60 protein-coding genes and 1 other annotated feature (1 of these 61 cut by a window edge) are annotated in these 57385 nt (G+C 37.9%); of the genes, 23 read left to right on the top strand and 37 right to left on the bottom strand.

Going from position 1 to position 57385, the window contains the following annotated elements; genetic code table 11:
* Positions 1-175 precede the first annotated feature (175 nt).
* The 4 genes from ACEN4N_RS02630 to ACEN4N_RS02645 form a co-directional block, all read right to left on the bottom strand.
* The gene (locus tag ACEN4N_RS02630) at positions 176-1066 is read right to left on the bottom strand and encodes an SIR2 family NAD-dependent protein deacylase (protein ID WP_407089093.1); all 891 of its coding nucleotides are present in this window, start codon (positions 1064-1066) and stop codon (positions 176-178) included.
* On the bottom strand, positions 1066-1842 hold the full coding sequence (locus tag ACEN4N_RS02635; RefSeq protein ID WP_407089092.1) for a protein-ADP-ribose hydrolase: 777 nt from the start codon (positions 1840-1842) through the stop codon (positions 1066-1068). The genes ACEN4N_RS02630 and ACEN4N_RS02635 overlap by 1 nt, the downstream gene beginning before the upstream one ends.
* Positions 1843-1941: 99 nt before the next feature.
* On the bottom strand, positions 1942-2274 hold the full coding sequence (locus ACEN4N_RS02640; protein ID WP_407089091.1) for a glycine cleavage system protein H: 333 nt from the start codon (positions 2272-2274) through the stop codon (positions 1942-1944).
* 248 nt (positions 2275-2522) lie between these two features.
* Complete coding sequence (locus ACEN4N_RS02645) at positions 2523-3686, bottom strand: tetratricopeptide repeat protein (RefSeq protein ID WP_407089090.1); 1164 nt, start codon at positions 3684-3686, stop codon at positions 2523-2525.
* Between the two features lie 89 nt (positions 3687-3775).
* Between ACEN4N_RS02645 and ACEN4N_RS02650 the strand changes: the two genes are divergently transcribed.
* The gene (locus ACEN4N_RS02650) at positions 3776-4399 is read left to right on the top strand and encodes an NUDIX hydrolase (protein ID WP_407089089.1); all 624 of its coding nucleotides are present in this window, start codon (positions 3776-3778) and stop codon (positions 4397-4399) included.
* A 51-nt stretch (positions 4400-4450) separates the two neighbouring features.
* On the opposite strand, the gene epsC is transcribed toward ACEN4N_RS02650, so the two are convergent.
* From epsC to ACEN4N_RS02680, 6 genes are all read right to left on the bottom strand, one after another.
* Positions 4451-5020: a serine O-acetyltransferase EpsC gene (gene epsC / locus ACEN4N_RS02655; protein ID WP_407089088.1), complete on the bottom strand. Its 570-nt coding sequence runs from the start codon at positions 5018-5020 to the stop codon at positions 4451-4453.
* Entirely contained in the window at positions 5004-5924 is a 921-nt protein-coding gene (gene cysK, locus ACEN4N_RS02660; RefSeq protein WP_138404512.1) for a cysteine synthase A, read from the bottom strand. The genes epsC and cysK overlap by 17 nt, the downstream gene beginning before the upstream one ends.
* A 315-nt stretch (positions 5925-6239) precedes the next feature.
* A complete protein-coding gene (locus tag ACEN4N_RS02665; protein WP_138404543.1) occupies positions 6240-6335 on the bottom strand; it encodes a hexameric tyrosine-coordinated heme protein in 96 nt (31 codons plus the stop codon).
* A 54-nt stretch (positions 6336-6389) separates the two neighbouring features.
* Positions 6390-6974 (bottom strand): helix-turn-helix domain-containing protein, encoded by a 585-nt coding sequence (locus ACEN4N_RS02670; protein ID WP_138404513.1) that lies wholly within the window; start codon positions 6972-6974, stop codon positions 6390-6392.
* 23 nt (positions 6975-6997) lie between these two features.
* Positions 6998-7345 (bottom strand): GIY-YIG nuclease family protein, encoded by a 348-nt coding sequence (locus ACEN4N_RS02675; protein ID WP_338487132.1) that lies wholly within the window; start codon positions 7343-7345, stop codon positions 6998-7000.
* 299 nt (positions 7346-7644) lie between these two features.
* Entirely contained in the window at positions 7645-7914 is a 270-nt protein-coding gene (locus ACEN4N_RS02680; RefSeq protein ID WP_138404515.1) for a type B 50S ribosomal protein L31, read from the bottom strand.
* A gap of 298 nt (positions 7915-8212) precedes the next feature.
* Here ACEN4N_RS02680 and ACEN4N_RS02685 point away from each other — a divergent pair, with 298 nt between their 5' ends.
* The 4 genes from ACEN4N_RS02685 (at position 8213) to ACEN4N_RS02700 (ending at position 13383) form a co-directional block, all read left to right on the top strand.
* Positions 8213-8944, top strand: coding sequence for a LytTR family DNA-binding domain-containing protein (locus ACEN4N_RS02685; protein WP_138404516.1), 732 nt, complete (start codon positions 8213-8215; stop codon positions 8942-8944).
* On the top strand, positions 8937-9659 hold the full coding sequence (locus ACEN4N_RS02690) for a sensor histidine kinase (protein ID WP_407089082.1): 723 nt from the start codon (positions 8937-8939) through the stop codon (positions 9657-9659). The genes ACEN4N_RS02685 and ACEN4N_RS02690 overlap by 8 nt, the downstream gene beginning before the upstream one ends.
* Positions 9660-9727: 68 nt before the next feature.
* Positions 9728-11557: an ABC transporter ATP-binding protein gene (locus ACEN4N_RS02695; RefSeq protein WP_138404518.1), complete on the top strand. Its 1830-nt coding sequence runs from the start codon at positions 9728-9730 to the stop codon at positions 11555-11557.
* Complete coding sequence (locus ACEN4N_RS02700; protein WP_407093610.1) at positions 11557-13383, top strand: ABC transporter ATP-binding protein; 1827 nt, start codon at positions 11557-11559, stop codon at positions 13381-13383. Before ACEN4N_RS02695 ends, ACEN4N_RS02700 begins: the two co-directional genes overlap by 1 nt.
* Positions 13384-13685: 302 nt before the next feature.
* On the opposite strand, the gene ACEN4N_RS02705 is transcribed toward ACEN4N_RS02700, so the two are convergent.
* The 4 genes from ACEN4N_RS02705 to ACEN4N_RS02720 are packed head-to-tail and all read right to left on the bottom strand — an operon-like array spanning position 13686 to position 15000.
* A complete protein-coding gene (locus ACEN4N_RS02705; RefSeq protein ID WP_138404520.1) occupies positions 13686-13874 on the bottom strand; it encodes a hypothetical protein in 189 nt (62 codons plus the stop codon).
* A 36-nt stretch (positions 13875-13910) separates the two neighbouring features.
* The gene (locus ACEN4N_RS02710; RefSeq protein ID WP_407093612.1) at positions 13911-14312 is read right to left on the bottom strand and encodes a GNAT family N-acetyltransferase; all 402 of its coding nucleotides are present in this window, start codon (positions 14310-14312) and stop codon (positions 13911-13913) included.
* 1 nt (position 14313) lies between these two features.
* Positions 14314-14535, bottom strand: coding sequence for a YdbC family protein (locus ACEN4N_RS02715; RefSeq protein ID WP_138404522.1), 222 nt, complete (start codon positions 14533-14535; stop codon positions 14314-14316).
* A gap of 15 nt (positions 14536-14550) precedes the next feature.
* Positions 14551-15000: an aminoacyl-tRNA deacylase gene (locus tag ACEN4N_RS02720; protein WP_407089077.1), complete on the bottom strand. Its 450-nt coding sequence runs from the start codon at positions 14998-15000 to the stop codon at positions 14551-14553.
* A gap of 197 nt (positions 15001-15197) precedes the next feature.
* On the opposite strand from ACEN4N_RS02720, the gene ade reads away from it, so the two are divergent.
* Positions 15198-16937 carry an adenine deaminase gene (ade, locus tag ACEN4N_RS02725; RefSeq protein WP_407093613.1) on the top strand — a complete coding sequence of 580 codons (1740 nt, stop codon included), beginning with the start codon at positions 15198-15200 and terminating at the stop codon, positions 16935-16937.
* Between the two features lie 184 nt (positions 16938-17121).
* On the opposite strand, the gene rho is transcribed toward ade, so the two are convergent.
* The 3 genes from rho to ACEN4N_RS02740 form a co-directional block, all read right to left on the bottom strand.
* Positions 17122-18387 carry a transcription termination factor Rho gene (rho, locus tag ACEN4N_RS02730; protein WP_138404525.1) on the bottom strand — a complete coding sequence of 422 codons (1266 nt, stop codon included), beginning with the start codon at positions 18385-18387 and terminating at the stop codon, positions 17122-17124.
* Between the two features lie 128 nt (positions 18388-18515).
* Positions 18516-19787, bottom strand: coding sequence for a UDP-N-acetylglucosamine 1-carboxyvinyltransferase (locus ACEN4N_RS02735; RefSeq protein ID WP_407089073.1), 1272 nt, complete (start codon positions 19785-19787; stop codon positions 18516-18518).
* A gap of 10 nt (positions 19788-19797) precedes the next feature.
* Positions 19798-20628 (bottom strand): hypothetical protein, encoded by an 831-nt coding sequence (locus ACEN4N_RS02740; protein ID WP_407093614.1) that lies wholly within the window; start codon positions 20626-20628, stop codon positions 19798-19800.
* 273 nt (positions 20629-20901) lie between these two features.
* Here ACEN4N_RS02740 and ACEN4N_RS02745 point away from each other — a divergent pair, with 273 nt between their 5' ends.
* The 3 genes from ACEN4N_RS02745 to ACEN4N_RS02755 are packed head-to-tail and all read left to right on the top strand — an operon-like array spanning position 20902 to position 22495.
* Positions 20902-21609: a TraX family protein gene (locus ACEN4N_RS02745; protein ID WP_407093616.1), complete on the top strand. Its 708-nt coding sequence runs from the start codon at positions 20902-20904 to the stop codon at positions 21607-21609.
* Positions 21610-21619: 10 nt separating this feature from the next.
* A complete protein-coding gene (locus tag ACEN4N_RS02750) occupies positions 21620-22207 on the top strand; it encodes a hypothetical protein (RefSeq protein WP_407089070.1) in 588 nt (195 codons plus the stop codon).
* Positions 22208-22234: 27 nt separating this feature from the next.
* Positions 22235-22495: a hypothetical protein gene (locus ACEN4N_RS02755; RefSeq protein WP_407093617.1), complete on the top strand. Its 261-nt coding sequence runs from the start codon at positions 22235-22237 to the stop codon at positions 22493-22495.
* Positions 22496-22574: 79 nt separating this feature from the next.
* On the opposite strand, the gene fba is transcribed toward ACEN4N_RS02755, so the two are convergent.
* The 7 genes from fba to ACEN4N_RS02790 form a co-directional block, all read right to left on the bottom strand.
* A complete protein-coding gene (gene fba, locus ACEN4N_RS02760; protein WP_407089066.1) occupies positions 22575-23432 on the bottom strand; it encodes a class II fructose-1,6-bisphosphate aldolase in 858 nt (285 codons plus the stop codon).
* Positions 23433-23948: 516 nt separating this feature from the next.
* Positions 23949-25226, bottom strand: coding sequence for an MFS transporter (locus ACEN4N_RS02765; RefSeq protein WP_407089065.1), 1278 nt, complete (start codon positions 25224-25226; stop codon positions 23949-23951).
* A 78-nt stretch (positions 25227-25304) separates the two neighbouring features.
* Positions 25305-25943 carry an orotate phosphoribosyltransferase gene (gene pyrE, locus ACEN4N_RS02770; RefSeq protein ID WP_407093641.1) on the bottom strand — a complete coding sequence of 213 codons (639 nt, stop codon included), beginning with the start codon at positions 25941-25943 and terminating at the stop codon, positions 25305-25307.
* 25 nt (positions 25944-25968) lie between these two features.
* Positions 25969-26685 carry an orotidine-5'-phosphate decarboxylase gene (pyrF, locus tag ACEN4N_RS02775; RefSeq protein ID WP_407093618.1) on the bottom strand — a complete coding sequence of 239 codons (717 nt, stop codon included), beginning with the start codon at positions 26683-26685 and terminating at the stop codon, positions 25969-25971.
* Between the two features lie 259 nt (positions 26686-26944).
* Positions 26945-28558 (bottom strand): CTP synthase, encoded by a 1614-nt coding sequence (locus ACEN4N_RS02780; protein ID WP_197104213.1) that lies wholly within the window; start codon positions 28556-28558, stop codon positions 26945-26947.
* Between the two features lie 155 nt (positions 28559-28713).
* Positions 28714-29358, bottom strand: a complete 645-nt coding sequence (gene rpoE / locus ACEN4N_RS02785) for a DNA-directed RNA polymerase subunit delta (RefSeq protein WP_407093643.1) — start codon at positions 29356-29358, stop codon at positions 28714-28716.
* Between the two features lie 40 nt (positions 29359-29398).
* Entirely contained in the window at positions 29399-29818 is a 420-nt protein-coding gene (locus ACEN4N_RS02790; protein ID WP_171031304.1) for a DUF1934 domain-containing protein, read from the bottom strand.
* Positions 29819-29917: 99 nt separating this feature from the next.
* Between ACEN4N_RS02790 and ACEN4N_RS02795 the strand changes: the two genes are divergently transcribed.
* Together ACEN4N_RS02795 and ACEN4N_RS02800 are read left to right on the top strand one after the other, a co-directional pair.
* Positions 29918-30772 carry a biotin/lipoate A/B protein ligase family protein gene (locus ACEN4N_RS02795; protein ID WP_407089057.1) on the top strand — a complete coding sequence of 285 codons (855 nt, stop codon included), beginning with the start codon at positions 29918-29920 and terminating at the stop codon, positions 30770-30772.
* A gap of 10 nt (positions 30773-30782) precedes the next feature.
* Positions 30783-32180 carry an HD domain-containing protein gene (locus ACEN4N_RS02800; protein WP_407089056.1) on the top strand — a complete coding sequence of 466 codons (1398 nt, stop codon included), beginning with the start codon at positions 30783-30785 and terminating at the stop codon, positions 32178-32180.
* A 545-nt stretch (positions 32181-32725) separates the two neighbouring features.
* Here ACEN4N_RS02800 and ACEN4N_RS02805 read toward each other — a convergent pair.
* The 5 genes from ACEN4N_RS02805 to ACEN4N_RS02825 form a co-directional block, all read right to left on the bottom strand.
* Positions 32726-33916, bottom strand: coding sequence for a M20 family metallopeptidase (locus tag ACEN4N_RS02805; RefSeq protein ID WP_407089054.1), 1191 nt, complete (start codon positions 33914-33916; stop codon positions 32726-32728).
* 38 nt (positions 33917-33954) lie between these two features.
* Positions 33955-34827 (bottom strand): MetQ/NlpA family ABC transporter substrate-binding protein, encoded by an 873-nt coding sequence (locus tag ACEN4N_RS02810; protein ID WP_407089052.1) that lies wholly within the window; start codon positions 34825-34827, stop codon positions 33955-33957.
* Between the two features lie 104 nt (positions 34828-34931).
* A complete protein-coding gene (locus tag ACEN4N_RS02815; RefSeq protein WP_407089050.1) occupies positions 34932-35846 on the bottom strand; it encodes a MetQ/NlpA family ABC transporter substrate-binding protein in 915 nt (304 codons plus the stop codon).
* 23 nt (positions 35847-35869) lie between these two features.
* On the bottom strand, positions 35870-36802 hold the full coding sequence (locus tag ACEN4N_RS02820) for a MetQ/NlpA family ABC transporter substrate-binding protein (protein ID WP_407093619.1): 933 nt from the start codon (positions 36800-36802) through the stop codon (positions 35870-35872).
* Between the two features lie 25 nt (positions 36803-36827).
* Positions 36828-37754: a MetQ/NlpA family ABC transporter substrate-binding protein gene (locus ACEN4N_RS02825; RefSeq protein ID WP_407093620.1), complete on the bottom strand. Its 927-nt coding sequence runs from the start codon at positions 37752-37754 to the stop codon at positions 36828-36830.
* A 100-nt stretch (positions 37755-37854) separates the two neighbouring features.
* Positions 37855-38119, bottom strand: a binding site (T-box leader).
* Between the two features lie 101 nt (positions 38120-38220).
* On the opposite strand from ACEN4N_RS02825, the gene ACEN4N_RS02830 reads away from it, so the two are divergent.
* Positions 38221-39390 carry an aminotransferase class I/II-fold pyridoxal phosphate-dependent enzyme gene (locus ACEN4N_RS02830; protein ID WP_407093621.1) on the top strand — a complete coding sequence of 390 codons (1170 nt, stop codon included), beginning with the start codon at positions 38221-38223 and terminating at the stop codon, positions 39388-39390.
* A 162-nt stretch (positions 39391-39552) separates the two neighbouring features.
* On the opposite strand, the gene ACEN4N_RS02835 is transcribed toward ACEN4N_RS02830, so the two are convergent.
* Both ACEN4N_RS02835 and ACEN4N_RS02840 read right to left on the bottom strand, forming a co-directional pair.
* Positions 39553-40704 carry an NADH-dependent flavin oxidoreductase gene (locus ACEN4N_RS02835; protein WP_407093622.1) on the bottom strand — a complete coding sequence of 384 codons (1152 nt, stop codon included), beginning with the start codon at positions 40702-40704 and terminating at the stop codon, positions 39553-39555.
* A 30-nt stretch (positions 40705-40734) separates the two neighbouring features.
* Positions 40735-41739: an MsnO8 family LLM class oxidoreductase gene (locus tag ACEN4N_RS02840; RefSeq protein WP_407093623.1), complete on the bottom strand. Its 1005-nt coding sequence runs from the start codon at positions 41737-41739 to the stop codon at positions 40735-40737.
* Positions 41740-41917: 178 nt separating this feature from the next.
* On the opposite strand from ACEN4N_RS02840, the gene ACEN4N_RS02845 reads away from it, so the two are divergent.
* From ACEN4N_RS02845 to ACEN4N_RS02855, 3 genes are all read left to right on the top strand, one after another.
* Positions 41918-42637 carry a YebC/PmpR family DNA-binding transcriptional regulator gene (locus ACEN4N_RS02845; RefSeq protein ID WP_407089039.1) on the top strand — a complete coding sequence of 240 codons (720 nt, stop codon included), beginning with the start codon at positions 41918-41920 and terminating at the stop codon, positions 42635-42637.
* Positions 42638-42795: 158 nt separating this feature from the next.
* On the top strand, positions 42796-43275 hold the full coding sequence (locus tag ACEN4N_RS02850; RefSeq protein ID WP_407093624.1) for a hypothetical protein: 480 nt from the start codon (positions 42796-42798) through the stop codon (positions 43273-43275).
* 131 nt (positions 43276-43406) lie between these two features.
* Positions 43407-44003 carry a nitroreductase family protein gene (locus ACEN4N_RS02855; RefSeq protein WP_407093625.1) on the top strand — a complete coding sequence of 199 codons (597 nt, stop codon included), beginning with the start codon at positions 43407-43409 and terminating at the stop codon, positions 44001-44003.
* 44 nt (positions 44004-44047) lie between these two features.
* On the opposite strand, the gene ACEN4N_RS02860 is transcribed toward ACEN4N_RS02855, so the two are convergent.
* Both ACEN4N_RS02860 and ACEN4N_RS02865 read right to left on the bottom strand, forming a co-directional pair.
* Positions 44048-45376 (bottom strand): MATE family efflux transporter, encoded by a 1329-nt coding sequence (locus ACEN4N_RS02860; protein ID WP_407093626.1) that lies wholly within the window; start codon positions 45374-45376, stop codon positions 44048-44050.
* A gap of 164 nt (positions 45377-45540) precedes the next feature.
* Positions 45541-46566 (bottom strand): alpha/beta hydrolase, encoded by a 1026-nt coding sequence (locus ACEN4N_RS02865; protein ID WP_407093627.1) that lies wholly within the window; start codon positions 46564-46566, stop codon positions 45541-45543.
* Between the two features lie 201 nt (positions 46567-46767).
* Between ACEN4N_RS02865 and rpmG the strand changes: the two genes are divergently transcribed.
* From rpmG to ACEN4N_RS02880, 3 genes are read left to right on the top strand one after another with little or no spacing between them, the layout of a single operon-like run.
* Entirely contained in the window at positions 46768-46920 is a 153-nt protein-coding gene (rpmG, locus tag ACEN4N_RS02870) for a 50S ribosomal protein L33 (RefSeq protein WP_338487054.1), read from the top strand.
* A 15-nt stretch (positions 46921-46935) separates the two neighbouring features.
* Positions 46936-47205 (top strand): 30S ribosomal protein S14, encoded by a 270-nt coding sequence (gene rpsN / locus ACEN4N_RS02875; protein WP_138404918.1) that lies wholly within the window; start codon positions 46936-46938, stop codon positions 47203-47205.
* A 23-nt stretch (positions 47206-47228) separates the two neighbouring features.
* Entirely contained in the window at positions 47229-47339 is a 111-nt protein-coding gene (locus ACEN4N_RS02880; protein WP_171031333.1) for a putative metal homeostasis protein, read from the top strand.
* Between the two features lie 573 nt (positions 47340-47912).
* Here ACEN4N_RS02880 and ACEN4N_RS02885 read toward each other — a convergent pair.
* The 3 genes from ACEN4N_RS02885 to ACEN4N_RS02895 form a co-directional block, all read right to left on the bottom strand.
* Positions 47913-48491 carry a metal ABC transporter solute-binding protein, Zn/Mn family gene (locus ACEN4N_RS02885; RefSeq protein WP_407093628.1) on the bottom strand — a complete coding sequence of 193 codons (579 nt, stop codon included), beginning with the start codon at positions 48489-48491 and terminating at the stop codon, positions 47913-47915.
* Between the two features lie 105 nt (positions 48492-48596).
* Positions 48597-49058 (bottom strand): metal ABC transporter solute-binding protein, Zn/Mn family, encoded by a 462-nt coding sequence (locus ACEN4N_RS02890; protein WP_407093629.1) that lies wholly within the window; start codon positions 49056-49058, stop codon positions 48597-48599.
* Positions 49059-49176: 118 nt separating this feature from the next.
* Positions 49177-50067 (bottom strand): ZinT family metal-binding protein, encoded by an 891-nt coding sequence (locus ACEN4N_RS02895; protein ID WP_407093630.1) that lies wholly within the window; start codon positions 50065-50067, stop codon positions 49177-49179.
* A 387-nt stretch (positions 50068-50454) separates the two neighbouring features.
* On the opposite strand from ACEN4N_RS02895, the gene ACEN4N_RS02900 reads away from it, so the two are divergent.
* Genes ACEN4N_RS02900 through ACEN4N_RS02910 form a run of 3 tightly spaced genes read left to right on the top strand, consistent with a single transcriptional unit; the run spans position 50455 to position 53635 of the window.
* Entirely contained in the window at positions 50455-51126 is a 672-nt protein-coding gene (locus ACEN4N_RS02900) for a TetR/AcrR family transcriptional regulator (RefSeq protein ID WP_407093631.1), read from the top strand.
* A 10-nt stretch (positions 51127-51136) separates the two neighbouring features.
* Positions 51137-52039, top strand: coding sequence for an ATP-binding cassette domain-containing protein (locus tag ACEN4N_RS02905; protein WP_407093632.1), 903 nt, complete (start codon positions 51137-51139; stop codon positions 52037-52039).
* Between the two features lie 3 nt (positions 52040-52042).
* Entirely contained in the window at positions 52043-53635 is a 1593-nt protein-coding gene (locus tag ACEN4N_RS02910; RefSeq protein WP_407093633.1) for an ABC transporter permease, read from the top strand.
* Positions 53636-53678: 43 nt separating this feature from the next.
* On the opposite strand, the gene ACEN4N_RS02915 is transcribed toward ACEN4N_RS02910, so the two are convergent.
* Positions 53679-54524, bottom strand: a complete 846-nt coding sequence (locus ACEN4N_RS02915) for a glycerophosphodiester phosphodiesterase family protein (RefSeq protein WP_407093634.1) — start codon at positions 54522-54524, stop codon at positions 53679-53681.
* Positions 54525-55030: 506 nt separating this feature from the next.
* Between ACEN4N_RS02915 and ACEN4N_RS02920 the strand changes: the two genes are divergently transcribed.
* Both ACEN4N_RS02920 and ACEN4N_RS02925 read left to right on the top strand, forming a co-directional pair.
* Positions 55031-56200: an ABC transporter substrate-binding protein gene (locus ACEN4N_RS02920; protein ID WP_407093635.1), complete on the top strand. Its 1170-nt coding sequence runs from the start codon at positions 55031-55033 to the stop codon at positions 56198-56200.
* A gap of 378 nt (positions 56201-56578) precedes the next feature.
* A protein-coding gene (locus tag ACEN4N_RS02925) for an ABC transporter substrate-binding protein (RefSeq protein WP_138404926.1) crosses the window boundary here: on the top strand, positions 56579-57385 show its 5' portion. It continues 363 nt past the right edge of the window; only the first 807 of its 1170 coding nucleotides appear in the window; its start codon is at positions 56579-56581; its stop codon lies beyond the right edge, outside the window.

The raw sequence follows: 57385 nt of genomic DNA on the forward strand, positions 1-57385 counted from the left end.
AGTGTTTGCCTCCGGCTTCCTTCAGATTCCACCTCACGGTGGACACCCTTGCCTTTAGCTAACAGTTCCTACTGCCAAGTCTGTAGTGGACTTTCACCACCAAGTTATCGCCCATGCCGGGCGCACATGCTAAAAAGCACTCGCATCACTGGGATACGAGTGCTTTATTATATGTTTATTTGACCGCATCGAAGTTTTTAGCTTTGTGAATCGTATTAGCGATGTCTTGGGCTAAATGAACTGTTTGCGGGCGGATCGCTTTTGGAATTCGGTAATTTTTCTTATTCATTGTAACAAATAATGCTTTGTCGTTTGCTTCCGTCATTTTTTGGAAGGGATGTTTAATGAATTGAGGCGTTGTGTGTCCCACACCGATTTCTAAAAAGACTATTTTTTTGCCTTCATTTTCTTTTAGAAAGGCTTCATAGCGATCTTTTTGTGCATGGAAATCGCCGTCTTCCACCATACCTTTTTCTTCATTTCGCTTGTTAATTTCAAAAGGTGCACCACATTTTGGACAGTGTGGTACTAATTCAGACGGAACTTTCATGTTCTCCTGTTGCTCCACCATCTCACGAATTACTGAATCGTCGCGGTAAGTTTGTTGATGACAGTGTTTTGAACATTGCCATAAACCATACTCACCTTGAATGTGAAAGACATGGTCACTATCATAATCGGCTATATCAAAGGCATTATCGGCATTAGTTGTAATAATATGGTAATTGCGTCCTTCTAACATGTCTTTTAAATCTAAGTACGACTGCCCTACTGGTTGATCTAAATAGTTTAAGACAACGAAGCGACTTTGAAATGCCCAATACTCTTCCACACTTTCAAAGTCAAACAGACTTGCTTGTAACATATCTAGTAGGCCGTACTTTTCAATGAAGTCAGGAAAGGCATCTGTAAAGCGCGATCCAATATATTTAAAGCCGTCTGCTGCTGACATTCCAGCTCCAATACCTACAACAATGGCATCCGCTTCATCAAGCAATCCTTGTAACACTTGTCCATCTTCTAAAGTTCCTTGCTCTGCTTCAAGGGTCTTCCAATAATTTGCCATCATGCGTCTCCTTTAATTAATTTCTTTTGATATATCGCTTCATCTTCGTCTTCATACACATTGAAAATCACTTTTAAATCTGTCTCATGATCAATTAAATAATCACGAACTGTCTTAATCGCAATCTCCGCTGCTGGCTCAGTCGGAAAGCCGAAGACCCCGGTTGAAATACAGCAGAAAGCAATACTTTCAAGTTGGTTATGATCAGCCATCTCTAAACATGCCTGATATGTTTGGGCAAGTAACTTTTGATTGATTCTTGTCACTCTGCCACTGGCAGTTGGCCCAACAGTATGAATGATATAGTTGGCTGGTAAGTGATAGGCTGGGGTCAATTTTGCTTTACCTACCGGTTCCTTCTTCCCTTGTTCAGTCATAATTTCGTGACATGCAAGTCGTAAACGAATACCCGCCTTTGTATGAATAATATTATCTATACAATTGTGATTTGGGATAAAACATCCTAACAGCTCTGAATTGGCTGCATTCACTATACTATCAACCGCTAAAGTTGTAATGTCACCTTTCCAAAGATAAATATTATCTCCTGCAACTGGCGTTAAATCTTCTAAAGCTACTGCTTCTTCTTGATTATTATTTGCTTTTAGAAAGCGGTCCTCATGTTCTAAGTACTCTTCCGAGATTGCTTTTGGTGGACGGACATTGACCAAATGACGCCATTTCTTAAAAGCATCTTCCGATTCTTCAAGTGTAGGGGCATCATCTTCTTTTGATAAATATTGGATCATCCATTCAAGATCTGCGGTTGCTTCCATATAACTCGTCCTTTCAATTTCACATTTTCATAGATAAAGTAGACGCACTTAAGTAAAGGGCTTGGCCCCTACTTAAATGCGTCCATGTATTGCTTATGCTTAAGCTTCTTCTAAAGCATTGAATGCTTCTTCGTCAACGTTAGTTAATTTTACTAACCAGTTCTCCTCTGTTTTCGCTGAGTTTAATAATTGAGGATTATCTTCCGCTGCTGTATTGCGTTCTACAATTGTTCCAGCAATGGGAGATGCAATCTCTAATACTGTCTTTGATGCTTCTAAGTTTAAAATCGCATCATCCACTTCTAAGTTATCTTCTTGGTTAAATTCCACAAAACCAACGGTTCCAACATCATCTTGTAATTCTGCAGACATACTCACTGTATAGTTATCGCCATCTTTAGTAATTAATAAAAAGTTCCCAATTCTTTCCATAATAATCTCCTTTATTTCAACTGATTTATACGTATTTTTTTATTTAATCTGTATTACTTTTATATATAACACTGTATCATATCCAAGTTAAAACTGAAAGGGTTTTACACTCTAAAAGTAATTATCTCAAGGTTTGGATTCCCTTCAATACAGGAGTGATACAGCCTCTATATTCTATTATATTTTATAAGAACAATAAAAGCACTTCCTGCACAAGTTGCGCTCGGAAATGCTTAAATCAGGGGTGCTTATTTCTTTTTGAATTTTACACCGTTTGCTTTTAATTGCTTAATGGTTTGTGGACCGATATGCTTCACGGCTAAGAGCTCTTTTTCAGTATATGCTGAGAAATCTTCAACTTTTACCAGTCCCATTTCTTGAAGTGTTACCGCCGCATTATGTACGACATCTGCCAGAACGGGTATTTCTAGATAGGACTTATAAGTAAATGGATTCGTTTGTGCTCGGTATTGCTTGGACGCGCCTGTAAACGAAATAACTTTCTCATTTAAATTCACCCGCTCATGCGGTTCTGCTGCTTCATACTCCTCCAACATCCAGTCAAACAAATACTCTGAGCTAACTACGACAGGTAAAATATCATTTAATGCAACCGCAATAGATTCAAAGGAATTCATTTGGAAATGATCAACTTCACCAAAACCTAAAATTAAATCCATTGGCCAAGAATCGTCCATAAATAATTGAAAGAGATTGTCATTTGCTTCTTCTAAATCTAAGAATAAATCTTTAGCATACGTCAAATTATTAGTCAAAGCTGCCACAACAAGCAATGGAATAATCATTCGATCATCTTCACTCGCTGGGTAAGGGACATCTGAGAACAGTTCATAGGCACTTTCAAAGTCATATGTCCGGCAATAAATCGACATAATATAATAACGTGCCCCTAAACTATCCATCTCGTCAATCTCATATAAGTTTTCAAAATGTTCTAACGTTTCTTCTAACAAGCCTTGTTTAAATAAAATCACGGCTAACATAAACTTTAATCTTAAGTAAGGACGTTCTTCATAATTTATCCAGCCGACTTGATCTGTTTCTTCCCATTTATGAAACGCTGTGATTTCCAGTTTACGAATTTGTTCAATTTGTTCAACTAAAGAGCCTTCAATGAGTTCTAAATGGGCGTTCCAATTTTCTGGCCACAACTCAATCGCTTCACGTAATAAAGCCTTGCGCTGCTTCTCATCATCGATACTCATTGATAGTTCGAGTAATTCTGCTGATTCCATTTCAGGTGTTGATTCTATCTCATTTTCTAGATTACCTTTATTATAAAACGACATAAAAGCTTCAATTGCTTTTTCAATATTTTCAAATTCATCTCCATACTGGTCAATAAATTGCTGTAATGCACGAAAAATGTTATCATCGTTACCAAAAGACATAACTCACACCTCATTTCAAATATTAGTTATAGTATACCGTTAATGGCATCATTTTAACAATATTTTCGAGAGAGTAAAAGGAAGAGAATATGAAGAAAATTCGACAGATTATCCAACATTATGATGCTAAAGCACTCGGAGTTCAAAGAGGTTACGCTGTTCTACTCCCGCTCATAAAAATAAAGGATGAATGGCATGTGCTGTATGAAGTTCGTAGTAAACATATCTCACAACCAGGTGAAACTTCTTTCCCTGGGGGACGCATTGAAACGGATGAATCACCTGAAGAAGCTGCTGTTCGTGAAACGATGGAGGAGTTAAATATCCAACGTGAGAACATTAACCTCTATGGGGAAATCGATTATATTATTGCTGCCAATCGAATTATTTATTGTTACGTTGGAGAAATTACCAGTGTGGCCTTTGAAGATATTTATCCAAATATTGAAGTAGAAAGATTGTTCACAATTCCTTTAGACCAGTTAATGGAAAACAAACCCACTTTTTATCAATTGAGTTTTGAGTATACACAAAATCAGGGTAAGGAAGAAAATCAGGAATTTCCATTTCATCTGATTAAGCAAGGTGAAAAATATCCCTTTAATGAAGTCAAACAAAAAATTCCTTTTTACCATTTTCCTGATGAAGTTTTATGGGGTTTTACCGCAAATTTCACTGACCGATTTATTCAAATTATTAAAGACGGTCAATAATGTACACAAAAGACGTTCAATCTCCAATAGAGAGACTGAACGTCTTTGTTTTTAAATTTGATATTCCCCGATACGGTTCCAATTTTTATCATGAAGAATAATACGAGCTGGCACGCCTACGGCCGTTGCATACGGTGGGACGTCTTTAAATACGACGGCACCGGCACCAATTTTGGCGTGATGACCAACAGTAATGTTACCTAGTAAAGTCGCGTTAGCTCCAATTTCAACATCATGTTGAATTGTTGGATGGCGCTTCTTACCTTTCTCATTCCCTGTTCCACCTAAAGTCACTCCGTGGTAAAGCTTAGCCCGGTCTCCCAGAATCGCTGTCTCACCAATAACCACACCCATACCATGATCGATAAAGATATTCTTACCGAGCTTTGCGCCGGGATGAATTTCTATCCCTGTTTCAGTTCGAGACACTTCTGATAATTTGCGTGCTTCATAAATTTCACCTTCTAAGTAAAGTTTATGCGCTTCTAAATGATTTTTAACTGCTTTAAAGCCTGGGTATAAGTCAGTGACTTCCTCTACGCTTGTTGCGGCAGGGTCATTTTCATAAATGTATTGCGCGAGTTCAAGGGCTTCGTCGCTATAATTATTCTGCTTGTCCATCGCCGAAAAACCCAGAAGATAAGTAGCGTTCTCCACTATCTGGTAATACAACGACTACTTTCTTACCTTTCCCTAATTCTTTTGCTAAACGTAATGCTACTGCATAGTTTGCTCCAGAAGAAAATCCAGCTAAGATCCCTTGTGACTTCGCTAACTCAACAGCTGTATTAATCGCTTCATCGTTCGATACTGTCTCAATCTTATCAATGACAGATTGGTCAAGGATTTCTGGAATAAAGTTCGCTCCTAAACCTTGAATCTTATGCGATCCTGCTTCTCCTTTTGTTAAGATTGGTGAAGCTTCTGGCTCCACTGACCAGATAACTGTTTCTGGATTATTTTCTTTTAACACGCGTCCTACACCTGTAATTGTTCCTCCAGTACCGATACCTGCAACGAAACCATCAACATCCGGAACATCTTCTAATACTTCACGGGCAGTTGTTTCTTCATGTGAAGTTACGTTTGCTTCGTTTTTAAATTGGCCGAAGATAGGTGCGTTTTTCTCTTTAGCAATTTCTTCCGCTTTTTCTCCTGCTAAACTCATTCCACCTGAAGCTGGTGTTAATACTAATTCTGCTCCATAAGCTTGCATTAGTTTACGACGCTCAACGCTCATTGAGTCTGGCATTACAATAATTACTTTAATACCTAACGCTGCTCCAACCATTGCTAAACCAACACCTGTGTTACCACTTGTTGATTCAACGATTGTTCCACCTGGTTTTAGTTCACCTTTATCTAATAAATCTTGAATGATGTATTTTACAGGGCGATCCTTCACTGATCCACTTGGATTATTCTTCTCAAGTTTTACATAAACATCTGCATAAGAATCATCTAGACCGTTGATTTTAACTACGGGTGTATACCCAATTGCGTCGACAACATTTTCAAATAACATATATAAATCCTCCTAATAATTTAGTTTAAATGTCAATCAAATATCTATTAGAATGGTAACGTTTTAAACCCTTAAAGTCAACGAAACCGCTCATTAAACTTTCATTATTGACCTTCAAAAAAGCGAAGGCAGGCATTGAGTTAAATGCAATGACGGGATAATGGGTCGCAAGTGTGAATTGTGTCCTTAAGATTTTTTCAAGGGGATAAAATCGTATATCGTGTCCCTGACTTTTTCTCAAGGACATTATCTGACCAAAAAAATCCTCAACAATGTAGTTAAAATAACTACAATTATTGAGGATTATACTGTCTCTTATTTCCAATAGTTGTTAGCTGCTGCAACTGTTTGGAAGTTAATCGCAACTACTTGCGAAGCGAATGTTAAGCTACCTGGGTTAGACGCATAAATCTGTCGTCAGGTGTTTCTGCTATTAAACTAGGTAGCCAAGTTTGCTTAGATATTTTATATAGAATACTTAGTTAATCCATGTTGGATACAATATAAATATAACTGACCATTTGCCATATATGGCATACGCACTGTCGGATCTTGTTCGGGATAAAGACGGTTCAAGAAATACTTATCCCCTTTAACATAAGCTGCAAAAAGAATGTGATGATTTCTTGTCATTTCATGATCAATGGTTATAAAATAATCAATATCAACCACTTCAGTCTTTATATTTGGAGCATGTTCATCTTCTACCACTTCAAGTTGAGTCAACTTTCTTCCACAGCAAAAGATTGATGCACTCCCTGTACTGACTAAAACATTGTGACATGTCGGACAGACGTAAAAGCGGATTTTATTTATATTCCCACCATCAGGTTCGTTTAGAGTCATTTCACCCTCCATTAAATCAACGACATCTGCTCCTAAAATGGTGGATAAATCTGCCCAGAGTGAAATATTGGGCGCTCCTAAACCACACTCCCACTTTGATATTGTCTTATTACTAATACTTAACGCATTCGCAATGTCTTGTTGAGTCAATCCTCTTTCCTGTCGTAATTGAGCAATCAAATTACCTATCTTAATATTATCCATGGTTCGCTTCCTTACCCCTTCTTCTATTCTTTATTTAATCTGCTTGCATAATGATCAGCTTCCAAGCATTCCATTAAAATGGCTTCCAATTTTTCTGTATAATCTACCGTCGAATCTTCATATTCTAATTCTTTAATGACTGAGAACTCAAAGTCTGCTTCACTATGTTCATTCCATAACACTTGTATTCTATGATTAGGGTGCCAGTTTGCCTTTAGCTTAAAGCGGTGACTATTTAAATCTGCTTGTATACTTTTAGATATGTCTAAAAAACGTTCTTTAGTTGAATTATTTTTAATGGAGATGATACCCATCTCTGGTTTTCTATTTTTATACTCATTTATTAATTGTTTTCTACTCTTTTTATCCATATACCCACCTCTAGACTATTTTAATCCTTACTGACTCTATTAACAATCCACGTACCGTAGACTAATTGTGACTCACTTTTTAGATAAACACGGTTGATAGGTTATCAACTCACCTTTACGCACCAAATGAAAAGTAGTTTGTCCAGCGTGCTTAATGTTTTACAAATAGACACGATAGTGAATTTAATACAATACCATTCTTAAATTTTTTAAGTTATTTATCTAACAAACAAAAAAAGAGGTCTACTGCTATGAACAGTAAACCTCTTGAATGTTGTTTTAACAACATTTCTATGCTATTAGTCTTCTTGTTTTGCGTTCTTGTCTGCGAAACCGAATTTTTTGTTGAAACGGTCCACACGTCCATCGGCTTGCGTGAATTTTTGACGTCCTGTATAGAATGGATGAGAATCTGAAGAAATCTCAACACGGATTAATGGATATGTGTTTCCATCTTCCCACTCTACTGTTTCATTTGATGTTTTTGTAGAACCTGATAAAAATTCAAAACCTGTTGATGTATCACGGAAAACTACTTGTGAATATTCTGGATGAATTCCTGCTTTCATATGTCTACTTCCTTTCTGCCGTGATTTATATGCTAAACCACAGTTAATTATTATGCATTTGCGTGCAACATCAGTATAATACCACGTTTGATATTTGAATGCAAAGACTTTTTTTAGTGTTGCGTTTCATCTTACAACACACCATAATAATAAACACCATAATGCTTAAAAAAACGACCAACCACTAATTGTTTGTTATTGCCATCAATCATTTATGTTATATTATGTCTAACGACGATGATTAGGAAAAATCAAGTGGAACGGATAGTATGAGTATTGGAGAAGAGGAGGTCTTTGAATGTCAAAAGAATTACACATAGCGATAGTAGATGATGAAAACATTCAACTCGATGCGATGAAGTCACTAATCAATCAAACAATCAAAGAAATGGGTCTACACGCAAAAGTATCCTCCTATTCAAGTGGAGAAGCCTTTCTTTTTGAGTTAGAAGACAACAAGGGCTTAGATATTGTATTCTTGGACATCGAGATGAAGCAGATTAATGGGTTGGAAGTGGCTAAGAAAATAAGAGAAATAGACCATGAAGTGACGCTCGTCTTTGCGACCGCATTCGCCGAACATGCCGTTCAAGGTTATGAAGTCCAGGCACTGGATTACCTACTCAAACCCATTGAAAGAGACAAAATTAAGCAAGTCATTCAAAGACATCTCGATAAAAAACCCTTAGTGAAAGAAACCTTAACACTGGAAGCAGAAGGTGAGATGCATAAACTTCTACTGGATGATATTCTGTACATTGAAGTCATTAAACGTGAATGTGAGATTCATTTAAACAATCAAGTGATAACCGTCACTCGTCCTTTAAAAGAATTGGAGGACAAGCTTAACGCTGACTTTATCCAGACTCACCGAAGTTACTTAGTCAATGTCGCTCACATCCATCGCCTATTAAAAACAGATGTTGAATTATCCAACGGACAAACCGTCCCTGTTTCTAGGCGTCTCGCTAAAACAGTTCAAGAAAAATTTATTGCCTTTAATAAAGGAGCGGTGTTTTACAATGACTGATTGGATAGGACTAACCGTCGTACTTATTATCCTTCTCAGTGCAGGGATAGTTATAGTTAGGCAAAAAAAGAGCATTGATTTTTATAAAATACAAGAAAAGGAACTCGACCAATACAGTGTAGAAGTCGAAACGATTTATAGACAGATGAGAGGCATTCGTCATGACTATCGCAATCATTTACAGGTGATGCACACCTTAATGAATGACCACCGTCTGGATGAACTGGATGCATATATTAAACAGCTGACCAATGAATTGAATCAAGTCGATACGATCATTCAAACAGGAAATACGATGATAGATGCCATCGTTAATACAAAGTTGACAGCTGCTAAACAAAAAGGGATTTCCCTCTATGCGACAGCCATTGCTCCAAATGAACTGGGTGTAGAGCATGTCGATTTAGCAATTATATTGGGTAACTTGCTGACTAATGCTATAGAAGCGACTGAGAAAGAATCCAGTTCTTCTGATGAACGTTTTATTCGTTTATACATAGCACCAATGAAAAACACGTTATATATTAATGTGACGAACACGATGACAGAGAATCCAAAACCTTCTCTGTTTACATTAAAAAGCATCAACAGAAGAGGCTATGGCTTGTACCGAATTGACCAGGCAGTGGAGAGGTATCAAGGCATGGTCAACCGTAAATGGGAAGATGGCGTGTTTGCGACAGAAGTGACATTGCCGCTTAAAAACCGTTCGTAACCAAATACTAACCATTCATACACTTCTGAATAGGGAGTGTATTTTTTTGGTAAGATACGATTGAGGTGATGAAGATGAAAGAAAAAGTGAAGTATACAAAAATTCTATTGAAGGAATTATATGCATTCAAACCGACAGTATTTATAGCCATTCTATTAGCTCCCCTTATTAGCGCGGCCTTACCCTTACTCCAATTGCTTTTATCTGCTTTTGTGATTCAGTGGTCAATGGAAGGGGTAGCGATTAGAGAATACCTACTAAGATTACTCGTATTTATTGCTCTTATTGGCATCGCTCAAATGGGTAACTACTATTTTATGCTCTACCAAGAAGAGAATATGAACCATTTGAGAGATTTCATGAGAAATAAAATTGAAACGAAGTATTTGAAGCTGGATTATCCGCTCATTATAGGAAAAGAAGCGCAGGAGAGATACAACAATGCCAGTGAATTGACCGATAACAACACGACCCTTTTTGGCCGATTAGTAACAGAAATTATTGAATTATGCAGTTCATTTCTAGGGGTTGTTTTGTATATCAATATATTAAGTCAATTAGAATCTCTGTTTCTTGTTTTAGTGGGTGTGTTTCTGCTCATCGTTGTCTTCTTTAACGTATGGCAAGTGAAGATGGACCGGAAATTATTTCAAGCGAAAGCAGCCAATTCTCAAAAATTACGTTACTTGAAAAAAGTGTATGGGGAATCCCGTATCACTAAAGATGTACGTATTTTCCAGATGAAAGACTGGTTCAAGCAGATTGAAGATAAAACAATTGCGGAATACCACCGGCTTATCAAACCGAAAGTAAAGTTGACATGGACAGAAAGTACTCTGGTAAATATAGGGATTATCGGTCTATCTGCCTTATCTTATATTAGAAGTGTTCAATTGATTGCGGCAGGAGCGATTCCGGTTTCTAGCTTTGTCATCTTTGCCGGGTCTGTCACGATCTTAGCTCAAACCATCATGACTTTAGTCAACGCTATAGGCAAAATGAATACGAGTTTAAACGAGACAAAAAAATATGATGACTTTATGTCTCAAGGTCAAATATTTAACCATGGAGAAGGCAGACCTTTGCCAAAAGAACCTCTGTCGATTGAATTAAAAAATGTGACCTATACTTATCCAAATAATGATACATCAACGATAAACAATGTATCTTTAACCATTAAACCATACGAAAATTTAGCTATAGTAGGAGAAAACGGGGCTGGGAAATCGACACTGACTAATTTAATTGCCGGTTTACTTAAACCAGATACTGGAGAAATTTATATTAACGGAGTAGCTCAGAGTGAGTTTAACATTTCAGACTATTATGCTTTATTTGCGCCTGTATTTCAGGAGAAATTTTTATTGACCTATTCCATTAAAGAGACGGTCATTCAAGGCTTGCCCTTTGATGAATTAAAGTATAATCGTGTCTTGAAACAAAGTGGCTTGACTGACATCATTTCAAAGTTCAAGTCAAGAGACGAGACAAAAATTGTGCGCGCTGTTTATCCAGATGGAGTGAATTTGTCGGGAGGGCAGTTACAAAAATTGAAACTAGCTCAAGCCTTATATAAAGACGCACCCGTTCTCTTACTGGATGAACCGACTGCGGCTTTGGATCCGATCGCCGAACATCAGATTTATCAGGATTACTTCCAGTTTTCTAAAGATAAATTATCTATTTTTATATCTCACCGACTTTCGTCTACCCGTTTTTGTGATCGCATTATTTACATCAAAAATGGAGATATAACAGAAGTCGGAACGCACGAAGAATTAATGGCTGAGCAAAAAGATTACTTTAAGCTTTACGAAGCACAAGCCTATTACTATAAACATGATAAGGAAGAAAAAGAGGAAGAAGACGAGCCAGTCGTAACAGGAGGGGTGATTTAATGGAAAAGCTGACCGTGTATAAACGTGCCTTTAAAGATTTGTTTAGAGTTGGCAAAACTTACTATGTTCTGTTCTTTGTCCAATCATTGGCGAGATACAGTTTGCCTTTTATCGGCTACATCTATATGACCCAAATTGTGGATGCCTTAACAAGAGATGACATGACACGCATCCCTTCTTTAATCATGCAGTATTTGGTCATCTTGTTGGTGTTGCAACTGATTTCTGGATGGATAGACCCGCTAATCACTCATGAGGATTCTCTGTTTATTAGAAAACTCTTTGCTGAACCAAATAAAAAGATGTTAACTATGCATTACCATTATGCGGAAAGTTCAGAAGTAAGAGAAGAATTAGAAATCATCAACCGAAATATGATGAGCAGCCAATCTTCTCTTCCGATGATCAATGTCCGTATAAAAGAAATGATGCCTGGATTGGTCAGTATTATATGGGGGGTTATTTTACTCACTCCGTTATTTAGAGTAGACACCGGCTTACTACCAGACGACTTTTGGTGGATGCACCCAAGTCTTGTTATCAGTGTCTTTCTTCTACTGATTGGAATCAGTGTATGGATTCAAATCGCGTCATCCAAAAAATCAGGTGAACGGCTAAAAGCGCTTCTTGCGGAATTGAAAGAATCTAATGCCCGATTTTTCTATGAAGATGGGATCCTTCAGGACTTTAAGTCCGGAAAAGAAATGCGCCTCTACAATTTAACTGAAAAAATGATCGAAAATAAAAGAGCTGAGTCTGAACAGACAGGGAGATTACTGTCTGAAAACTATAAACGCTTTCGATCCATGATGATCCCTACTACCGGCTTATTTCAGGTGATGACCTATTTGACCTATGCCTATGTCGGCTTGCTTGTTTTAATCGGAGCTTTACCTGTTGCTTTGATTATTCAACTTTCCAGCGCACTCAGTCAAATGGTCTCTGCTTTACCAGATGTTATCCAGCACGGCATGATGATGATTTCTTCACCAGGTGAATTAGAGCAGTATTATGCATTCATGGACTTGCCTGATGAAGAGGTCGTCGGCAGTTTACCTGTAGAAAAAAGGTTAGATAATGACTATCATTTCGCAATAGAGAATATGAGTTTTTCTTATCCCGGCTCAGATGAAACAGTCCTAAAGAACATCACTGAAAAGTTTGAAGTCGGTAAAAAGTATGCCATAGTTGGAGAAAATGGCTCAGGTAAAACAACGTTTATTAAGCTACTGATTCGTTTATATGAACCGAGTGAAGGGACAATAAAAATGAATAAAATCGATGCCCATAAGTATGATTTAAGAGAATACTTCAATCTGTTTGGCGTTGTCTTCCAGGACTACCATCTAGTCGGATTTTCATTGGGACAAAACGTTTCTGTAAAACCCTCTTTTGATAGAAAGAAAGTGTTGTCTACCTTAGATAAAGTCGGGTTAGGCGACTTCGTTAGAAATCTACCCAATCAGGAAGAAACCTACCTGGGAACAGAATTTGAAGAATCAGGCGTCAGTGTCTCTGGGGGCCAAGAACAGAAAATAGCCATCGCTCGGTCTTTATATAAGGATGCGCCAGTTATGATTTTAGATGAGCCGACCGCTGCACTGGACCCAATGACTGAATTTAAAATATATCAAAACTTTGATAACTTAGTAAAAGATAAAACAGCTTTTTATATTTCCCATAGACTCTCAAGCTCCAAATTCTGCGATGAAATACTCGTCTTTGATCAAGGGGAGATCGTACAAAGAGGCACACACAAAGAACTGGTGAATGAAAAAGGAAAGTACCAGGAATTATGGAGTGCACAGGCACAGTATTATCAGTAAGTAAGAGTGAAAGTGAGAGAATTGAAGTTTAGCGTTTTTTGTTGACATGAACTCCATTTTTTTCGTTAAAAATGCAGTTCATTGGTAAATGCCAAAGCTGAACTCAACATTTCTGTTTGAAAGTGAAGTTCAGCAAATAATAATCTACTAAACTCAACTTAAAGCAGAAATATTTAATAAGAATTTGGTGTGTTGCATTTCATCTTACAACACACCTTTTTTATTTTTATTATTTTTAGTCAATTTTTATTCACCTATAGTGTTGATCAACGACATATAGTACCTGATGACTGTTCAATAGTTTACTTCTCTTTATCTTTTTCTTTTGGGTCCCTATTGATTGAGCTAAGGGCAGCTCCAAAGGCTACGCCTAATGCAATCCCTATTCCAATATTGTCCATCATTATCCCAAAAGCAACTCCTAAGGCTATACAAATTCCCATCCACATCCCAGTATTACCTTTGTTATCGCTCTTCTTCTGTTTACTCATGATAAAGTCCTCCTCGACTTTTTCATCTCAAGCACGCTACATTGAGAAACCTAACGCACCAGTTTCATTGAATTCCTTCATTCCTAGTGACTGATAGAATGCTTTCGTTGCAGGTGAATTCTCAGTAGTTAATATAATCTGCTTTGCGTATCGGATCTCTTTTAACATCTTTTGCATTAAATACTTTCCGATTCCTTGCCTTTGATAATCAGGATGGACCAAAACATCTTGAATATAAGCAATGTATACACCGTCGCCTACGACTCTAATCAAGCCAATTAGACGTTCTCCGTCCCAAGCTGTTAAGTAATGCTTGGCTCCTTCGAGTAAACTCGTTAAGTCCGGATTATCTTGTGTGTAAGCGCTCCATCCGACACTTTCATATAAATAAATCAGTGCCTCGTCGGTAATATCGACTTTCTTTTGGTATTCAATCATTTTATAAATCCATCTTATTTAATACATCGCGAAGTACTCTTAATTCTTCTTCTGTAAAAGTTAGTCCTTTCCCCATTTTGTCGTATTCTGGACTCCAGTCTCGTATATCAAATTTGGGCTCACGTTCATTCCAACTCACTTTTGTTAATTCTTTTGACCAGCCTTTCGCATTCTCACTTAATTGGCCGTAATGTTCTATAATTTCAAATTTAAAGTCTGCCATACTATCTCTCCTCTATTATGCTGTCGCAATATCTGCGAGTTCAAAGTTAATAACTGCTACTAAATCCCTTGGGTTTACTTCCACTGAAAAGCCAACTTTTCCTCCGCTGAATAAAATAAGTTCGTACTCTTTCGCCGATTCATCTAGCACAGTCTTAAATTGCTTCTTCATCCCAATGGGTGAACAACCTCCATGCATGTAGCCTGTGAGTGGAAGTAATTCTTTTTCTTTGATCATATGAATATTTTTTTCGCAAACAGCTTTAGCGGCTTTTTTTAAATTCAATTCTTGCGTTACTGGAACAACGAAGACGTAATGTTCACCCGATTTCCCTTGTGTAACAAGGGTTTTATAAATGGGCGACTCAACCTTTAATTTGTCTACATCTTCCCATTGATAGCCAGTATACTCGATTTTATTTTGCTCAAGCACACGCATCACATTTGTTTTATCTTTTTTCGCCATTTTATCACCTGTCTTTGCCTTCTTTACACTATCATTATAACTGAAATGCAAGCTAGTATAAAATAAGAACAACTTATTCACTTCAGTGAATAACACGAACAATGGTATTTATTATACGTTTATTATCCGCTAATCATTGAAAGGTAGTCCATCTATTGCCTATTATAGATAAAAGTTATTTTTTAAAGGAGGACATCATGAATAAAGCATCACTAAAACATTTAATCGACGTGGCAGCAGGGCGAACATCGGCAGATCTCGTCATTAAAAATGCACGAATTGTCGATGTCTATCAAGGGCAATTAATTGAAGGGGATATTGCGATCACAGAAGGCGTCATTGCCGGCATTGGGGGCGATTATGAAGGTAAAGAGGTTCACGACTTAGCAGGTAAGATTGTAGCACCCGGGTTAATCGAACCACATATTCATGTTGAATCTTCCTATGTGACTCCAGAAGAATTTGCACGGTTATTAGCGATTCATGGGACAACAACGGCGCTTGCAGATCCTCATGAGATTGCTAATGTGGTTGGCATGGACGGATTAAGCTACATGATTGATGCATCTCAGAATGTAGGGATTGATATCCGTTATATGATGCCTTCTTGTGTGCCTGCAACGAATATGGAAAACTCTGGCGCAGTTATCACTGCCCAAGATATGGTTCAACCAATTATTGACGGGCAAGTTGATGGTTTAGCTGAATTTATGAACTTTCCAGGTATTATTAATAATGAGGATAGCGTCATTGACAAAGTGATGGTGGCTCGTGAGCACGGCAAGCGTATTGACGGACACAGTCCGATGGTTACAGGTAAAGATTTGAACGCTTATATTGCTGCTGGGGTGGAAAATGATCATGAATGTACTACGATTGAAGAAATGCATGAGCGATTAAGTCGCGGTATGTACGTCTTCTTGCGTGAAGGGTCTGTGACACAAAACTTACGCATGTTACTTAAAGGAGTCACTTCTTCCAATAGCCGTCGCTGTCTTTTATCTGGTGACGATGTCCAAGCAAAGACACTTTTAGAGTTAGGCCATCTAGATAATAGTTTACGAATTTGTGTTGAAGAAGGTCTGGATCCAATAACTGCCATTCAAATGGCAACAATTAATACTGCTGAAGCGACACGTCTGCGTGACCGCGGAGCAATTGCACCTGGTTTACGCGCTGACTTCATTGTTTTTGATAATTTCGATAAATTAACTATTCAACGCACTTATGTTGAAGGCCAATTGATTGCTAAAGACGGCGAATATTTAGTTCCGATTCAGCGTGCCAATTACGAAGTCGTTGAATCGAGCGTGAAGTATAAGGATTTTAGCGAAGAGCGTTTAGTTTTACCTTTAGAGTCTGATACTGTCCGTGCCATCGAAGTCGTAGAACAGGAAGTCATTACGAATGAAGCAATTATTCAAGTGGACCGCGATGCTGATGGGATTTTTGAATATAATCCTGACATTCCAGTAGTTAAAATTGCTGTGATTGAGCGCCATCACTTAACTGGTAATGTGAGTGTGGCTCTATTGAAAAATTATGGAATGAAATACGGAGCAATTGCTCAATCGATTGCACATGACAATCATAATGTGGTTGTTGCGGGAACAAATGATTCTGATATGGCTTTTGCTGTGAAAGAATTGGAGCGACTTCAAGGCGGTGTCGTGTTAGTTAAAGACGGTCAAGTCATTGCTAATTTTCCTCTCCCAGTGGGCGGCTTGATGAGTGATTTAACAGCCGAAGAAGTGATGGCACAACAAGATACCATTAATAAAGTTGCACACGAGAAGTTAGAAATTTCTCACCATGTTGATCCAATTATGACTTTAAGTTTCATGCCACTTTCTGTAATTCCTGCACTTAAAATTACCGACATGGGCTTGATTGATGTAACAAAATTTGAATTTGTTCCAGTATCAATTTCTGAATAAACTCTTATAGAGGCAAGCAACTGCTAACTGGCAGATTGCTTGTCTTTTTTCGTATGGATATTGTCTGGGACAATAAGGTTGGTATGAAGCGTCACTTTGAGTTCCCATAGTATCGCTTTTCTCCATTTACCAGCCCAAAATAAAAAAGCGACATCATTTTCATGACATCGCCCTTGAATTTCGATTATTTTTGGACTAATTTTTCAATTTGCCCTAAGAATTCTTCGTTAGTATCTGTGTGACGGAGAATTCCGATGAGTTGATCAGTGTATTCAAGAGAATTTCCGACCATCATTTTGCGGAACTTCCAAATCTTGTCTAACTCTTCTTCTGGAATCAGCAATTCTTCTTTACGTGTTCCTGAACGTTGAATATCAATCGCTGGGAAGATACGGCGTTCTGCTAGTTGGCGAGATAGGTGAATTTCCATATTCCCTGTCCCTTTGAATTCTTCATAGATTAAATCATCCATACGGCTGCCTGTATCCACTAAAGCTGTCGCCAAAATAGTTAATGAACCGCCATCTTCAATATTACGCGCTGCTCCAAAAAAGCGTTTTGGGAAGTAGAATGACGCGGGATCTAACCCACCACTTAATGTACGGCCACTTGGTTTAACTACTAAGTTGTAGGCACGAGCAAGGCGTGTGATACTATCCATTAATATAACAACATCTCGGCCATCTTCAACTAAACGCATGGCGCGGTCCAAGACTAATTCTGCAATACGAATATGGTTCTCAGGTTTTTGGTCAAACGTTGATGAAACCACTTCACCATTCACGCTACGTTCGATATCTGTTACTTCTTCTGGACGCTCATCGATTAACATCACAATGAGTTCTGCATCAGGATAATTATGCGAAATCCCATTAGCAATGCTTTTTAATGTTGAAGTTTTACCGGCTTTAGGTGGTGAAACAATAAGGCCCCTTTGTCCAAATCCAATCGGTGAGAACACATCTATTAAACGGTTACTGATTGCATTTTGCTTGTACTCTAATTTAATTTGTTCTTCTGGATATAATGGCGTTAAACTTGGGAAGTGATCGCGTTCTTTCGCTTCTTCTGGGTCTTTACCATTCACGGTTGAAATTTGCATCAAACCGTAATAGCGCTCATTTGATTTTGGTGGACGCGCTGGGCCGGCTACTTTATCCCCGTTTCTTAAATCAAAACGGCGAATTTGTGAATTTGAAATATAGATATCTTCTTGACTCGGCGAGTAGTTAATTGGACGAATAAAACCAAAACCATCCCCAGGTAAAATATCTAAAACTCCTTCAACTTGGAAGAAGCCTTGTTTCTCTTCTTGTGTACGCATAATCGCTAAAGCTAATTCTTTTTTACTTAATTCACTATAGTTAGGGATTTTAAGTTCGCGGGCGTAACCATAGAGCTCTTTTACGTCTTTATTTAATAATGTTGGCAATGAAAATGCATCTGTCATTTTATCAGTTCCTTTTCTTTACTTGAATGTTTGTGGGGAGTTTGTTTTGTGGGCGAGTGGGGGTGATTTGAATACAAAAATATATTTGGACAGAATTTAATTGATCTGCCCAAATATAGTCATGTTTATTATTCTTCGACAGTGTCGTCTTCAATCATTTCAATATCGGCACCAATAGCTTTTAATTTACCTACGATGTCAGTATATCCACGTAAGATATTGCTTACACCTGTGATGACTGTCTCGCCATCAGCGATTAAAGCAGCAATTACAAGACATGCACCTGCACGTAAATCACTTGCACGGACTGGGGCACCTTGGAGTTTCGATGGGCCACTAATGCGGATAATATCACCATCTACTTTGATATTTGCTCCCATGCGGTTTAATTCTGGAATGTGTTTCACACGTTGTGGATAAATTGTATCCATAATGGTTCCTTCACCGTGAGCTTTTAAAAGTAATGGTGTGAAAGGTTGTTGTAAGTCAGTCGCAAAACCAGGGTATGGCAGTGTTTTAATATTAACCATATTTAAGTTGTCAGATTTCTTGATGTCAATCGAATCTTCACCAATCGTCATCATCGCACCCATTTCGTCTAGTTTAGCAATGTAACTTTCGATATGTTCATAAATAACGTTTGTGACACGAACATTTTCACCCATTGCGACTGCCGCTGTAATGTAAGTACCCGCTTCTATACGGTCTGGAATGATTGTATGGTTGGTACCATGCATTTCGTCGACACCTTCAATACGGATCAAGCTTGTTCCAGCACCACGGATATTTGCTCCCATTTTGTTCAGAAGTGTCACAACATCGATAATTTCTGGCTCACGTGCCGCATTTTCGATGATTGTTTTTCCTTTAGCGCGGACAGAAGCTAGAATCGCGTTGATTGTTGCTCCCACTGATACAACGTCCATGTAAATTCTTGAACCTTCTAGGCCATTTGGCGTTGATAAAGTAATCACACCAAATTCGTCTTCAACCGTTGCTCCAAGTGAACGGAAAGCTTTAATATGTTGGTCAATTGGACGAGGTCCTAAGAAACATCCTCCAGGTAGTCCGATAACACCTTCACCAAATTTCGATAAAGTTGCTCCCATAAAGTAATAAGATGCACGTAAACTTTGGATTTTTCCTGTTGGCATTGGAATTGACACCATATCTGTTGGGTCAATCATTAGTGTATTATTTTTAAATTCGGTTTTTACATTAAATTCAGCAAGGATTTCAAGTAATGAGTGAACATCTTGAATATCTGGCACGCCTTCAAGTACAACTGGTGAATCAGCGATAATTGCGGCTGGTATTAGTGCCACCGTACTGTTTTTTGCTCCGTTAATTGTAATTTCGCCGTTTAGAGGTTTTCCTCCACGAATAACTAATTTTTTCATGTTTCGCTCCTTAATTCGTTCTGTCTTGTATATTATTTTTAATTGCTTTATTTATTTCGTTCAAAATCGCCCATTGGCGCTTGTCATCTAGTCCAGCAAGTATTAGTGCTTCCTGAAGGAGACGATGAATTTGTTTCACGTTCATCCCCGTACGACGTTCAACTAGTTCATCACTGACATAAATTACTTCGTGAGCCACGATATTTCGGACATATTTTTCAATATGTCTTAAAGAAATGGCTTTCGCTCTCACTTCGTCATTTCTACTATGATCGTCAATGAGTTTTAATAAATGACTCGAACTTACATAATGCTTATAATTGAAGCGGTCGCCGTAATATTTTGTAAAGGTCTCAGCCACTTTATTCGCTTCTTCCTCCACTTTTGCTTGCTTCCACTGTAAACCACGATAAACCGGCGTTCCTTCAACGGTTTCCTTGACAATTGGTTGGATATATTGACTTAATTCCGGCATAAAATCTTCTTCGATAATTAAGCGCAGTAAATCAACCAACAACGGACTGAGTGCACGAAAATAGTCCATATATTCAGATCGTTCAAATTGAACATTCATATAATGTGCATAGCTATACACTCGGCGTTCTAGGTATGTGGGCTTGAGTAAATATTGGCGGTCTACTTTGGGAGCTAGTTGCTCAATTTCTCGAATATTTACATCTAGAAAAGCTTGAGCAAGCTGAATTGAGTGAGTAAGGTAGGAATCGTTCAGTGTAGTATTCTCTTTTATATAAGATAATAACGGTCGATATTGATTATATTCCAACATATGATCAATCAACGTCATTTGAGTTTTACTTATGATCGGTGAAGGTTGTGTCACGCATTCATTCTCCTTAAATTTTATATAGTAGAAGTATATCATAACGCTCCTAATAAATTAACATTCTTGTTTTATGATTCTAACATAAGCCCGGAATCCTTCAAAGAAAGGACTACTATATCCATGTTTTTCTTGTTAAAATATGTATAATTCCTCTAATTGAACATTAGAGTGTTAAAAAATATTTTCTATACAGTACCATAACTTAATTACTGTTATGTAAACATTGTATTTCAAAATGAAGGATTTGACTCAGAAAGGATACCTTGTCATATGGAAGCTTTAAATAAGCCTCAAAATACGTTTATAAATAGTGCGACCATCAAAATCATTGCGATGGCTTCGATGTTAATTGATCACTTAGGTGCTTTCGTGCTCCTGCCCTGGTTGCAAGCGGGGAATGGTCAAGTTAATTTCGAAACATGGAACTCCGTGTACACCGCAAGTCGGGCAGTCGGTCGGCTCGCTTTTCCGTTATTCTGTTTTTTAATTGTCGAAGGCTTTCAGCATACAAGCGATGTGAAAAAGTATTTAAAACGTCTCGGTATCTTTGCGCTAATTTCTGAAATTCCTTTTGACTTAGCGAGATCGCATACATTCTTTGATTTTTCTGGACAGAATGTAATGTTCACCTTATTTAGTGGGCTGTTTGCTATTTGGTGTATAGAAAAATTTGAGCAACCGATTTACCGCTTTGTGGGAGTTGTGCTCTCCTTAGCATTTGTCTTCATCTTGGACACAGATTATTCTACTTTAGGCGTATCCGTCATTATTATTCTGTATGTCCTACGGGATTTTCGGTTATTCCAATCCCTTTTTGGTGCTTTTGCATTTATCGGCAGTTGGTTTGCGATGCCTGCTTTCATTATTACCTATTTTTACAATGGTTTAAAAGGAAATCTCAGCTCCAAAGCATTCTACTGGTTCTATCCAGTTCATCTATTACTTTATGCACTTATAGCATATTTATTATTATCTTAGGAGGAAAAATATGAAAATAAATTATCCTATTAATGGTACAGAAGAAGAAATCAAAGAAATTGAAAAAATTTACAAAGATTACCCTGAATTACCTTACATCTCACCAGAACGTAATCTAAGAAAATGGTTCCGTGATTTAGATTTAACAAGCGAAACGCGTGTACCCTTGCGCAATATGCAACGTACTGAAGAAGGCTTATTACCGGGAGATATCATCTTAATTTGGCGCATTTCTTTAGGGACATTCACAAACGAATCAGTGATGCCGAAATACTTTGAATATGATTACGGCATTAACGCTCACCAATCTTTAAAAGACTTAATCGAACACGGTTATGTGGTTCAAGAGTCGCCTTATGAATCAATGGATCACGTCACAGCCACTTTGTTGAAGAGCTTATTAAAAATGAAAAACGTTAAAGGCTATTCAAAATTAAATAAAACAGGCTTAGTGGAAGAAATCAAAAAGCATTATTCCAATAAAGAATTAGATGAACACTTCGATGTTCGCGGCATGCGTTTAACTGATTCTGGTAAAAAAGCTTTAGAAAACAATCAATTTGTGATTGATAAACATCCAACAAAACCAGGTTATTAAAAAGTTTTAGTGTTAGCGAGAGAAATCTTGCTGGCACTATTTTTTAGGTGGTTTTTTGGTGTACTTGAGCCAAATGGCAAAGTTATTTGGCTTGAGTTAGACCAACTAGAGACAAACCGCATCACCATTTGGCTTGAGTTAGACCAACTAGAGACAAACCGCATCACCATTTGGCTTGAGTTAGACCAACTAGAGACAAACCACATCACCATTTGGCTTGAGTTAGACCAACTAAAGACGAACCGCATCGCCATTTGGCTTGAGTTGCAATTTATTCTCTATCTATAAATTATCAGACAGAAAAACCCGTTCTAACCAAGATGAATCTCGGTTAGAACGGGTTTAGTTTAGTATTGGGAATGAATTATTAAGCTTTGTTTGATGATCCAAACATATCCATTGTTTCTTTAGTTGTCGCAACAATTGCATCTTTACCAGGTGCGATTACTTTACGTGGATCATATACTTTATCATCCGTGTTTAATTTTTCACGAACAGCTTTTGTCCATTGTTGTTGTAATTCAGTGTTAACGTTAATTTTTGCATGTCCAAAGCTAATTGCTTTTTTAACTTGGTGTTCTGGAATTCCTGAACCACCGTGTAATACTAAAGGCATACCAGTTGCTTCAGAAATTTCTTCCATTTCTTTGAAGCCTAATTTTGGTTCGCCATCGTAAGTTCCGTGAACTGAACCTAATGCTGCTGCTAAAGCATCAACGTTAGCTTCTTGTACTAAACGTACACATTCAGCTAAATCAGCATAAGCAACTCCACCGATAACTCCGTCTTCTTCTCCACCAACAGTTCCAACTTCACCTTCAACTGAAGCACCGTGCTCGTGAGCATATTCAACAACTTGTTTAGTCATTGCAATATTGTCATCGATTGGGTGATGAGATCCGTCAATCATTACTGATGAGAAACCAGCGTCAATTGCGTCTTTACATGTGTCAAATGAAGATCCGTGGTCTAAGTGTAGAGCAACTGGTACTGTAATGTCCATTGTTTCCATTAAAGCGTTAACCATTGCTGCAACAACTTTAGTTCCACCCATATATTTAGCTGCACCTTCTGATACACCTAAGATAATTGGTGAGTTGTTTTCTTTTGCAGCTGTTAATACAGCTTGAGTCCACTCAAGGTTGTTAATGTTGAATTGTCCTACAGCGTACCCTTCTTCTTTTGCTTTGTTTAACATATCTGTCATACTTACTAAACGAGTCATACTTAAAATTCCCCCTATAATGTTATTTTATACGTTTATTATACTCCAAAAACCGCGCTATTGCTAGTAAATAAGCAGATTGGCGCTATGGCTTGATTTGTAGGCATTTTAATTGACTTTTTTCACTTATTCATTTAAGGGGTTAAATTTGATTAGAGATTATTTTGTCATTTTTGATGATTTGATAATATAAAATACTGGCGGTTGGTTTTATTTTCACTAAATATTAAAAAAAGTGCTTAGCTTATGACAGAGTGTTAGTAGAGGTACAGTAATATCAGGTCGACGGATCGCACATGATACCGTTGGAGCGAAGCGACTTACGGAATCAGTAGATCAGCGAGACGGAAGCTCAATCACAATATAACGCCGAAGTGATTAGCTAGAGTCGTGCCACTACGGTCACCGAAACTAACACTCTGGAATAAGCGGGATTACCATTATATTCTTTTCAATATTAGTCCCCAAAAACTTAAAAAGAATCTAGCTTTTCAACTAGATTCCTTTAATAAATTTTTATGCTTCAGCTAAGCGTTTGTTGTTTTTAACTGTTGACGTACTTGTGTCAATATCCACTTTATTGTCCAATGTTTTATAATTATTAGCCTTCAATTGAGGTAATGTAATCATGAAACCGAAACTGATAATGTACAGCCCCGCTAAGAAAAGCATTACTAAAGGTACACCTGACATATCTAAGATGTAACCAATGATGACTGATGAGAACCCCCCAACAGCACGTCCCACATTCAAGATTGTGTTATTCGCAATCGCACTGATTTTGTAAGAGTATAAGCGTGTAATAACCGCTCCGTAACCTGCGAACATCCCGTTCACAAAGAATCCAACGATAGCTCCACCGATTAAGATTGATGTTGAGCTATTAGCAAAAGTGAATAAATATACTGCCACAGCAGAACTTATTAAGAAGATTCCGTAAGCTAAGCGTGGGCCAATGCGGTCTAAGATTTGCCCGAAGACAAACATTCCGATACACATACCGATGATTGTTGCGATCATCCAAGTTGAAGAACCACTGACACTGACGCCAACATTTTGTTGCATCATTGTTGGTAACCAGTTCATCATACCGAAGTAACCGGCGATTTGAACAGTTGTCATAACCATTAAAACGATTGTTTGATACGATGTTTTTCGGTCTTTGAATAAATCTTTAATGCTACCTTGTGCTGATTCATCATCTTCATCTGAATAACTTTCAATATGTAATTCTTCTTCCTTAACTGTACGACTCACCCAAACTACGATTAAAATTGGAAGTAAACCGAATAGGAATAGTCCGCGCCACCCGAATATTGGAGCAATCAATCCTGCAAGTAGGGCTGAAGAAATGGAACCGATTTGCCCAACAATTCCGTTTAATGAACTGATGCGTCCCATTTTTTCACTTGGCACGATTCCGGCCATGATTGAGATCGCCACACCATATTCACCACCGACACCAATCCCGGCAATAAAGCGCATTGCATATAAGTAATAGATATTATTTGTAAAGAAGATTAATCCTGTGGCAATTGAAAAGATTAAAATTGTCCATTTAAAAACTTTTAGTTTGCTGTAACGGTCTGCTAAGATTCCAAATAAAATTCCTCCGAACAACATACCGAAGTTTGTAATAGTCGCAATCCACCCTGCTTGTGCTCCTGAGATACCTAATTGAGAAATGATTGTAGACATCGAAAAGGCTAGGAACATAACGTTTAAATCATCGGTTCCTGACGCGACAATGGCTGATAATAAAGCGTTACGTTGTGATTTGTTTAAGTTTTTCATTTTGTATAATCTCCTTTAATGAATGCTCTCGGCATTCTTTATTAAAATTGTTATAGATGACTATAGGGACAGAGTTTTCTATGCTTCAAATTGTTTTGACCATTTTGCTGGATCTTGATACCACTCGACTAACGTGTCATAGTAGGCTTTTAATTTCAGATCGCTGACAGCATATTCTACTAGTTCGCGGTAGTTTGTTAATGTTTCAAGTGAGAATTCAACTTCACTAAACGCTTTTTGTCCGCTTTCTAACATATAGTTAAAGATTGCGGCGCAACCGATTACTTCACCTCCAGCCTGCTCTACTTTTGAAGCGGCATCCAATACACTTCCACCTGTACTAATTAAATCTTCGACCATGACAACTTTGCTGCCTGGTTTAAGGTAGCCTTCGATGGCATTTTCCTTTCCATGGTCTTTCGCACTTGATCTGACGTAAATCATTGGTAGGTTTAAGAGATTAGCAACAAAGGCCGCATGCGGAATACCGGCAGTGGCAGTTCCGGCGATGACTTCAACGCCTTCAAATTGAGTTTTAATTAAATCTGCTAAAGCTTGTTCGATAAAGTCACGTGTTTCTGGGAAACTCATGATTAAACGATTGTCACAATAAATTGGGGCTTTGAGTCCACTTGCCCAAGTATAAGGTTGATCTGGTTTTAAATTTACTGCTTCAATCGCGAGTAATTTTTCTGCTACTTGTTCTGATACTGTCATGTTCAAATGATTCATTCCCCTTCTATTAATTTAATTCAGCTTGCCATTCTTTCAAGATATATCGATAGGCTTCTACCGGGTCAGGCGCTTGCGTGATCGGTCTTCCCACAACGATATAGTCACTGCCGTTTTTGGCTGCATCTCTAGGTGTCATAATCCGTGTTTGGTCGTCGTTTGATTTTGAAGTCAGACGAATGCCAGGTGTCACAGTTAGAAACTGGTTTGATGTTGCTTCTTTGATGATTGAAGCTTCTAAGGGCGAGCAAACAACGCCATCTAAGCCTGCATTTTGTGTGAGTATCGCATAATTTTGGACACTATCTTGAATCGGCCCTAATATCTTTTGTTCCTCATTCATTTGAGTTTGCGAAGTTGAGGTGAGTTGTGTCACTGCGATTAGTAAGGGTTTGTGATTATTCAAAGCCCCTTCCTCCAGGCTTTCTTTGGCTGCTTGCATCATTTTCAGTCCGCCACTGGCATGAACATTTACCATGTCTACACCACTTTGAGCGAGCACTTTCATGGCACTTTTGACCGTGTTTGGAATGTCATGTAATTTTAAATCTAGAAACACGCTGTGTCCTTCCTCTTTTAAGTAATGCACAAAATCCATCCCTGTTTTGTAAAATAGTTCCATGCCGACTTTTAAATTTAAAGATTCATTTTTAAATAGATTTAGAAAAGCGATGGCTGCCTCTTTAGTGGCGAAATCTAGCGCAATGATTGGTTTTTGTTTATCCATTGTCTCACCTTTCATTCATTATTTTTAATCGAGAGTACAAAAAAACGACCGATAACAGATCATGTTACCGGTCGTTTACGACGTGAAAGAGTGCATAACGATAGTGTTCCCCTTGCATTGTACAAAATGGGTTCACTATTAATCTCTATAAAATGCCTATAAAGAAATCAGTTAGCAACACTTTCGCGTCTCACGGAACACGATTAAAGCTTTACTACTTTTATGGAATTATAGTGATTATTTACACCAATGTCAATTGTTATTTGCGATTGTTTTGATGTTCTAAACTTGCTTCAATAAAGCCTTTAAAAATTGGTTGTGGACGGTTTGGACGTGAAGTGAATTCTGGGTGGAATTGCGGTGCCACAAAGAATGGGTGATCTTTCAATTCAATAATCTCAACTAACTTCCCGTCAGGACTCACACCTGAGAATGACATACCGTGTTCGCTTAAAGCTTCACGGTACTCATTATTGAATTCATAACGGTGACGGTGACGTTCTTCAATCATTTCGCTTCCGTCGTATAAGTCACGAACTAATGAGCCTTCTGATAATTTTGCAGGGTATAGACCTAGACGTAATGTTCCACCTAAAGTCATATCTTCTGTTTGATCTGCTAATAAGGCAATGATTTTATGTGGTGATTCTGGGTCTAATTCTGAAGAATGTGCCCCTTTTAAGCCAACAACATTACGTGCAAACTCAACGGTCGCTAATTGCATACCTAAACAAATACCAAAGAATGGCACTTCTTCTTCACGAGCATAACGAATGGCTTCAATCTTACCTTCAACACCACGTTCACCAAAGCCGCCTGGCACTAAGATACCATCAACATCTTTCAAGTAAGAATCTACGTTGTCCGCGTTAATATCTTCAGCATTAATCCAAGATAATTCGATATCACTATTGTGGTAGAATCCGGCATGTTTTAAGGCTTCTACTACTGATAGGTATGCGTCAGGTAATTCAACGTATTTACCAACTAAACCGATTTTTACTTTGTTTTCTAGATGTAGAACGCGTTGTTCTAATTCTCTCCAACCAGTCATATCTGCTTCAGGTAAATCAAGACCAAAGTAATCTAAGACTAATTGGTCCATTTTTTGCTCTTGTAAGCTTAATGGGATTGTATAAAGTGTTTCAACGTCTCGTGACTCAATCACCGCGTCCGTTGTTACATCACAGAATAGAGCTAATTTATCTTTAATACTTTGTGGTAATGCCTCTTCAGTTCTCACTACTAAAATGTTTGGCTGGATACCTAATGATCGTAATTCTTTCACACTATGTTGTGTTGGTTTCGTTTTTAATTCTCCTGCTGCTTTTAAGTAAGGAATTAAAGTTGTATGAATGTAAAGAACATTTTCGTGCCCGATTTCTGTACGCATTTGACGTAGTGCTTCAATAAACGGTAATCCTTCAATATCTCCAATTGTTCCACCGACTTCAGTGATAACAACGTCAGCGTCAGTTGTTTCTGCTGCACGCATAATTTTGTCTTTAATTTCGTTTGTCACGTGTGGTATAACTTGGACGGTTGCGCCATTATATTCACCTTGACGTTCTTTACGTAGAACTTCATCGTAGACTTTACCGGCTGTGACACTTGAGTATTCATTAACATTAATGTCGATAAATCGTTCATAATGGCCTAAATCTAAGTCAGTTTCTGCTCCATCATTTGTTACAAAAACCTCTCCATGTTGATATGGACTCATTGTACCTGGGTCAATGTTTAAGTATGGATCGAATTTTTGAATATTAACTTTCAATCCTCTGTTTTTAAGTAAACGTCCTAAAGACGCAGCGACGATACCTTTACCAATTGATGACACAACGCCACCTGTAACAAATATATATTTTGCCATTATTGTAAGCTCCTCTTTATATATTTTCGGGATATAAATAGAAAAGCCCCCTATTCCGATGGAATAGGGGTGCTAATTAAGTAGATTGACCTTCCTCTTGAAAGGTGCCCAATTTAGATAATACGACAACTTTGTCGTTTCGTCAATAAAAAATTTTAGTCTTCGTCTTCTTCATCTTCAAAATCGTCATCATCGATATCTTCATCATCGATATCTTCATCAAAGTCCTCGTCTTCTTCATCAAGTTCTAGATCATCGTCACCTAGTTCAGATAAATCACGTGCATAGACACCAAGTTCTTGGTTGTCGTCTTCGTCATCTTCTTCGTCTTTAACGATTGGAACAACTTCTTCGACTTCATCTTCTTCATCGTCAAAGTCTTCTTCATCATCATAGATATCATCTAGATCTTCTGGATCATCATCGTTGTAGTCAATCATGTCGTCATTTTCGTCAAACGCATTTAGTTTGCGTTTTTTCTTGCGTCTGCGACGACGTGGTAAATCTTCATCATCAATTGAACTTACAATTTCTTCATCGATTGAATCGATGGGATACCAAGCGCGTAGTCCCCAACGGTTATCTCCTAATGAAATGAAGCGTCCATCAATATTGATGTCTGTATAAAAGCGTGTCATTTTCGCTTCCATCTCTTGTTCGCTTACATTTAAATAGTCTTGAATCGCAACCATTAATGCAGTGAAATCATACACATCACCTGTCTCTTCAAGGATTGCATGTGCAACTTCAATCGAAGAAAGTTCTTCAATATTTTCATTCTCAAATTGTTTTAAAATCAAAGCTTCCACTTCCTTCCTCGTATTCTAATATATTACCGATTTAATTACGATAATGCAATTGAAATTCATAGTCTCCAAGCGGTTCTTCGTTAATTAATACTTGGTATTGAATCATTAACTTCACACCTGTTTCTGTTTCAGAAAATTGAACTTTTTCGGTCTCAACTGCTAATTCCCATAGCCCTTGCGGTGTCATATAGGATGTATATGTTTGTTTAGATGGATTAAACGTTAATGTATATTGCGGTTGTTTAATCTCTGCTATCAGATGCCCTGCGTCACGTTGAGTATACCACTTTACTTCAATTGGAATATCTTCGCGGTCGACATAGGAGATTTTTGAAAAAGTCTTTAAATCAACTAACTCTCCTTTAGTCTCTAACAACCATTCATCTTTATGAGCTTGCTTATGATAGCGAATCTTTTGATCAACTTCAAGATAAATATTTTTTCTCTGCACATTTTCACCACACAATCTATAGTTATTTACTATTATAATCGATTTTTTGTTATAATTATACATAACTATAAAATAATTACAAAATGAAGGAAGGTTTCTATGCTTTCAAATCAAGAATATATATCATCCCAACAATGGCTTGTATTTTCAGAACAAGACAATCCATCAAAAAGGGATCCAAACAGTGCACTCAGTTACCAAGACAGCTTCATCCGCTGGGTTCCAGCTCTAAACGATGACGCTCGTAAACCTTATGGTGTCGTACACTTCTATCCATTTGACTATCCAACTATCCTACTTGGGGCAAAAGATACTCGTCTGCCAGAACTGGGCAATGCGAATAATTATCTCGTTGACCTTGGATACACACTAGTTCAACGTCCTCATGGTGGCTTAGCTGTTGTTAATGACCCGGGGGTCATAAACTTTGGATTGGTGAGTGATAATCGTCATTTTGACTTATCGATTGATCATGCTTACGAACAAATGGTTGCTTTAGTGGCGCAGTCCTTAGAGCCATTCGGTGTCAATGTAGAAAGCTATGAAATTCCAGATTCTTATTGTCCTGGAAAATACGACTTAGTTGTCAACGGGAAAAAAATTGGTGGCATTGCGCAACGTCGCTTCAAATCTGGTGTCACAACGGCTGCTTACTTAAGTGTCAATGGTGACCAACAGGCACGCGCTGAATTACTCCAGGCTTATTACCGTACAGGTGAAGCGGGTAGTGACTATCCTTTAATCAATCCTAACTCAATGACAACGATTGAAGCAGTCATCGGTGAACCAATTCAAGTCGCTGGATATCAAAAATTATTAATTTCAACGATGGAGAAATACGGTTCACTCACTCAAGGCGACTATGAAGACCCTGATTTAAAAGCTTTATACGAAAAAGCATTCGACAAGACAACCGCTCGGTCATACAAAATCCAACCTAATCAATTACCTTAAGGAGTTAATGATGGCTACTAATAATGATAAATATCAATTACAAATCTTGCCTCGAGAGAAAGTATTTCGCGATCCCGTTCATGACTACATTCATATTCAAGATTCGATTATCTTAAAGTTAATTGATACGGTCGAATTCCAACGTCTGCGTCGAATTCGTCAACTTGGGACGTCTTCTTACACCTTCCACGGTGCAGAGCATAGCCGTTTCAACCATTCCTTAGGTGTGTATGAGATTACACGTCGCATCATCAACAATTTCGTACGTAATTATCCTAGTCTCGAAGCCGGTGATGGCTTATGGGACGATAGTGAACGCCTTGTTGCCTTATGTGCGGCACTTCTGCATGATATTGGTCACGGGCCCTTCTCACATACGTTTGAAGGGATTTTCGATACCGACCATGAAGTAGTCACTCAAAAAATTATTATGTCACCAGATACTGAAATTAATCATGTATTGAAGTTAATGGGTGATGATTTTCCAGAAAAAGTTGCCAGCGTCATTAATAAAACTTACCCTAATCAGCAAGTCGTTCAATTAATTTCCAGTCAAATTGACGCTGACCGAATGGATTATTTAATTCGCGACGCCTATTATGCTGGCGTGAGTTACGGTGCTTTTGATATTACTCGAATTTTGCGTGTCATTCGGCCATTCAACAATCAAATTGTATTTGATTTCTCAGGGATGCACGCAGTTGAACACTATATTGTGAGTCGCTATCAAATGTATATGCAAGTGTATTTCCACCCCGTTTCACGCGGAATGGAAGAAGTGTTACGTAACTTACTTGCTCGTGCCAAATATTGTTACGACCAAAAACCGGAAACAATGAGACATTCCATTGATTTGTTGATTCCTTTCTTAGAAGGTGAATGGGATTTAGAAGACTATTTACGTCTAGATGACTACGTTTTAAGTAGTTATTTCTCACATTGGTTACTTGAAGATGACGACATATTGAAGGATTTAGCATACCGTTTCTTAAACCGGAAACCATTCAAGTCACTCTTATCGAGCGATGACCAGCGTGATGAATTAACGTCTTCAATTCAAAACGAAATGCGGGCTGAAGGCTTCGACCCAGAATATTACTTTGGTGAAAATAGTTCCTTTGACTTGCCCTATGATTTCTATCGCCCAGACTCAACAAGTACGAGAACACAGATTGATTTCTTAACAAAACAAAATCAAGTCGTTGAATTGTCACAAGTCAGTGCCTTAGTGCAGTCGTTAACCGGAGTACCGCGTGGAGAGCAACGCTTGTATTATCCTCGTGAAGTCTTACACACGATACTTAAAATCCCTGAAGTAGATTTAACACCTGATCAGGAAAAAATAATCGCTGCTTATAATGAAGAGACAAATGATGTCACGTTTAATATTCAGCAGAGATTATTTTAGTTTTTATGGTTTGGGCTAAATGCTCATTTCCCCAGCAGTTTTGGTTGTATAACCGGAATTGTTGGGGATTTTTGTTTGTATTGGGGTGTGGGCGTGTCCCTGAGATTTTTTCAGGGACATTTTTTCGTATTTCGTGTCCCTGAGATTTTTTCAAGGACATTTTTTCGTGTTTCGTGTCCTTGAGATTTTCTCAGGGACAATTTTTCGTGTTTCGTGTCCTTGAGATTTTTTTCAGGGATGGTTTGGTGCCTTGATAATTTCTCAGGGATCCTTTTCGGCGTTTTGCATCCCTGAGATTTTCTCAAGGATGGTTTGGTGCCTTGAATATTTCTCAGGGATCCTTTTTGGCGTTTTGCATCCTTGAGATTTTCTCAAGGATGGTTTGGTGCCTTGAATATTTCTCAGGGATCCTTTTCGGTGTTTTGCATCCCTGAAATTTTCTCAAGGATGGTTTGGTGCCTTGAATATTTCTCAAGGACACATTTTTCAACCCAAAATTCTCCCTATCAAAAAAGGATACGCCACAATGACGTATCCTAAATAATCTATGCTTGATTCAAGTAATCTAATGCGAATTCAACGTGGAAAGATGCCATGATTGGTAACACGTCTTCATCTAAATTGAATTTCTCGTGATGCAAACCGTATGAAGTATCTTCAGAGCTACTTACTCTAACTCGGGCATAAGTTCCTGGAATCCTAGTTAAGAAATCTGCAAAGTCATCTGAGCCCATACTTGGTTGGCTTTGTTTGATGACGTTTGCTTCTCCGACAATTTTCGCTCCCGCACGTTGGGCACGTAATGTTGCATCCTCGTCATTAATGTTTGGAGCTGCAGCCGGATAGTTTTCAAACTCAATCGTTGCACCAAATACTTTCGCAATATCATGAGCCGTTTCTTCTATCTTAGCTAAAAAACGTTCGCGTGTTTCATGACTTAATGTACGTAATGTCCCCTCGATTTTTGCATGATTGGAAACAATATTATAACGCGTACCTGAAGTGAATTTTCCAATCCCGATCACTGCTGGTTCTAAGGGATTCAGTAAGCGGGATACTAAGTTTTGTAATTCCGTTACAATATTTGCTCCGGCAGCTAAAGCATCAACGCCAGTATGTGGGCGGGCAACATGGGCACTTTTACCTATGACATTAATTGTAAAGATATCACAAGATGCCATAGTAGGTCCTGGCACTGCTTGAATGGTACCGACTGGTAAGGCTGGGTCTACATGCATACCAAACACTTGACCTACGCCATCTAATAGACCACTTTCGATAAATTGGTACGCACCGCTCCCAATTTCTTCTGCTTGTTGGAAAGCCACTAAGACAGTTCCAGCAAACTGTTCACGGTGTGATACTAAATAAGCAACCGCACCAAGAAGCCCTGAGTTGTGGGCATCATGACCACACGCATGCATTATCCCTTCATTTAATGATGGGAAATCATGACTAGTCGCCTCTGTGATTTCTAAGGCATCAATATCCGCACGCAGTAATACTTTTCGCTCGCGTTGGCTTTGGGTCGCATCATTCTTTGTTCCTGTAATCGTCCCTAAAGTTCCTGTTTCACCTACTTTTTCAAAAGGAACATTGAGATCCGTAAGTATTTCTTGGATTTTCTCAGCTGTTTTAAATTCTTTTAAACTAGGTTCAGGATGTTGATGGAAATGACGACGCCATGTTACGATTTGTTCTTTATTTGCTTGAATTTCTGGAATAACTTGTACCAATTTAGTTCCTACTTTCTATTGCCTTTATTACTAAGTTTCTACTCTGCCACTTCTGTGACCGTTTGATTCTCAATATCAACGTCGTATTCTCTGAATACCGGGATTAATGAACCGTCACTTGATTCTTTAATAATTTCAGCAATTTCATCTGTTTGGAATAACTCGACGATTTTTAAATATAATGGGTTGTCTTTGTCTTCTTCACGGGCTGCAATCACATTAATGTACATCGGATTCACATTATCTAAATTATGAGCATCCGCAAAAATCGCATCTGAAACTTTAAGTCCTGCATCTGAAGCAAAACCAGTATTAATAATTGCCGCATCAACATCTTGCAGTACTACAGCTGCCATTGCTGGGTCTAATAATTCAAACTGTAAATCTTTGGGATTATCTAAAATATCTTTCTCTTCTGGGAAAATGCCCGCCGCCTCATCGACATCAATTAACCCAGCAATTTCTAAGGCTTGAAGCGCGCGTCCATAAGTTGATGGATCGTTTGGAATCGCTATCGTTCCGCCATCTGGAATATCTTCCACTGACGTGTGTTTATCAGAATATAAACCTAATGGCGTAATTAATGTATTCCCTATCGGTGTAATTGTTCCATTATTTTCATCATTCCAAGAAAATAGAAACGGATACCCTTGCGTAGCGTTTAAATCTAATGAGCCATTTTGTAAGGCTTCATTTGGTTGATTGTAATCTGAGAATAGCACAAGTTCAATTTCAATGCCTTCTTGTTCTAGCGCATTTTCAACGACAACATCCCAATAATCATAAGCATTTGAACTGGCTAAGCCTATCGTTACTTTCTCACCTTCAAATTCCCCTTGGGCAGAGGCTTGAATTGGTAAAAAGCTTGCGATAGTAATGATTGATAAGAATGAATATAATAATTTTTTCATTGCGAACCTCCATTTTTTATTAAAAAAGCGCAAATAAAGTCTACAACCACTTTCTTCATTGTAGCTTACTTACGCTTTAAGTTTGTTTCTTTTAAAGTGTTTGACTATTCAGCCGATTCTTCTGACTCTTCTGATTCTTCCGTTGTTTCTTCTGATTCTGATGAATCTGATTCTTCTTCGCCTTCTTCAGTCCATGCTGGAACATCTCCACCGTTACTTGCTTCAGCTAATTTTTCAGCGACTTCGTCTGTTTGGTATAATTCTACGACTTTAGCAAATAATTCGTTGTCTGCGTTGTCACCATTTACTGCGATAACGTTTTTGTAATCATCTGGTAAGTCTGCAGGATTTTCAGCATCTAGGAAAATAGCATCCTCAACACTTAAACCAGCGTCTAAAGCAAATGTGTTGTTAATAACTGCTGCATCCACATCTGGTAAAGCTTGCGCAATTTGTGCTGCTTCTAATTCTTCAAATTGAATATTTAATGGGTTATCAGTTACGTCCGCAACTGTTGGTAAGATTCCTGCTTCATCATCCACTTCAATTAAGCCGGCTAATTCTAAGCCTAATAATGCACGACCACCGTTTGTTGGGTCATTAGGAATTGCAATTACTGCGTCTTCTGGAATTTCTTCAATCGACGTAATTGATTCAGAATATACTCCTAAGGGTGTAACGTATGAGAAACCTAAGGCTTCAAGATTACCATCATTTGCTTCATTCCATTCGTTTAAGAAAGCCACGTGTTGGAAAGCATTTAAATCTGTTGATCCGTCTTGTAAAGCAACGTTTGGTTGAACATAATCTGTAAATAATACTAATTCAAGTTCAATACCTTCTTGTTCTAGGGCCTGTTCTGAAACAAATTCCCAAACCTGTTCTTCTGCTTCACTTACGACACCAACGGTTACTGTTTCGCCTTCAAATTCACCTTGAGCTTGAACTGCTGAAGTTGCTCCAACTAAAACACTACCCGCTAATGATAATACACCTAATGATTTTAAGAATTTTTTCATGATAAATCTCTCCTTTTTTATGTTTATTCAGTATCTTCTTCTGTTGATTCTTCGCTTGATTCTTCAGTTGACTCTTCTGATCCATCTGTACTTTCAGCTGGCTCATAGCCTTCCCATGCTGGAATACTTCCACCGTTACTTGATTCAATAATCACTTCTGCTACGTCAGCCGTTTGGTATAGTTCTACGATTTTTAATAGTAATGGACTTTCAGCATCTTCAGAACGTGCCGCAATGATATTACGGTAAGTATCACTTAACTCTTCTGGTGTATCTGTATCTACGAAGATAGCATCTTCTGTTACAGATAAACCTGCGTCTTCTGCATGACCTGTGTTAATAATCGCTGCTGCAACATCTGGTAATGATTGTGGAATTTGAGCTGCATCTAACTCGATAATTTCTAGATTTAATGGGTTCTCAGTAATATCATCAATCGTTGGTAATACGCCTACAGCGTCATCCACTTCGATTAATCCAGCGATTTCTAAGGCAAGTAAAGCACGCCCGCCGTTTGTTGGGTCATTAGGAACTGCGATACTGTCGCCATCTACAATTTCTTCAACTGATGTAATTTTGTCTGAGTATAAGCCCATGGGTGTAACTAATGTAAAGCCTAAGTTTACTAGATCTTCGTCATTTGCTTCGTTCCAGTTTTCTAAAAAGGCAACGTGTTGAAAGGCGTTTAAATCTAGAGAGCCATTTGCTAAAGCTTCGTTCGGTTGGTTATAATCAGTTAAAAGTGTCACATCAATCTCGATACCTTCTTGCTCTAAAGCTTTGTCGGCAACATAGCCCCAAACTTCTGCACCATTATCTCCAACAACACCTACATTGACTTTCTCACCTTCAAATTCTCCCGAACTTTCTTGTGCAAATGCCACTTGAGTAGCTGGCGCTAGAATGAGTGAACTTGTCAGGGCAACTTTTCCTAACTTCTTAAGTAATTTTAACATAGCACTTTCCTCCTTTTATCTTTGACTATTCAGCATCTTCTTCCGTTGACTCTTCACTACTTTCTTCTTGACTTGTTTCTTCGCTGCTTGCGTCTTCAGCATTTTCTCCAATCACTGGCGCATTTTCCCAGGCTGGTTTGTCACCATTGTTAGTTGTGTCATATAAAGCTTGAGCGACCTCTTCTGTTTGATAGTACTCAACGATTTGTAAATATAGGGCGTTGTCTTGGTTTTCTTCAAGAGCTGCAATGACATTTCGGTAAGCTTCATTTAATTCTTCTGGATAATCCGCGTCAACGAAAATGGCTTCATCTAAGCTCAGTCCCGCATCTGTTGCGAAGTTTAAGTTGATGAACGCTGCTGCAACATCTGGTAACGATAAAGCTAATTGAGCTGCATCTAATTCTTCAAATTCCAAGTTTAATGGGTTATCTGTAATATCATTGACTGTTGCTAAAGGTCCAACTTCATCATCTACTTCAATGACACCGGCTAGTTCTAAGCCAAGTAAAGCACGTCCACCATTGGTTGGATCATTTGGAATAGCAATTGTATCGCCTTCTTGTAAGTCATCTAAAGATTCAATGTTTTCAGAGTAAGCACCCATTGGCGAAACAAAGGTATAACCAATGCCAGTTAGACTTCCGTCATTTGCTTCATTCCAGTCATCTAAAAAGGCAACGTGTTGGAAGGCATTTAAGTCTAGCGAACCGTCTTGTAATGCAATGTTTGGTTGAACATAGTCACTGAATAAAACTAAATCGACCGTGATTCCATCGGCTTCTGCCTTCTCAACAACGACATTCCAGACTTCTTCTGAAGGCCCAGGAACAATCCCAACTGATACTTCTTCACCTTCAAATTCACTTTGTGCTTGTACTGGAACACTTGCACCTACTAATAAACTTGCTGCTAATCCGACTACACTTAATCTTTTTAACCATTTTCTCATTTCAACCACTCCTTATTTAAAAATATATTGACTAGTCTATTATTTGACATAAATATGACTTGTGACAAAAAATTAACTACAAAAAAAACTCCCATCCTATGAAAAGGACGAGAGTATAAACTTCGTGTTACCACCTTAATTTGTCATTTCATCACTGAAATAACCTCTACCAGTACATGTGTTTAATGTACAATAACCATATACTGTGGCATCTCTAACGGGTGCATCCGTTCATCCTTATTGCGTTACGCATTCAGAATGACCGCTCAGTAGCCATTTTCAACCAATCGTCACTTACTCACTTTCACCAAGCGTGAGCTCTCTAAAAAGTTTGATTGATTTACTTTCCACATCAAAGCGTTTTATTTATCTGTTGAGACTATAATAGTATACAAATTTTACTTTGTCAAACATTTTATTAAAAAATATGTTAGACTTAAGCATATTATTAGAGGAGTTGATGAGAATGGATTATAAAAACATTAATAAACACTTACTAAACACGTCGGAGAATCTCATCCGTCTTTTTAACGACCAAATCAGTCACATTGAAGATTTGTTATTTTTCAATGTTGGTGAACCGGATTTTCCGACACCAGAAAATATTAAACAAGCGGCAATCAAATCAATCAATGCTGATCAAAGTTTCTATGCCCATTCTCGAGGGGTGTATGAGCTGCGTGAAGCGATTCAGCGTTACTTGAAACGTAAATATGATTTGGATTATTCTCCAGATAATCAAATCATCGTCACAGCGGGCGCAACCCAAGCTTTATACCTGGCGGTGACTGGCTTAGTTAATCAAGGAGACGAAGTGTTGGTCGTTGATCCTAATTATGTTATATATAATACTCAAATTTCTTTATCGGGCGCAAAAGCTGTTGCCATTGATGTTAGTTCAACTCAATTTAAGTTAACACCTCAATTATTAAAAGAAAGCATCACTGATAAGACAAAAGCACTGCTTTTAAATCACCCGACAAATCCTACGGGAGTTACTTATACTCACGATGAGATTAAAGCCTTAGCTGAAGTCATTAAAGAGCAGCAAATTTATGTCATCTCAGATGAAGTGTATTCTGAATTTAGTTACGGGTCTAAACATACGTCGATGGCAAAATTTATACCTGAATTGACTTTGTTGATTAATGGAACGTCAAAATCTCATGCAATGACTGGCTGGCGCTCTGCTTTCTTAGCCGGACCTTCAGAATTAATTAACTCAATCTACCCACTACATCAGTCAGTTCTGACAGCGATTAGTACTCAAGTTCAATACGCTAGTATCGAAGCTTACGACAATACCGATGCCGAAATCCAACGCATGTTAGAAGATTATCAAGCACGCCGTGATTTTCTTATCGAAGGGTTAAGAGAATTAGAATATGACTTCATTATTCCTGAAGGTGCTTTTTATCTTTTCAGTAAAATCCCAGTTTGGTATGAAGGTGACGATTACCAATTCTGTCTAGATTTAGCCCATGAAGTTAAAATCGCTGTCACACCTGCTCAAATATTTGGTGAGGCAGGTCGCGGGCACTTTAGAATCAGTTATGTTTCAAGTATGGCTAATTTAAAAACTCTGCTTGAACAGCTTAAAGTCTTCGAAACGTCTTATAAAGAAAAGAAAGCATAGATATAGCAAAAGCACTCAACCCGGGTTGAGTGCTTTTTTGTAATTTTATACTAATCCTATAATCACGGACAACACGATATAGTCGGATTTCATTCGTGTACTAAATTAATTTCTAACATAATAAATTCAGACACACTTCGATCATTACCCAGGAGTCAAATCTTACTTTTCAATTTGTTCGATCGTTTCTTTGGGAACGGATCCGTTCCCTCTCAATGCCCCAGCCATTAAATAAAATCGCTCCGGCAAGGCTAAGTCAGAAACGTCTTCAACATGTAAAGAAATAGAATCCTCCGCGCCTGCTTTTAATTTCTGCATTAAATCTGGTTCGACAATCGCTGCTGATCCCATCGCAAGAATATCTACATAATTTAGTGCTTCTAACAACTTATCAGGACTTGTTAAATCCCCAGCGCCAACAAGTAATGTGCGATCGGCCAATAATTCGCGGATAACTTCATTAATTACTTCACCTTTATGCTCACCGAGCCGGGCTTTGTTTTTAAAGCCGGTAGGTCCAAATTGAGACACATGAATATAATCCACACCCAAATCAGCTACTTGGTCAATTAAATATAAAGCGTCATCAAGGTTATAGCCGACGATCTCGCCATGAATTTCTTCCGGACTTATACGGTAACCTATGATGAAATCATCTTTAGCGTGTTCATTTGCTACTTTTTGAACGGCTTTAACTACAGCTAAAGGAAAGGCTGCTCGTTTCTCTCGACTTCCGCCCCACTCATCCTCACGTTCGTTCGATAATTCTGAGAAGAATTGTTGAATTAAATAATGATTCGCCCCATGAATTTCAACACCATCAAAACCTGCTTCGATCGCACGTTTAGTAGCATCTGCAAAGTACTGTACAAATTCATAAACTTCTTCGTTTGTCATACCAGTGACTGGATAATCTAAGAAAACAAAGTCTTTTGTACTAGGCCCATACACTTTTTCTTCATCTTGATAGGAATACTTAGCTTGGCGACCTGGATGAAAAATCTGAAGCATTGCTTTTGCACCTTGTGCCTTCATGGTGCTGGCTAATTTCTTCATACCAGTTATGTGCGCATCTGATTGGATGCCTAAACCATAACCAAAAGCATTACCAAATGGTCCTACATTCGCTGCTCCTGTTAATAATAAGGCTCCTGTTTGACTGCGACGTTCAAAATATTTTAGATCATCTTCACCGACAAAGCCGTCGTAAGTTGACCCTGCTGCCACCATTGGTGCCATCGCAAATCGCGATGAAAGCTGACTGCCATTAGGAAGGTTTACAGCTTGAAATAGTCTTTCATATTCTTGATTCATTAAAATCGGATTCCTCCTTTAGGGATTGCTTTATATTTTATTGAACATTTTCGCGAGGTGTTTGTATGAATTTAAGCGTTCTTCCTCACCATGAATTGGTGCATAAACCATTAATTCATCGATACATAATAATTGTTGTTCTTCCTCTAAGATAGATTGAACTTTCTCAGGTGTTCCTTTAATTATGAAGCGTTTATCATAATGATTATTTAAGAAATTTAATTCTTGTTCAGAATATTTATAATCTTTCAGCTCTTCGGGACTGACATTTTTAATCATACGTCCGCGTGACAAGGCCAATTGTGATAGTTCCATAGGTTTAGCCAAGTAATCAGCTTCTTCTTGTGTATCAGCCACGACAATTAAGTAACTGACCATCACAGATGATTTTTCAAAGAAACGGCTAGCTTGAAACTCATTGCGGTATTGTTTGAATACTTCAGGGTCTGTTTCTAAACCAAAAAATTTCGCAAAACTATAGCCTAAACCCATTTCTCCCGCTTTACTTGCAGATTGACCAGAAGATCCTAACATCCATGGTTGTGTTAAAGTTAATGTTCCTTGTGGCATCGCGTTCGTTCTTCCATAATAGCCATCTGCCTGTTGGTCTGATAAGTAATCCAGAATGATTTCAATCTTGTCGTATTGATCATCGAAAGAGTTAGGCTTTCCTTGTGCCAGTGCAACAATTTCATTCGGACCACTTCCAGGTGCACGTCCGAGTCCAATATCAATGCGGTCGGGAGCTAATGCTGTTAAAGTTTTGAAGTTTTCTGCTATTTTCAATGGTGAGTAGTGCATAATCATTGTTCCACCCGTACCTAAGCGGATTTTTGATGTCACCGCAGACATATAAGCTGCTAATAATTCTGGCGATGAACTTGCGTGGGTCGGTGAGTTATGATGTTCTGCAAACCAATAGCGTTTGTAATTTAACTTTTCTATCTCTTGAACAAAGCGCTTTGTTCGCTCAAATGCTGCCTCAGGGGTTTCTCCGTCATTTAATGTAACTAAATCGTGTACGCCTAATTCCATATATAAATCGTCCTCTCATATTGAATATTCTTATCTTCATTGTAACAAGTGAATAGATAAAAAGATTGTTATATGCTTTAAATTTAAGGAAATACTCCTTTGTACTAGGTAGTTATTTTACAATTAGGTGGTTTCATTATATGATTACTTAGATGATACTAACAAAAGGAGTGATTAGATGGCTGGGCATTCAAAATGGAAAAATATACAAAAACGAAAAAATGCACAAGATTCTAAAAAAGGTAAAATCTTCCAAAAGCTATCCCGTGAAATTTATGTAGCTGCAAAAAACGGCGGCGATCCAGATATGAATCCTTCACTGCGTCTCGTACTTGATAAAGCAAAAAGTGCGAATATGCCAAATGATAACGTTGAGCGAGCAATTAAGCGCGCAACGGATTCAGCTGATGGCGCAAACTATGATGAAGTTGTTTATGAAGGTTATGGACCGGGCGGAATTGGTGTCTTAGTTTATGGACTAACAGATAACCATAACCGTACAGGAACTAATATCCGTACAGCTTTTAATCATAATGGTGGTAATTTAGGTGAGAAAGGTTCTGTCGCTTTTCAATTTGAACGTAAAGGTTATATTGCAATTGAACGTGAAGGTTTAGAAGACGACGAAGATACTTTAATGATGAATATTCTTGAAGCGGGAGCCGAAGATATGGAAATGTCAGAAGATGTTGTTGAAGTTTACACAGCTCCAACTGATTTTACTGCTGTTCGTGATGCTTTAGCTGAAAACTACACTTTAGCTCAATCTGAATTAACGATGAAACCAAATATTTCTGTGCCACTTGATGAGGCACTTGTAGAAGATTTCGAAGCTATGATCGATATTATTGAAGATGACGATGATGTCACTGATGTTTATCATAATGCAGAGTATTAATAATCTTTAAATTATCAGGCCAGTGAGGTGCGCATGCATGTTGCTGGCCTATTTCTTAACTCATTTTAACTGAATAATTGCACATTTATCCATATCAATAGCAGTCTACTTAGATTAGCTTTATACTTTAATAAAGCTAATTGAAAGAGGTGCTCATAATGGAAACTTACTTTAAAATCAAAAGAGGGAAATTAGCTACAGCTATTTTCTTAATCATCGGCTTAGTCTTTACTTGGTATGGAGCCACATTTTCTCTTGTCCTTTTCCCGATGCTCGGCCAAGACAACTTTGATAATCAGTTAAGTATTATTGCGTTTATCCCCCTGATTTTTTTAATTATTGGACTCATTCTTTTGGGTTACTCGATTTATTCAATCGTCAACGCAACGTATATCACGGCTAGTGAGGATACAATTCAATATCACAAGGAGACTTATGATGTTAGTCGTATTCATCGTTTTGTCTATCGTTCTCGCTTTATTCGAAGAAAACGCGGAAATGATCATACTGAAGAAATCGTCATCGAAGGTGAAGATGGTGCGATGATTATGAATATTACGAATAAAAACATGCGGACTAAGAAAGTTCTAGAATTAATCAGGGAACATTATCCAAATATTCCCCTCATTACGGAATAAAATTTACGAATTAATCGACAATTTCGCCTTTGTGTCTATTATCTCGAATTAGAGGTTTACATTCATTCAAACACCCTTTATAATATAAACAGTAAGTTAATTATTTAGAAATAGAGGAGAATTTAATTATTATGGCAGAATTTAAACATGTAATCAAAAACCGTCGCTCAATCTACGCTTTAGGTACAAACAGCGAGTATTCAATCGAAGACATCGTAGCTACAATCCGTGAAACTCAAAAAGATGTTCCTTCAGCTTTCAACAGCCAAACATCACGTTTAGTTGTTTTAACTGGTGAAGCAAACACTAAACTTTGGAACTTAATCTTAGATGTTCAAAAAGAAGTTTTAGACCAAGCAACTTGGGACTTCATGTCACCAATTATGGAAGGTGCTAAAAACGGTATCGGTACAGTATTATTCTTCGAAGACCGCGATGCAGTGGCTAAAATGCCTACTCAAGGTCAACGTACTGAAGCATATAAAGAAAACAACTCAGCTAACTCACAATACGCTACTTGGTTAGCACTAGCTGAAATGAACTTAGGTGGATCACTACAACACTTTAACGTAGGCTACGAACAAGGATTTGATAAAGCAATCCGTGAACTATTCGCCCTACCAGAATCATACGAATTAGTGGCTCAAATGCCATTTGGTTCAGTTGAACAAGGTGCTGGCGAGAAAGAATATATCGATTCAGAAGTACAAGTTCAATTAATTAAATAATTTAAACAACAAACCCCCATCATTCAGTTGATGGGGGTTTTTACTTACGCTAGTCTGCTGAGTGACTTACGTAAAATATATAATGCGAATATAAATGTCATAACTTCAACAATCATCATCGTGAGCCACACACCGATGAGGTCAAACCACAAGGCCATCACAAGTAGCACCGGAATGATTAAAATAAAACCACGCAGTGCCGATAAGATAAGCGAAGATCTCGCTTGATTGATCGCTGCCAAATAATAAATCACAATAAAATTCATTCCCGTAAATAAGAATGACATAAAGTATAATGGAATCCCTTGAAGCGCAATCAGTGCCATCTCTTGATTTTGTTCACTATTAAAAATTGCTACTAACCCGTCTGGGAAAAAGAAACCTATCCCAAAAATAATTAAACTAAGGAATACCGCCGCAATGAGCGCAAGTTTTAACACATGTTTTAATTCTTTCGAATTTCCTTGCCCTAAGAACTTACTTGCTAGTGGTTGAAAACCTTGACCTAAGCCTGTAAATAAAGCAATTACTATAATATTAATCTTGGCAATAATTGCATAGGCTGATACAGCAATATTTCCAACCAATCTTAATAAGACAATATTGAATAAAAACATCACGACGGCCGAAGAAAACTCGTTAAAGAATGAAGAAAAGCCTAGACTCACAATGTCTTTAAGTTTCTTAATTTGCATACTTACTTTATTAAAGTGCAAGTGATGATCAATCCTGTGCCAATGTAAAGTTGCTACTAGAATCGACGTTATTGGTGAGAATACCGTCGCAATTGCCGCTCCTTTTAACTCCATTTGTAAAGGGAATATAAAGATATAGTCTAATACGATATTCACTAGCCCTCCAGTTAGCATCGCAATCATCGCAAGACGTGGATTATTATCATTTCTTAAAAATGAAATAAAGACAAAATTGACCATAAACAGCGGTGAAAAGAACATCAATATATCATAATAGCTTTTCGCTAGAGAATAAGTCCCTTCATTCGCACCTAAAAATCGCAAAATGGGTTCCGAGAATAGACTCGTCATCGCCGCAAATGCAATTGCAGCACTAATTGTAAACATAAATGTCATATTAAATAAACGGTTCGCATCAGCAAATTGCTTCTTACCAAGGGCAATCGCAAATAAAGTTGCCCCACCAATTCCAAACATCCAACCAATCCCATTAAATACATTAACCATTGGTAATACAATATTTAAAGCTGCTATACCCCGTGAACCGACACCATTTGCGATAAAGAATGTATCCGCAAAGATAAACAGCGATTGTCCCATCATACTTAACATCGCTAAGGATACATATTGCATAAACTGCTTTCGCGTCCTTGACGCTTGATTACTCAGACCTACCAAATTCATTTCCTCCTCAAATAAAAAAGACTCCCTCCCTTTTGTTTCTAAGACCTACACAAAAGGAAAAGAGCCTACTATTTCATCCGGTGATAAAATAATTGCTTTGCTTTAATTACAAGCATTGTAGCAACTTAATATTTTAAAGTCAAACCTCTCCGGATTTTTTAATTGGGTTGTTTTGAAAAGTAATTATCGACAGCGTATTTGAATGTCACAAGTAAATGAGCTCGCGCTTCTTTCGCAATTGGCGTATTTGGTTGAATGATATCAAAGGCATGATACGCCCCTTCAAATAATTTAAAATGCACTGGCACGCCAGCCTCAAGTAAATGACTAATATAGCTGACTGTTTCATCGAAGAAAGGCTCCATTGTTCCAACATGTGTATAAGTTGGCGGTAAATTTGAATAATCTGTCGCTTGTGCTGGTGAAGCGTAGATAGGTAGGTTTTCTGCTTGGTAATCAGGACCTAAATACATCTTCCAAGCAACTTCATTATATTGGCTGTTCCATACTGGGCTATTCTCTATTTGCGCTGAAGCTGTCTGTCTACTTGCATCTAACATAGGGTATAAAGGGATTTGAAAGGCAATATTCACTTCGCCGCGATCCCTTGCTAATAGGGATAAAGCTGCAGCAAGGCCTCCTCCAGCACTATTTCCGCCAATAAATAATTGGTCCAATCGAACCCCATATTCGGGTGCATGTTCTTTTAACCATTTTAAAGCTAAGTAAGCATCTTCTAAAGCTGCAGGATAAGGTGCGTCGCCAGATAATGTGTAATCGGGTGCAACGACAACGGTTCCGCTTACTTCAATAAAGTCATCAATAAGACTTGCATCCTGTTCAGGTGCACCTAGTGAGAAGCCACCACCATGAAGCCAGAGTAGCCCGGGTGCTTTATCAATTGAAGCATCCCATTGTTTACCTGAATGATTTAGAAAGATTTCTTTATCTGATGACATTCGTTCACGGGGTCGAAAGACGCATAATCGAAGCAGTGACCCGTCTTTACGTGGAATCCACACTTCTCTTAAGCGATTGGGTCCTGAGTATTTACCATATAAAGCTTTTTGAGAAAAGCGCCCTAATTTCTTCATTTTTCGTTGATTCATCTTAGGTTGTAAACGACGAATCCATTTTCCTACTTGACGTAATTCTGGATTGAGCATATCTGTCGTGATTTTCATAAACTTCGCCTCCTTGTAAGTTTATTGTACTGCACTTTATCCCAAGTTGCATTTGATACGATTTATTCGTTTGAGGAAATGTTGTAGAGAACGTGTTTTTCTAATAGGATTGGATTTTTAATTGACATCTTTGACCAATCCTGATATTATGGTTAAATAGTAATCATTACCATTTGCAATTTTAAATAAAAGGAGTTCAAAATGCGTATTAATATTTTAATGGAAAGCAAAGAAACTGGCGAGCGTTTATACTTAACAACGAAAAATCGCCGTAATAACCCTGATCGACTAGAACTAATGAAGTACTCACCAAAATTAAAACGTCGTACTTTATTCACAGAAGTTAAAAAATAAGGAGGATTTACATACTTGGCCAAAAAATCAAAACAAGCAAAATACGAAAAACAAATCGCCCTGGTAGAACAATATGCAGACCTACGTCGTGAGTTAAAAGCAGCGGGAGACTATGAAGGTTTAAGTAAATTACCCATTGATTCAAACCCTAACCGCTTAAAACTGCGCGATAAAATCGATGGCCGTCCACGAGGCTACATGCGAAAATTCGGAATGTCACGAGTTAACTTTAGAAAATATGCACATCTAGGGCAAATCCCGGGTGTTCATAAAGCCAGCTGGTAATTGAAGTAAAGGAGCAAATATCCATGGGAGCAATGAATGCATCAAGTGCTTATCGTCACTTAAAAAGTCCAAATATCAAAACTCGCAAACGCGCGTTAAAATTAATTAAAGAAGCAAAACGTAAAAAGAATTAAAGTTGTGATACACCTTGTAGACCGATTGGTTTATGAGGTGTTTTTTTGATTTTCCCTATATAAATACCCCCTAAATTCGTGAATGAATTTAAGGGGTGATTATAAATCTATCTAATTTGAACTGAGTATTATATGAAACCTCACGACAAGGGAAATTGGTCAGCTAACGGGATTTGTCATCTCATGACAAGGGAAATTGAACAGCTAACGGGACGGGTCATCGCATGACAGGGGAAATTAAACCGCTAACAGGACTGGTCATCGCATGACAGGGGAAATTAAACGACTAACGGGACTGGTCATCGCATGACAAGGGAAATTGAACAGCTAACGGGACTGGTCATCGCATGACAGGGGAAATTAAACGACTAACGGGACTGGTCATCTCATGACAAGGGAAATTGAACAGCTAACGGGACTGGTCATCTCATGACAGGGGAAATTAAACGACTAACGGGACTGGTCATCTCATGACAGGTCCCGTTAGACTATTCCTCCTAATAAGGAAAATACTTTATCGTTTTTTCTTAAACTGAGCCGTATCATGAAGCTATCTATATTTCGATTAGTCTTCTACTGAATACTTAACTTCAATGCTTTTAGATTTTCCTGCATAGCTTCAATATAGCCTAAGTCCTGGTCTTGAGGAGCTACTTCTAAATCGTATAATTGAGCGACCTCTACTCCGGTTTCCAAAGCAATCGTCTGAGCGATAGAAGTATTTCCTCCTTGTTGGTAGTAGATGATTGAAGCATCAATTTCGTCGATAATTTTAGCTATCTCACCAATCCGTGCTGGGCTTGGCTCGACCTCAGTTGATAATCCACCAACAGATATTTGCTCAAGTTGATAGCGATCGGCTAAGTAACCGAACGCTTCGTGTTGAACAACGAATGATCGATTCTTTGCATCAGCAAAAGCTTGCTCATAATCCTCATGTAAAGTTTGTAATTTCTGGTTGAAAGCTTCAGCGTTCGCTCTATATTCACTTTCTCCTTCAGGATCTGCTTGTATCAAGGCTTCTTGAATTCTATTTACTTGATCGATTGCTAAGACAGGGTCTAACCAACTATGAGGGTCCAGCTCATCGTGGTTATCAATATGTACGTTTAAAATTTCTGATTCGATGAGTACTTCATCATCATTATTCATTCCTAATGCTTGAACCGAAAAGCTGGAATTAGATGCTTCATATTCAAACAGTTCCGTCGTTTGATCTTCTACTCTCTGCCAGTCTTCCCCTGGATAGTTTACCTGTCATCGCCATTCCGTCACGGCTTCCGTTGAGTTAGCTTGCAGTGTTATCACATCGCCAGTATGATAATGATCGGATAAGCCAATAATTTCCACACCCATTGCCTCATATCCTTCCTCTTCTGCTTCAGTGAGATTTTGCTCTGAATGATTATGATGCTGTTCTGTTCCATTTCCACTCGCTTGGACAATTACAAGCTCTTCTTTGTCAACATTGTTAAGTAGTGATTCAACCCAATGTTCCATTGTGTCACTACTATAAACAAATACATCTGCATTATTAACTGCCACAATATTATAGGCACTTGGTTCATAGCCATGAGGACTCGCATTGTCTGGCACCAATTGACTGACGTTAATTCGATCACCTCCAACTTGTTTAACAAATTCATACATTGGATAAAATGAAGTAACAACAGTTATTTTTTCTTTTTCAGATTCATTAGCAAATGCGACCTTCGACATCCCTAGGTTATTTACGATCAACATGCTAATAAACATCACCATCAAGTGTTTGCTATACTTTTTTTAATATCATACACAATCTCCTTTTCTAAATAGGACTGCAGTACAAAGTGCACTCTTAGTGGGCTAACATATCGTGGACTAAGCCTGAAGCATCTAGTTCAGAAGGATAGTATGTTGGCCAGTGATCAACCTCCTCAAGCAATTCATCACGATTATCCCCCCAATATAAATGAAAATGAGCGGAATCTGTCGGAGAAATACTATGGTCACTAAATTGAATAAACTCTGGCATATCCGCTGCTTGGCCATCTACTTTTTTGAAGATAAAACGCACTCCTCGATTACCACGATCATAAGTTAAAACTTCATAACCATCATATTCATATTGGGCAATTACTTCATTTTCATCTTCATAGTAGAATGTAAACGTATCATCATTAATAACAATTCGATCCAAATCAGTTTCATAACCTGTCGTGTAATATTCTTTGTATGCTTGAGCTGTCATTGTGTCGTTCTCTCTAGCTTTAGATTCAAAAACTTCATCCAAATCCCCTGACTCAAGATAAGGATAGACCGATTGCCAATCGCCTTCCCAATCAGATAAGTCACGATCAGCTATCTCATCATTATAGAAGAATCCATTATAAATTCGTTCCCCATTCCCATCTTCATCCCCACTATGGTGGTCATCAATAACAACTTCGACCACTTCTGAATCTTCAATTAAATCTCCATTACTTTCTAGTAATGCAGCTTTAATTTGTAAACCATTAGTCGTAGCCTCTCTTGAAAATATCTGACTTGTTAAACCCGCTACGGGTTCCCACTCCGATACTTCACTATCCTTGATATACCATTGCCATGACCCTTCAGTCTCTCCCTCAATTGAAGCAACTAACTCAATCTCATCCCCCTTATGATAATGTTCAGCCAATCCTTCAATAGAGTTCGACGTTGTTTTTTCTTGGCTCTCTGTTACTTGACTTTCCTGTGCTGTAACCATTGCTTCTCCCCCGGGCGCTATTGCCACCAAAGTTATGCTTGCCAACGAAATCAATAATACTTTTTCATTTCTCATTCCACCTTTTTTCTAAATAGTAATCATTGCTGTTTAGACTCTATGTTTTATTTACCTATGTTCAAGATATTTTTCGATAATATTGAATGAAAATTTATTCATATGATCCTACTTTTATAATATTTAACTATCTATATTAAAGCGATTAAATCGGACTATCCTAATGATACAAATTGATAAAACTAAAATATTTTCGGTAAAATTTTCTAATTTATTCGCTTTAGAAAATAAAAGTGATTGACCACCCTGGTCAATAATGTTAAAATCCAAATAAGTTGACCAGGGTGGTCAACTATAGAAAGTAGGTGCTATATGTTTGAAAGTCAGCAATTTAATCGAATTGATGATGCAAAGAAGGAACGCATTCTAAATGCAGCCTTTAAAGAATTTGCTGAGAAAGGGTTTGATGACGCTTCAACAAATCGAATTGCTAAGGAAGCGAATATTAGTAAGGGGAGTTTATTTAATTATTTCAATAACAAGGAAGATTTGTTTAAGTATTTAATTGAATTAGCTTTAGAACGCATTGATACGATGTATTTTCAGAAGGTTAATTATGACATTACGGATATTTTTGATCGGATTATTCATTTTTCAGAAATAAAAAATCAAGAATACCCTAGATTTAAGGATACTTTTGATTTTTTAGGTCATATTTTTGTAAATATATCCCGCTACACAACTATATATGAAGGTTTATCGCAAGCTAAACTAGCGATTGAAAAGCAAGTTGATAAAGTATTAAATAAAGACATTGATTTAACTAAATTTCGTGAGGATATTGACGCGGAGAAAGCGTTGAATCTAATCTATTGGTCAATAGAAGGTTATCGGAATAAGCTTGTGACACAATTTTCTGATACGGATTTTACAGAAATCAATTCAGCAGACCTAACACCACTTTACGATGAATTCTTTGCTTACATTCATTTATTGAAGACAGTATATTACAAACCAGCATACGTTACTGACGGTTCTAAATAAGGAGGACAACATGTCAAAAGTCATTGAAGTAAAAAATTTAACGAAGAGCTTTGGAAATTTCACAGCCTTAGATAAAGTCAATTTAAATGTTAACAAAGGTGAAGTCCATGGCTTTATTGGGCCAAATGGTGCTGGTAAATCAACGACAATTCGAGTTCTGCTAGGTATGTTAAAAGCAGATTCGGGGCAAGTTAAAGTATTTGACCAAGATGCGTGGAAACAATCCGTTGATATTCATAGACGCATTGCTTATGTCCCAGGTGACGCAAATCTTTGGCCAAACCTCACTGGGGGTCAAACTATTGATCTGTTACTGAAGATGCATGGAGGTCCAGTGAACCAAACTCGTCTGGATGATTTAATTCAGCGTTTTGAACTTGACCCGACTAAGAAGAGTCGAACTTATTCAAAAGGAAACCGTCAGAAAGTTGTTTTAATCGCCGCTTTTGCAGCAGATGTGGATTTTTATATCTTAGATGAGCCTACTTCTGGATTGGATCCATTAATGGAACGGCTTTTCCAAGAGCTCGTCTTTGAAGCAAAGGAAAATGGAAAAAGTGTGCTCCTATCGAGTCATATCTTATCCGAAGTGGAACGTCTGTGTGATAGTGTGTCGATTATTCGTAAGGGCCAAATTATCGAGTCAGGCACACTCGATGAGTTGCGTCATTTAACTCGAAGTAAATTAACGATTCAAACTGAAATGCCAGTGCCTGGTTTGGCTCAATTAGAAGGTATCCATGATTTGGTGGAGATGGACGATAATCATTATCAAATGCAGATTGAAAGTCAGAGACTTAATGCAATTATGCAACATCTTTCAGACTTTAATTTAGTTAAGTTAGAAAGCCAATCGCCAACTTTAGAAGATTTATTCCTACATCATTATGAGAATCCGCAAGGAGGTCAGTAATTTATGCTCACACAGCTTTTTAAAGAGACTGGCCGGATTTTTAGTTTATTATTTCGACAGCATCGGCTAAATATATTTCTTTGGCTGGTTGGGATCGTTGGACTAACTATAAGTGTGGCTTACGTTTATCCGATGATTTATGAAAATCAAAGCGACTTAGTTGGCCTAGGTATTACAATGCAAAACCCAGCCATGACAGCAATGCTAGGTCCTGCACAGTCACCATCGAATTATACGGCTGCGATTGCTTTTGCTGGAGAGATGTTGTTATTTACAGCGATTGGCATGGCTGTTATGAACATTTTATTAGTAAGCACAACAACGCGGTTGGATGAAGAAGAAGGCCGGTTAGAGCTCGTTCAATCATTACCTGTTGGAAAATTATCCTATACTACCGCTTCGACTTTATTAATGCTTATACTCAATGGAGTCATAACAATAGTGATTGCGGTCGGTTTAGGTGTTATGGATAATGCAGATTTTACTTGGGAGGCTTCATTATTGTATGGAGCTGTTCTTGGGTCCACTGGGTTATTCTTTTCAGGAGCTACCATTGTCGCTGCTCAATTAAGTGAGACAACACGTGGAACTCGCGGGATTGCTTTCACTGTACTCATTCTTTCATATCTTATTCGTGCAGTTGGTGACGTTAGTAATGAAACTCTGTCACTTTTCTCACCATTAGGTTGGACTGTGCGTACTGAAGTGTTTGCGACGAATGAATGGTGGCCAATCATTGGATTAGCGGTTGGATCAGTAATTCTAATTGACGTTGGCTTTATATTAAATCGTCGTCGCGATATTTTTCAAGGACTACTACCGCAACGTCCAGGTAGAAAAAATGCTTCTTGGTTCTTAAAAACTTTACCAGGTTTTGTTTGGAGTCAAGAAAAGGTTAAACTCATTTCATGGGCTTTAGGAATTTTCCTTATAGCAGCAGCTTTTGGTGCAATCTTAGGTGATCTTGAAACGTACTTTGCTGACATGGATATTTTGCAAGCTTTTCTACCAAATTTAGACACTGCTACTTTAACTGAAGAATTTACACGATTATTGTTCGCGATTATGTCGCTATTTACTGGCATCCCGGCTGTTACGATGATCACGAGCCTGAAGCATGAGGAAGATATTGGGCGATTGGAAAATATATACAGTCGTTCTGTTTCACGCACGAAGTTGTTACTGACCTATTATTGTATCGGTTTAGTATTTATTGCAATTATGCAACTTTTAATGGCGATAGGTATTTACTACCCTGCCAGCCTTGTGATGGACGAACCTTTATCTCTAGTAACTTTTGTTGAAATGGCCTTGTTATATGTTCCTAGCATATGGTTCCTTTTAAGCTTGGCAACGTTCATACTCGGCTTTATTCCTAAAGTCATGCAATTAATTTGGCTTTACTTAACATTCTCTTTCATCGTGAGTTATTTAGGTGAACTTATGGAATTTCCAGAATGGTTAAATAACTTATCTGTCTTTTACCATACGCCAGTGGAATTCGATGGGTTCCCTCTACTTGTCATAATCGTTGTAGCTATTGTACTATCGGCGCTTGGTTTCATTGGATATAACCGCCGTGATTTGAAAAATTAATAGTAAAAAACCGCTAAAGCATTTTTCAACTTTAGCGGTTTTTCTAGTTTCTTTCTCTAATACGGTTACGGTAATCATTCACGAAGTTAGGCCAATCGGTCTTGATGACGTTGACTCCGTATTTTCTCATAATACTCCAGACATAAGTTTCACTACAAAGAATTGCGGCTGTATCGTCCAGCACATCGAATAGTTTATACTCTCTACCAAGGTGTTCAGAATTGGCAATAATCATCATATCTTGGTGAATCAGTTTATTTAACCAATTACTTTCTAGCAATGAATGATGATTTAAATCATCAATTCTTAAATCAACACCAATTAATCGAATATTTTCATAAGACTTTACTCGTTCAAAGTCAGCTTGTTCGTAGGCAATCGCAACGAATGGTATATTCACATTCGCTTCGTTTAACAACTCTAATGACTTTGGTTCAGCTGGTGCTTTTAGGAATAATAATTCTTTCTTACCTGATTTGATTAATATGTCAAAAAGAGCTTCATCATCCCAGTAATCTGACGTTCGATCTATATTTACAATATAATTTATTGGAAGCCAATCTAGAAAGTCTTCTAACTTTTCTACTCGGTAGCCAGATTTTTGTCCATTTGAATTGAGTAACACTAAAGAATCAATCTCTTCAGAGGTCATCTCTTCAAACTCTTTATCAACATCTAGTAACATTCTTACGACTAATTTATGAAATAAATAATACACGCCGTCAGCTGAGCGACATACGTCGACCTCTATAATATCTGCTCCCGCTTTTTTAGCGGTAATTGCAGCTTGACGGGTATTTTGAATTACATTCCCACCCCAGAATCCGCGGTGGGCCATAATTAAGAACTTTTTATCATCTTTGGTTTGTTTAATAATATTTTCACTCATTTTATTCTCTTTCTTTTAATTTTTCTATTAACTATTTTTTTAATTATATTTTCGATTAAGGCTAAAAATACCTGTCAGTTTGTAAAAGGTATACATTGCGAATATACTCATATTGTAATCGATTACCTACATTTGTCATTATAACACCGACTTGAGGGTAATGATATGCCTTTTCTATGTTTTCCTTAATGATATTAATAATATTCATTATCTAGTATTTAATAACGCTTGCACATTTTAATTCCGTGTGTTATCTTTGTATCACATTAGAAAAATTAAAATTCAAGGAGAAAACTAAATGATTCTGTTTACAAACACAAAATTAAACAACGTCGTCGTCGACGCTGTCAGGACTTAGCTTATTCGATAAAAATTCGAATATATGCCAAGTCCTATTCGTGTTTGTTGACAGAATAGGATTTTCTTTTTAAAAGCCCTATTCTATCCGCAAGATAGAATAGGGCTTTTTATTTTTCTATTGAAACTTAAAAAAGGGGATTATTATTATGAAACTAAGAAAAATGGGACTAAAATTACTATCAATGCTTACTTTAGGGGCTAGCTTAACGCCTGCTATGCCCACTGCAAATGCACAAGAACAGGAACCAATTCGCATTGGTGCGAATTTAGAACTCTCTGGATACGGATCAGCTTATGGTGTACCTATCATCGATAATCTGACATTAGCTGCTGAAGAAATCAATGAAGCGGGCGGTTTATTAGGTGGCCGCATGATCGAAATTATTGACTATGACAATACTTCGAACAAAACTGAAGCAACATCCATTGCGACACGCCTAGCCGGTGAAGATGTAGCAGCAGTTCTTGGCCCAGCAACATCAGATATGATTTATGCATCACGCCCTTCTGCCATTCAAAGCCAGTTACCGACAATGTATCCAGTTGGAACGTCTGATGATCTAACAATCGATGAGAATGGTGATGTAATAAGCAATATCTTCCGTTTAGCTTTTACGTATTCTTTCCAGGGTAAAGCTGCTGCTAGATATGCTATGGACGAATTAGGTGCAACAAACGCAGCAGTTATTACTGACCAATCCAATGATTATTCGGTTGGTTTAGCCGATCCTTTTAAAGCAGAATTCGAAGCTTTAGGTGGGACAATTACTGAAGAACTCTTCTACAACGCTGGCGAGCAAGACTTTATGGGTCTATTGACTTCATTGGCTGCCCTTGATTTTGATGTTTTATATATACCTGGTTTCTTTAGTGAAGGTGGAATCATTGTTCGACAAGCGCGTGAAATGGGTCTAATGCAACCAATTCTAAGTGGACATGGCTTCGCAAGTGATACATTATTAGAAATTGCTGGCCCACAAAATGCAACAGACTTATATATTACCTCTCACTTCCATACTGGTAGTGAAAACCCAGGCGCTCAAGAATATGTTGCGAAATTCGAAGAACGTTACGGTGAATCACCTGACACATTTGATGCTTTAAGTTATGACGCTGCCCACTTAATCTTCCAAGCTATTGAAGAAGCCGGAACAGATGACCCTGAAGCAATTCGCGAATCAATGGAAAATATTCAGTTTGAAGGAATCACTGGTGCATTCCAATACGATGAATACCATAATGCCGTAGAAACTGCCCCAATGTTACATTATATCGATGGAGAAGTAGCTGAAGTATTTGAAGTTGATGGGAACTAATAAATAGACAGATAAACGGAGCTTACTTCTAGTGAGTTCCGTTTTTTATTGTCATAAAACTATAGCACGAATAAAGTCCATTAATAATGCTTGCACATTTAAATTCCATGTGATATCTTTGAATTACATTAGAAATCATTAAAATTTAAGGAGAAACCCCAATGCTTCTGTTATCAAACATGAAATTAAATAACGCCATTATTATTATTATTAACGGCCTCAGGACTTAGCTTATTCGAAAAAATCGAATAACTGCTCAGTCCTATTCATGTTTGAACACAGAATAGGAAAATCTTTTTTAATAGTCCTATTCTATCCGAAAGATAGATTAGGGCTTTTTATTTTTTCTATTGAATATTATATAAGGGGATTATTATTATGAAATTAAGAAAACTAGGATTAACGTTACTTTCAATGCTTACTTTAGGGACAAGTTTAACACCTGCTAAGACTACTGCACAGGCACAGGATCAAGAACCAATTCGCATTGGAGCAAACTTGGAACTGTCTGGTGTCGGATCAGCATACGCTGTACCAATGATGGATAATCTGACATTAGCTGCCGAGGAAGTTAATGAAGCGGGCGGTCTCTTAGGTGGTCGAATGGTCGAAATCGTAGAATACGATAACACATCGAATAAAGCAGAAGCAACTTCGATTGCGACTCGTTTAGCTAGTGAAGGTGTATCTGTAGTTTTTGGTCCTGCAACGTCTGACCTAGTTTACGCATCCCGTCCAACTGCGGTTGAAAGTCAGTTACCAACTATATATCCCGTAGGAACAGCAGACGATTTAGCTTTAGATGAGAACGGTGAAGTTATCAGTAATATCTTCCGTTTAGCCTTTACTTATACATTCCAAGGAAACGCAGCTGCAAGGTTTGCGATGGACGAATTAGGCGCAACCAATGCAGTGGTTATTACTGACCAATCAAAAGACTATTCGGTTGGTTTAGCTGAGCCTTTCAAAGCAGAATTTGAAAATTTAGGCGGAACAGTTGTTGATGAAGTGTTCTATAATGATGGCGAGCAAGACTTTATGGGCTTACTCACTTCAATTGCTGCCCTTGATTTCGATGTCTTATATGTCCCCGCCTTCTTCAGTGAAGCTGGAATCATCGTTCGCCAAGCACGTGAAATGGGTCTAATGCAACCAATTCTAAGTGGACATGGCTTCGCAAGTGAT

This window comes from Ruoffia sp. FAM 20857, from assembly GCF_045528645.1.
Classification (GTDB): Bacteria; Bacillota; Bacilli; order Lactobacillales; family Aerococcaceae; genus Ruoffia; species Ruoffia halotolerans.

Excerpts from the sequence above, each read along its gene's own strand:
- ACEN4N_RS02695 (WP_138404518.1), top strand. The coding sequence starts at position 9,728 with ATGAAGATGAAAGAAAAAGTGAAGTATACAAAAATTCTATTGAAGGAA.
- ACEN4N_RS02690 (WP_407089082.1), top strand. The coding sequence starts at position 8,937 with ATGACTGATTGGATAGGACTAACCGTCGTACTTATTATCCTTCTCAGT.
- rho (WP_138404525.1), bottom strand. The coding sequence starts at position 18,387 with ATGACAGATGCATTTTCATTGCCAACATTATTAAATAAAGACGTAAAA.
- ade (WP_407093613.1), top strand. The coding sequence starts at position 15,198 with ATGAATAAAGCATCACTAAAACATTTAATCGACGTGGCAGCAGGGCGA.
- ACEN4N_RS02650 (WP_407089089.1), top strand. The coding sequence starts at position 3,776 with ATGAAGAAAATTCGACAGATTATCCAACATTATGATGCTAAAGCACTC.
- ACEN4N_RS02765 (WP_407089065.1), bottom strand. The coding sequence starts at position 25,226 with ATGAAAAACTTAAACAAATCACAACGTAACGCTTTATTATCAGCCATT.
- ACEN4N_RS02885 (WP_407093628.1), bottom strand. The coding sequence starts at position 48,491 with ATGAATAATGATGATGAAGTACTCATCGAATCAGAAATTTTAAACGTA.
- ACEN4N_RS02900 (WP_407093631.1), top strand. The coding sequence starts at position 50,455 with ATGTTTGAAAGTCAGCAATTTAATCGAATTGATGATGCAAAGAAGGAA.
- ACEN4N_RS02835 (WP_407093622.1), bottom strand. The coding sequence starts at position 40,704 with ATGAATCAAGAATATGAAAGACTATTTCAAGCTGTAAACCTTCCTAAT.
- ACEN4N_RS02635 (WP_407089092.1), bottom strand. The coding sequence starts at position 1,842 with ATGGAAGCAACCGCAGATCTTGAATGGATGATCCAATATTTATCAAAA.
- ACEN4N_RS02750 (WP_407089070.1), top strand. The coding sequence starts at position 21,620 with ATGAAAATAAATTATCCTATTAATGGTACAGAAGAAGAAATCAAAGAA.
- ACEN4N_RS02710 (WP_407093612.1), bottom strand. The coding sequence starts at position 14,312 with ATGATTGAATACCAAAAGAAAGTCGATATTACCGACGAGGCACTGATT.
- ACEN4N_RS02735 (WP_407089073.1), bottom strand. The coding sequence starts at position 19,787 with ATGAAAAAATTAGTTATTCGTGGAGGAAAACCTCTAAACGGCGAAATT.
- ACEN4N_RS02745 (WP_407093616.1), top strand. The coding sequence starts at position 20,902 with ATGGAAGCTTTAAATAAGCCTCAAAATACGTTTATAAATAGTGCGACC.
- cysK (WP_138404512.1), bottom strand. The coding sequence starts at position 5,924 with ATGTTATTTGAAAATGTTGTCGACGCAATTGGGTATACACCCGTAGTT.
- ACEN4N_RS02910 (WP_407093633.1), top strand. The coding sequence starts at position 52,043 with ATGCTCACACAGCTTTTTAAAGAGACTGGCCGGATTTTTAGTTTATTA.
- pyrE (WP_407093641.1), bottom strand. The coding sequence starts at position 25,943 with ATGACAGTATCAGAACAAGTAGCAGAAAAATTACTCGCGATTGAAGCA.
- ACEN4N_RS02715 (WP_138404522.1), bottom strand. The coding sequence starts at position 14,535 with ATGGCAGACTTTAAATTTGAAATTATAGAACATTACGGCCAATTAAGT.
- ACEN4N_RS02895 (WP_407093630.1), bottom strand. The coding sequence starts at position 50,067 with ATGGTTACAGCACAGGAAAGTCAAGTAACAGAGAGCCAAGAAAAAACA.
- ACEN4N_RS02640 (WP_407089091.1), bottom strand. The coding sequence starts at position 2,274 with ATGGAAAGAATTGGGAACTTTTTATTAATTACTAAAGATGGCGATAAC.
- ACEN4N_RS02670 (WP_138404513.1), bottom strand. The coding sequence starts at position 6,974 with ATGGATAATATTAAGATAGGTAATTTGATTGCTCAATTACGACAGGAA.
- ACEN4N_RS02685 (WP_138404516.1), top strand. The coding sequence starts at position 8,213 with ATGTCAAAAGAATTACACATAGCGATAGTAGATGATGAAAACATTCAA.
- ACEN4N_RS02855 (WP_407093625.1), top strand. The coding sequence starts at position 43,407 with ATGGCAGAATTTAAACATGTAATCAAAAACCGTCGCTCAATCTACGCT.
- ACEN4N_RS02920 (WP_407093635.1), top strand. The coding sequence starts at position 55,031 with ATGAAACTAAGAAAAATGGGACTAAAATTACTATCAATGCTTACTTTA.
- ACEN4N_RS02905 (WP_407093632.1), top strand. The coding sequence starts at position 51,137 with ATGTCAAAAGTCATTGAAGTAAAAAATTTAACGAAGAGCTTTGGAAAT.
- ACEN4N_RS02645 (WP_407089090.1), bottom strand. The coding sequence starts at position 3,686 with ATGTCTTTTGGTAACGATGATAACATTTTTCGTGCATTACAGCAATTT.
- rpmG (WP_338487054.1), top strand. The coding sequence starts at position 46,768 with ATGCGTATTAATATTTTAATGGAAAGCAAAGAAACTGGCGAGCGTTTA.
- ACEN4N_RS02795 (WP_407089057.1), top strand. The coding sequence starts at position 29,918 with ATGCTTTCAAATCAAGAATATATATCATCCCAACAATGGCTTGTATTT.
- ACEN4N_RS02705 (WP_138404520.1), bottom strand. The coding sequence starts at position 13,874 with ATGAGTAAACAGAAGAAGAGCGATAACAAAGGTAATACTGGGATGTGG.
- ACEN4N_RS02850 (WP_407093624.1), top strand. The coding sequence starts at position 42,796 with ATGGAAACTTACTTTAAAATCAAAAGAGGGAAATTAGCTACAGCTATT.
- ACEN4N_RS02720 (WP_407089077.1), bottom strand. The coding sequence starts at position 15,000 with ATGGCGAAAAAAGATAAAACAAATGTGATGCGTGTGCTTGAGCAAAAT.
- epsC (WP_407089088.1), bottom strand. The coding sequence starts at position 5,020 with ATGGACAAGCAGAATAATTATAGCGACGAAGCCCTTGAACTCGCGCAA.
- ACEN4N_RS02830 (WP_407093621.1), top strand. The coding sequence starts at position 38,221 with ATGGATTATAAAAACATTAATAAACACTTACTAAACACGTCGGAGAAT.
- ACEN4N_RS02865 (WP_407093627.1), bottom strand. The coding sequence starts at position 46,566 with ATGAAAATCACGACAGATATGCTCAATCCAGAATTACGTCAAGTAGGA.
- ACEN4N_RS02915 (WP_407093634.1), bottom strand. The coding sequence starts at position 54,524 with ATGAGTGAAAATATTATTAAACAAACCAAAGATGATAAAAAGTTCTTA.
- pyrF (WP_407093618.1), bottom strand. The coding sequence starts at position 26,685 with ATGGATAAACAAAAACCAATCATTGCGCTAGATTTCGCCACTAAAGAG.
- ACEN4N_RS02675 (WP_338487132.1), bottom strand. The coding sequence starts at position 7,345 with ATGGATAAAAAGAGTAGAAAACAATTAATAAATGAGTATAAAAATAGA.
- ACEN4N_RS02800 (WP_407089056.1), top strand. The coding sequence starts at position 30,783 with ATGGCTACTAATAATGATAAATATCAATTACAAATCTTGCCTCGAGAG.
- ACEN4N_RS02890 (WP_407093629.1), bottom strand. The coding sequence starts at position 49,058 with ATGTCGAAGGTCGCATTTGCTAATGAATCTGAAAAAGAAAAAATAACT.
- ACEN4N_RS02630 (WP_407089093.1), bottom strand. The coding sequence starts at position 1,066 with ATGGCAAATTATTGGAAGACCCTTGAAGCAGAGCAAGGAACTTTAGAA.
- ACEN4N_RS02825 (WP_407093620.1), bottom strand. The coding sequence starts at position 37,754 with ATGAGAAAATGGTTAAAAAGATTAAGTGTAGTCGGATTAGCAGCAAGT.
- ACEN4N_RS02880 (WP_171031333.1), top strand. The coding sequence starts at position 47,229 with ATGGGAGCAATGAATGCATCAAGTGCTTATCGTCACTTAAAAAGTCCA.
- ACEN4N_RS02845 (WP_407089039.1), top strand. The coding sequence starts at position 41,918 with ATGGCTGGGCATTCAAAATGGAAAAATATACAAAAACGAAAAAATGCA.
- fba (WP_407089066.1), bottom strand. The coding sequence starts at position 23,432 with ATGACTCGTTTAGTAAGTATGACAGATATGTTAAACAAAGCAAAAGAA.
- ACEN4N_RS02780 (WP_197104213.1), bottom strand. The coding sequence starts at position 28,558 with ATGGCAAAATATATATTTGTTACAGGTGGCGTTGTGTCATCAATTGGT.
- ACEN4N_RS02820 (WP_407093619.1), bottom strand. The coding sequence starts at position 36,802 with ATGTTAAAATTACTTAAGAAGTTAGGAAAAGTTGCCCTGACAAGTTCA.
- ACEN4N_RS02700 (WP_407093610.1), top strand. The coding sequence starts at position 11,557 with ATGGAAAAGCTGACCGTGTATAAACGTGCCTTTAAAGATTTGTTTAGA.
- ACEN4N_RS02810 (WP_407089052.1), bottom strand. The coding sequence starts at position 34,827 with ATGAAAAAATTATTATATTCATTCTTATCAATCATTACTATCGCAAGC.
- ACEN4N_RS02680 (WP_138404515.1), bottom strand. The coding sequence starts at position 7,914 with ATGAAAGCAGGAATTCATCCAGAATATTCACAAGTAGTTTTCCGTGAT.
- ACEN4N_RS02815 (WP_407089050.1), bottom strand. The coding sequence starts at position 35,846 with ATGAAAAAATTCTTAAAATCATTAGGTGTATTATCATTAGCGGGTAGT.
- ACEN4N_RS02840 (WP_407093623.1), bottom strand. The coding sequence starts at position 41,739 with ATGGAATTAGGCGTACACGATTTAGTTACATTAAATGACGGAGAAACC.